The organism is Streptococcus sp. NCTC 11567 (assembly GCF_902141215.1).
GTDB lineage: Bacteria > Bacillota > Bacilli > Lactobacillales > Streptococcaceae > Streptococcus > Streptococcus dysgalactiae.
Genome location: NZ_LR595857.1, coordinates 1,211,102 through 1,268,772 on the forward strand (window position 1 = coordinate 1,211,102; position 57,671 = coordinate 1,268,772).

Genomic DNA, 57,671 nt, shown 5'->3' on the forward strand with positions numbered 1-57,671 from the left:
CCATGATAGGATGTTTTAAGAAGTTTGGCATCATCATTTTCATAGCCCCAAGTGCAATAGCAATTGGTACACCTGACTTATTAACTTTGAGTGTTGCCCAAACAAGAACTGCAGCTGTTGATGCAATTCCCATAGACGCAGCACCGGCAGCCATTCCATTTAATCCAATAGCTAAACCAATAGCCACTGTTGAAATCGGACTAACAATGATAAGCGAGAAAGCAACTGCAATTAAAATAGACATTAAAATAGGTTGTAAGGTTGTAAAGGAATTAATCCCTTGCCCAATTAGCGTTGTCACATAAGACACATAAGGCAATAACTTCCAACCAATGTAACCAACACCTGTTCCGATAATAATTGGTAACAAGATAATGGTTAAAGAGCCAAATTTATTCCCAAAATACTTAACCGCTAAAACCGCAAGGCTAGCTGTAATCATCATATTGATGAGATCCCCAATACCTCTAAGTTGGAAAGTACCTGTTGCTATACCTTTTTGAACAACCTCAGTATAAGCCCACGCTCCAGAACCAATATAGGCTGCTCCACCAACCGCCAACTGTTGCATTGGGTTAAACTTAAACTGTTGACCAATCAAAAACCCTGCCATAATAGGTGTGAAGAATTGGAAGACTTGCACAATGTGTAAAAATTCTGCTGCTGCTGCATTTGGCAGAAGCGGCTTTAAAAAAGTTGCTAAAATAGCATTTGGAATGAGCGCCACAACGATAGCAATCGCTGTACCCGCTAAGACCTTATTCATAAAAGAACTAAATGTCTCTTTATCTGTTGTTGTCATGATAGACCCCTTTTCATTGTAATGTATTATCCTGTGAAAACCATCACACTTTTTTCACAATGTCTATTTTATCACAATACCCTAGACTTGTCACGAACACTTGACAAAAGTGGCTCCACCCCTTAGAACAAGTATCAACCTAATAAGTGAACGTTCCTCTCTAATGACGAGATGGTAACCCTAACTCTTTAGTCAATTAAAGATGTTGAATGCACCACACGGTTATCTCGATCTGGATAAATATAGTTAATGGCTTGATTAACGGCTGTTGGTGCCTCACCAAATCCAGTAGCGATTAAATCAACTTTCCCATCATAAGCTGCCGCATCCCCAATAGCAAAAATACCTTCTTGACTGGTTTGGAAAAGCGGAGTGACATTGATACTGGAGCGTTTGTAGTCGAGGTTCCAATTTTTCAAATTTTTATTAGAGGTCGAAAAACCAAAGCTCACAATGATACTATCCACATCAAGCTCCATTGTCTCTTCTTCTTTAACCTTTTGAATGACTAGCTTTTCAGCTAGATTTCCAATGCCTTTCAATGCTTTTGGCACATAAGGTGTTAAGAGGTTGACCGTTGATGCTTTCAACAATTCCACACTGTGTTCGTGTGCTCTAAATGCATCGCGGCGGTGGACAACTGTAACACTTTCAGCAATGTTTTCTATGGCCAAAGCCCAATCTACAGCCGAATCCCCCCCACCACAAATCACAACTTTTTGGCCTGCAAATTGTTCCAACTGATGGACATTATAAAACAGGTTATGGTCAGCAAAATCTTCTTCCCCTTCTAACCCTAATGTCCGTGGTGCAAAAGCGCCATTTCCACAAGCAATGATAATCGCTTTTGAAAAGTGCTCTGCCTTATTAGTGGTAATCGAAAAACCACCTTCAACCTTCTCAAAAGACAAGACTTCTTCTTTTAAACAAATTGTTGTACGATCTTTAAAGCGACTCAATTGCTTGAGCAAATTCTCTGTTAATTCTGCTCCCGTCAAAGCGGGGTAGGCTGGAATGTCATAAATCATTTTTTCTGGGTAAAGAATGGCGGGTTGACCACCTAGTTCTGATAAACTTTCAATGATTTTCACCCTCATACCTCGGAGCCCTGCATAAAAGGCTGCAAATAAACCTATTGGACCACCACCAATGATGGTTATATCATATTCTCTTTCTTCCATTAGTCTTCTCCTTGAATCAATTCTGCTTTTATCTTAGCTAATAAGTTGCTCTCTTCCTCAGAAAACTCGTACCGCTCTAGCAAATCTGGCCTTCTCAAATAGGTTTTTCTGAGACTTTCTTCTAAACGCCACAATCGAATACGTTCATGGTGCCCACTCATCAAAACATCTGGCACCGTCATCCCTCGGTAGTCATAAGGCCTAGTGTATTGAGGGTATTCTAAAAGTCCTGATGAGAAGGAATCGTCCTGATGACTGCTTTCCTTACCAATCACATTTGGAATTAGCCGAACAGTTGCATCCACCATCGTCATGGCTGCCAATTCCCCACCAGTTAGGACAAAATCTCCCAACGATATTTCATCTGTGACTAAGGTTTTAATACGCTCATCGTAGCCCTCATAATGACCACAAATAAAAATTAACTCTTCCTCAAGAGCTAATTCTTCAGCATAAGCCTGAGTAAAGGGTTTTCCAGCAGGATCCAAGAGGATAATCCGCGGTTTTTGAGCTTGGATGTGTTCAATGGTGTCAAAAATTGGTTGTGCTCTCAAGAGCATGCCTTGCCCACCACCATAGGGTTCGTCATCAACATGTCGAGCTTTTTCAGCGTAATCCCGAAAGTTATGGTAGTGAATGTCAAGTAATCCTTTTTCTTTTGCCTTGCCTACAATGGAATGCTCTAGAGGGGCAAACATTTCAGGAAAAAGAGTCAAAATATCAATCTTCATCGTCTAAGCCTTCCATCAATTCAACATCCACGCGCTTGTTAAGAACATCTACGTTAAGAACTACTGGGGGAATATATGGTAATAACAAGTCTCGTTTTCCTTGACGCTTCACTACCCAAACATCATTAGCACCTGGCTGCAAGATTTCCTTAATATGTCCAATAAGGACATCCTTTTCATAAACAGCCATGCCAATAATCTGATGGTAATAAAATTCTCCTTCTTGTAAATCCCCTTGATTGTCTTTTGAGACCTTTAAAGTGTATCCCTTGTACTTTTCAATAGCATTAATATGATACATGTCTTTAAATTTGATGATATCAAAGTTTTTTTGCTTTCTATGGCTAACAATCGTGACCTCTTGAACAAGCTGATCTTTGTCATCAAACAAAGCCAATTGCGATCCCTTCTTAAAGCGCTCCTCAGCAAAATCGCTGACCGATAATACACGCATTTCTCCTTGTAGTCCTTGGGTATTGACAATCTTCCCAACGTTAAAATATTCCATACTAACTCCTCAATCGTTCGCTCGTTATCTCATCCCACCTGGATGGTTTATCATGGTTTCATAGGATCCCATAAAAGGAACTACGGTTAAAACCAAATCATTTACTATTTTAACACGTTATAACCTATTTTGCACTTCTGGTTCACAACTTTCTCCCTTCTCTTTCAAAGGAAAGAAAGAGCATCAACTAGGTCATAGGTCATTTCTCATTTCTCATTTCTAAACGTGGCTAGTGGTAGAAAATTTTTACATCTCCCAGGTAGCTTGATTCATTTGTCGTATAAAATAGAGGCGTTAACATACATAAAACCCCTTTTGAATACTATCGTTCAAAAGAGGTTTTGATTAAGAAATAGTTTTAGGAGAGATAGAGGGTTATGGTTTCATTTTTGCCTTTGTCAAGGTAAGCATGCCTGCAATTCCTAAGATAACAAGACCAATCAAGCTGACTAAAGTAACTCCTTTATCACCTGCTTTAGGAAAGGTTTTACCTTCTTGTTTTACAGGTGCTGCTGCTTTTTTGGTATCCATACCTTTAGCCTTATCCTTTTGTTTTGAAGCGTCTGTTTTGTCTGACTGCTCAGGCATTGGCTTCTCATCAGCTTTCTTAATTTGACTAGTTTTCAAGTAGGCACTGATGTCATTTCCTGGTGTCACAGTATTCATTTTAATACCATTAACCAGGTAATTGTAGAACATACCATCCATCAACTGATTAACAAAAGTTGCTTTCCCTTTTGCATCAGTTGTCATTTCAGCAACTGTTTGACCAAGATCATTAACTAAAGTCACCGTTTGACCAGCAAGGCCATTTCCACCTGAATCACGAACAGTAATCGTCAATGGTTTTTTCGTATATTCTGGTGCCACACTTCCTTTTCCTTCAGCATAAAAGGCTGCTTCTTTTAGCTGTCCATTTTGGTCTGTTCTAACAGTATATCCTTGTGATTTACCATCAACTGTCACACTAATATTACGTGATAATGGTAATTGTTCAAATAGAATTTGGCCTTTTGCATTTGTCTTTGCAACTTTAAGAGGAAGTGGTTTTCCATCTGTAATATCAGACAAAGCAACTTCTTTTCCTTCAAGAACTTTACCTTCTTTGTCTAAAATAGTTACAAGGAAGTTAAAACCTGTTGCTTTTGGTTGTTCTGTTGCCTGTTCTTTGCTTGTATCAAGAGCCCCATTAACTGGCATACCTGGAACGGTTTCGCTCATTTTTTTGCCATCCACAAAGATAGCATAAAACGTACCATCCATTAGGCCTTTAGTAAAACGAGCTAGCCCATCTTTACCTGTTGTTACTGTTTCAACAAGATTACCTGAGCTATCTTTTAAGGTCACTGCTTTGTCAGCAATTGCTTCAGCGTCTTGATTACGCACGTAAACATCTAAAGGTGTTTTAGTATAGTCAGGAGTGCCTTGTCCTACACCTTGAGCAATAAAACTAGCTGCTAATTGACTATTGGCTTGGCTAGTACGAACAGTATAACCTTTAACCACACCATCAACTGAAACGCTAAGGCTTCTATTAATCGGTAATTGACTAAATAAAGCTTGACCTTTGGCATCTGTAACAACAGTTTGAACAACCTTGTTCGAAGCATCCGTTGTATCAGTCAACACAACAGACTTGCCTGATAAGGTTTGACCTTTACTATCAACAACTGTTGCTAAAAATTGGAATGTTCCTGCGGGAGCTTCCAGTGCAGTAGAATGAACAGGCGTCTCAGCTTGAACAGTTGATGTCATAGCAGCATTCGCCAAAGCCAAGCTTGATAGCGCTGTTACCGTCATTAGGCTTATAACGCGTTTATGAGTTTTAATCATTAGATTTCATTTTATGTCTTGTTCAGTAAATGATTACCTCACAAGTTTTGATTAGTGTCCCCATAGGGCTAAACTAATCATAGCACCATTTACTTAACCAGTCAAGTTTTTTATAAAATCAAATTTTTTAATGTTTGATAAACTACATGTGGCTAAAAACAAGCTAATAACAAAGTCTTTTCATCAAATAATCAATTTGAGAGCAACAAAAAGTCTGCTAACCAGAGTTAACAGACATCTGTTCTATTTTATTCTTAATGAGATACTACTTCTCATCAATAACTAAACGAACTTTTTTCCCTGCAGTTGGAACCGAGTAGACAATCGATCTTATCGCAGTAATAGTTCGACCTTTTTTGCCGATAACACGACCGATGTCTTGAGCATCCAAGTCAAGATGATACTCTAAAAAGTCAGGAGTATCTTCAATTTTAATGGTAAGATTATCTGGTTGTGAAATCAAAGGTTTCACAATAGCGATAATAAGATTTTCAATGGTATCCATAGGCTGTTATTATTTAGAGAATTTTTGGTCGTGGAATTTAGCCATAACACCAGCTTTTGACAAGATGTTACGAACTGTATCAGAAGGTTGTGCACCTTTAGCCAACCACTCAAGAACGCGGTCTTCTTTTACAGTGATTTGGTTTTCAGCTACAAGTGGGTTATATGTTCCAACTGTTTCGATGAAACGACCATCACGTGGTGCACGTGAATCTGCAACGTTAATACGGTAGAAAGGTTTTTTCTTAGAACCCATACGAGTTAAACGAATTTTAACTGCCATTATTATCATATCTCTTTTCTTTTTAATAGTTCTGTCAAGAAATACAGCCTTGCTCATTTCTTACATGGACTAGTATATCGTAGTTTTTTTATGCTGTCAAGTTTTTTTCTTGACAGTTTTTAAAATCTAGTAGAGGCTGCTAATAATTCTGATTAACCGATCAAAATAGGACGTATCTTTCCTCAAATCCTTAGCTAAATATCTGGTTAAACCTGGCTTATCTGTGATAATTCCTTGAATAGGTTTGAGCAAATAATGTTCTATCCGACTAGAATCATTGATGGTCCAAACATAGACTTCTTTGTTCTTCCAAAAAGCTTGTGTCGACAAATAAGAACGGTATGAAAAATCTTCAATCACATAAAAATCAACCGTTTCATCTCCAAAAAGGCCAAATTGAATAGGGATAACATACCCAGCTGTAATAGAAGGATCTTTCTTTTTGATAGCTTCCATAACTTTCAAGTTAAGTGACATGACCTTATTTTCTTTACTAATGCCGAGACGATGGTATTCTTCTAGGAAAAGGTCAACATAATTGTTAGGCTCAGATCCTGTTGGTTTTAATTCAATCAAGAGAGGCATCTTTAAGTTCTTAGCTCTTTTGTAAAACGTTTCAAAAGAAACAAAATGACTCGAAAATTTGCCCTGCTGAATACGTAACTGTTCCACTTCTGCTAAGGTTAGATGACGAATATCTTCATCAAGACCTGCTAATCGTTTCAAGTGATTATCATGCGACACAACAAAGCGATTGTCTTTAGTTAAGATCAAATCTAGCTCAACATAGTCACTTTTTGCTTTTTTAGCACCTTCTAGAGCCTCTAAAGAATTTTCCACACCTGCTGAAACAAGACCACGATGAGCGATAACAGCTTTTGGCGTTGGAGTTTGAAAGAAAGCCAATCTTTCCAATGACTGATAAGCAAATCCTAAGGTCAACAGCACAAATAAGAAGGCGTAGCCTCTGGTTCGTTTGGTTACTTTTTTAGGATGATACCATTCTTTTTGAGGTGCAATATCTTCTTTTAAAATAATAGCAGAGCAAAGCTTCAAGAAAATCGTCGCAAAAAAGATTAATTCCCAGATAATCGTTAAGGAAATGGTTTGTATGATCACCTGATTACCACTAGGATTAAAGAAATACACTAGGGCTAAAACAATCGAAATAACAGTTGATGAAAACAAAAAGGTGACCGCACTGACAGCTAGTAGACGAATCACTAAAGAAAACTGATACCCCTTAGTTCTTTGCCAACTTTCTATCATAGCCTCTTTTACTGTTCGATGCTTAATGGCTAACAAGGGTAAAAAATAAATCAAGCGTAAATTAAGATAAAACAAAAAGGCAAAGGCGACATACAACAAATATTTAGTTGTTGCTGTTTTCGACAATTCTCCTACGATAAATTCTGGAATATAAAGTTTTTCAGTGATGACTGAAGATAACCCTAGGTGCAAGACTGGGATAGTCAGCAAGACATAACCTACAAAAAGAATTAATTGATAACCGGAGAATGTCTTCCAAATGCGCTTCAAATAATAAGAAAATCGCTTTTTAATACCTCTAACGCTAATCTCTTGATCTGCTATAATCCGATAAAGCGCAAAAAATTCAAGATGGATAAAGGCAGCAAATAACAATAGATACAAAAATAACAAAGCCAGTGCAAGAGGATTTTTCAAAAAAGTAAAAAAATTGTCTTTATCTAAATGGTATTGTCCAGTTACTCCCAGTATAATATAGAAAAACTCGGATAATGCAAAGTTAGCCATGGTTACAAATAATAACTGAAAGACACTAGCCTTTAATAACCAAGAGAATCTGATTTTTGACATGGTCAATAGTAAATCAGACAAGAGTTTCATGGATTAATCTCCTTTTGTTTAAACAATAAGCATATCACTCAAAAACTCCTAGTTGAACGAAGTTCAGCTAGGAATTAAGAAGTCATTAAAAGACGCCTTATGACCTCTCCACCATAAATCCAAAAATAACTAAATGTAATAATGGAAATTGGTCTGCAGATAAGGATGATTATCAGGAATTGACGGTAACTCATGCGACTTAATCCCGTGATCATAATTAATGCATCTGCTGGTGCAAGAGGGGAAAGCATATTTAGGACAAAAAAGACTTCAAACGTTTTTGACGATAATTTTTTCTCGTAAAAGTCTAATTGTTCTTCCGTTAGAAAAAGTAAAATAAAGGGTTTTCCATACTTTCTAACCAGTTTAAATAATAGTGATGAACCAATACAAATCCCTGTGACATTGAGTAAAAATCCTAATACAGGTCCAAAAGCGAGAAAACCGACGACTGTGGTAACCCCACCAGGAATGATAGGAATTACCACTTGGATAATTTGTAGGGCGAAAAAACCAATCGAACCAATCACTACATGATCTTTGATGGTATGCGCTAAGGCATTGGGGTTGTTAAGAATATCGAGTTGTCTCACAAGATAGACAACCAAGGCTATAGAAAACAGAATTGATAAGACACCTAACCCCTTTAAATATTTTTTTAAAAGGGCATGCGAGATACCAAATCTATTCATAACGCAGAGCCTCAATTGGGTCCAATTTACTTGCCTTGTTAGCAGGTAACATTCCAAAGACGATACCAATAGATGCTGAGAAGAGGATCGCAATTAAAGCAATATTAAATGATACTGATGCTCCTTTGAGGTTCAACGCACTTCCCAAGGCCCCTACACCAATTTGGGCTAGAAGTAAACCAAGTAGACCTCCGATAACGGTCAGTACGATCGATTCAATCAGAAATTGAGCAAGGATTTTTAAACGGGTTGCTCCCAAAGCTTTTCGTAGGCCAATTTCTCGGGTACGCTCCGTTACAGAAACCAGCATAATATTCATAACGCCAATACCACCAACCAATAAGGAGATTCCTGCAATAGAACCTATAACAGTTGTCATTACCCCAAATTGAGTATTAATTTCATTGACGAGCTTGCTATTATCTGGGACAGCATACTCCCCATCTTTCACATGTGATAGTTGTGTTAACATTTGTGCTGCTTCTTGCCCCAAAGTTAAGCTACGGCGAATATCACGCACATGGACATAAATAGATCCAATTTCTTTGACATTGAATTCAGATGCCACTTGAGTATTAGCCATGACAGCACCACCAACTAAGCCTCCCATAGAAACCGAACTTTGAGGGGTCTTATAAACTCCAATAACTAGGTAATCTTTATTACCAAGACTGACAACTTTGTTTAGGGCATCTTTATAATTACCTTTTCCAAACAACTCATCTGATAAGACCGTATCTAATAAAATGATACGTGAAAAATTTCGATAATCAGCTGCCTTAAGGGTGCGACCAGCGACAATATCATAATCCTTGACCTTAAAGTAATCTTGACTAACACCTGTAATGGCGGCATTTTCCATTTTCTTTTTTTCATAAGAAATGGTTGATGAGGTGTTATTGGTAAAGTAATAAGCGTCAACACCATCAATGTCTCTCACAATTTGCTCCAACCATTCAGCCTTAACTTCTTGATCATTTTCATGAGAATAGAAAGCAGCGTAAGGATCTTCGTCTTCACCCTTTTCTTTATAATAAAGCTGAATTTCTTTTTGATTGTTTGAGAAGGTATCTGTCACACTTTTTTTCATGGCATTCCCAAGCCCCATAATAATGACGACAGCTGATACCCCGATAATAATCCCTAACATAGTTAGGATTGAGCGCATTTTATGCCCCCAGATTGAACTAAGAGCGAATTTCCAATTTTCCATTAATCCTCCTCCTAGTCAATTCTGACACTTTCAGTGGTGTCAGTGGTAATCTCACCATCTCGGATAATGATTTTACGGGTTGCAAAATCAGCAATTTCAGGTTCATGGGTAACCATAATAATGGTTTTTCCTTCTTGATTTAATTCTGTTAACAGTTCCATGATTTGTTGACCTGTTTTGGTATCAAGCGCACCTGTTGGCTCATCTGCCAAAATAATAGATGGATTATTCACTAATGCACGAGCGATAGCTACCCTTTGTTTTTGTCCACCTGATAATTCTGAAGGTAGATGTTTCATACGCATGCCAAGTTCTACTTTTTCTAAAAATTTTTTGGCACGTTCGCGACGTTTTGACACACTAACTCCCGCATAAATCAGAGGAAGTTCAACGTTTTGGAGAGCATTCAGTTTTGCTAAGAGAAAGAATTGTTGGAAAACAAAGCCAATTTCTTCGTTTCGAACTTGAGCTAGTTTTCTATCGCTAAGAACCTCAACTTCTGTTCCATTTAGGACATAGTCTCCCGAGGTTGCCCGGTCCAATAGACCAATAATATTCATCAAGGTAGATTTTCCTGAACCAGATGGTCCCATTATGGCTAGGAACTCTCCTTCATAAACTGTTAAGTTGATGTCTTTTAAAACCTTAAGGTCTTGTTCACCATTTCGATAACTCTTAACAATATTTGTTAATCGCATTAATTCTTTTTTGTCATCTGGCACTACTTATTCACCCCGGATTCTTTGGTTTTTTCTTTAGAATCTTTTGATGTCTTGGTGTCTGCTGAAATAACGTCTTCTAGCTTTTTCCCTTCTTTGATTTGCTTATCTGGGTTAGCAATAACGATATCTCCAACTTTCAAGCCCTGATTAATCTCTTGTTTTTCAGCGTCTGCGTTGCCAAGAGTTACCTCAACTTTTTTGGCTTTGCCTGTGCTATCATCATAAACCCAAACATAATGTTTTTTATCTTTAGTGATAACTGCTGTCAGAGGAACTAGGGAATGTTTTGCTTCGTTAACAACCTCAACAGAGACTGTAAAACCTTGTTTCAACTGATTCAATGGACTTGTAATATCAATTTTGTAGTCGTAAGCGGCACTCGTTGATCCCCCTGTGGAACCTGATCCAGCACCTCCGCTGTTAGCGTTAGCATCTGCAGGGTAATTCGAGATGTAAGAAATTTTTCCAGTCCATTCTTGGTCTGAATAGACTTTAGATTTAATTTTTACTGGTTGACCAACTTTGATATTAGCTAAATCATATTCCGTCAAGGTCCCTTTAACTTGAAGTTGCCCTTCAGTCGCTACGTGGACCAAAGTTTGACTATTTTTAGAAGAAGGATCGATGTCATTGTTAACTTCTACAACAGTACCTGAGACACCACTAACAATCACAGTGTCATTTAAGGCTACTTGAGCTTTATTAACTTCGGATTGGGCGTCTGCATAGGCATCATTTAAATCTTGCAACTGTTGAGTGTAGCTAGCATTTTGTTGAGCTGATGGCTGTACAGTTGTTGTGGTTTCTTCACCTGTTTCTTCATCCTTGCTTGTTTCTGTTGTAGCAGCGGGAACGCCATAAGTTTTCAAATGGTTAATTTGGCGACCGATTTTATTAAGACTTCTAACAGCTGCATCATAAGCTGCTTGTTGAGTTGTGGTGCTGTATTGGACTAGCTGTTGACCCTGAGTTACTTGATCCCCAACTTTCACCGTTACCGTCGCATCCGCACCTTTACTGGCATCAAAATAAATGTATTCTTCTGAAAGAGCTTTAACAGTACCTGATAGCAAGGTCGAGGAAGCAATACTACCTTCAGTCACATTAACCGCTGAATAAGGTTCTTTCATCGCATCAGTAGACACGGCATCCTGCTGCTGTTTCCATAAAATTCCCCCAATGAGCACTACAACCAGCGCTGTTGCACCTGCGATAATCCCCTTAGTTTTCTTTGACATCTTAGTCTTTCCTTTTTTAGACATTTCTGTCCTCCCCTTTTGTACTATTTTTATAAGACAAGTATATGACCTTTTTCAATTATTGTCAAGAAATTCTTTATCTTCCTAACAAAAATCATGCTCAAATCAGTTGCCTTTTCTTCTATTATACTTGCTTTCAAGCATTTCTACCTTACACTTTTGTCACTTAGTTCTTAAAACAATAGAGAAAGCCCCTCTAAGAATACTTAAAAGGGGCTTGAGCCTTAAATGGCTTGTGTTCTAAAGGAACGGCTTTCTAAAACTGTTAACATCGCCTTAGCTGTGTCTAAAGCTGTAAACAGTGGAATTCCTTGTTCAATAGCTGAACGTCTAATGTATTGACCATCTTTATCCGCTGTGCGCTTAGTGCCCACTGTATTAATAATAGCCTGAACCTGTCCACTTCGAACCAAGGATGGAATGTCATTTGCGGTATCGCCAATCTTAGCAACCACCTGTGATTCTAACCCTCGCTCCGCAAAATAAGCTGCTGTACCTTGAGTGGCAACAATGTGATAGCCAATCGCAAGGAAACGTTTCGCCAACTCCAATGCCTCTGCCTTGCTATCATCTGCTATGGTAAACACAATGTGACCATATTCTGGTAAATGAGAATAACTTGCTTCGAATGCTTTATACAAAGCTTTTTCGAGACTTATATCTGATCCCATAACCTCTCCTGTTGATTTCATTTCAGGTCCCAAGAGACTATCTACCTGAGCTAGTTTAGTAAAAGAGAAAACCGGTGCTTTGATATGAACCAGCTGGCTCTCTGGATAAAGACCATCCCCATAGTCTAAATCCCTTAATTTTTGCCCTAAAATTAATTTTGTAGCTACTTGGGCCATTGGAATATTTGTGACTTTGGATAGGAAAGGTACGGTACGACTTGCGCGTGGATTGACTTCAATCACATACACCTGCTCGTCTTTAATAACAAATTGAATATTCATCATGCCAATACAGTTTAGTCCTATAGCTAAACGTCTGGTATAGTCTGTGATAGTTTCTTGTATCTGTTTGGATAATCCTTGCGGTGGGTAAACCGCCATTGAATCTCCCGAATGGACACCAGCTCTCTCAATGTGTTCCATAATTCCAGGAATTAATACCGACTCTCCATCTGAAATGGCATCTACTTCGCACTCTTTACCAACAATATAGGAGTCAATCAGAACTGGGTGTTCTGGACTGGCTTTGACTGCCGTTTTCATATAACGTTGAAGATCTTCTGCATTTTCCACAATCTCCATAGCTCGACCACCAAGAACATATGACGGTCTGACTAAAACAGGGAAACCAATGTGACTAGCGGCAGCTAAGGCCTCTGCTTCATTGGTTGCTGTTTGGCCTGGCGGTTGTGGGATGCCTAATGCTTTCAGCGCTTTTTCAAACTGATCTCGATTTTCTGCCCGATCCAAATCATCCACTTGAGTTCCTAAAATCGTCACACCCGCTTCGGAAAGAGCCTGTGCTAAATTAATAGCTGTTTGTCCACCAAACTGAACGACGACACCTTTGGGTTGCTCTAAATCAATCACATTCATGACATCTTCAAAGGTCAGTGGTTCAAAATACAACTTATCTGACACTGAAAAATCTGTAGAGACTGTTTCAGGATTCGAATTCATAATAATAGCTTCATAGCCTGCTTCTTGGATGGCTTTAACCGAATGCACTGTTGCATAGTCAAACTCAACCCCTTGACCAATACGAATGGGGCCAGAACCTAAGACAAGTACTGATTCTTTATCAGATAGTGTCGATTCATTTTGCCACTCGTAGGTTGAGTAAAAATAAGGTGTTTTAGCGTCAAACTCTGCTGCACAGGTGTCCACCATCTTATAGACAGGAACAATGCCATTGACCAATCTCAACTCCCTAACGTGAGTTTCGTCTACCTGCCACAGCTCTGCAATTTTAAGGTCTGAAAAGCCATAACGCTTAGCTTTTTTTAACTTATCGAGATCATCAGGAACTGCTTTCAATTCATGCTCTAGTTCAATGATATGAAGTAACTTATCCAAGAAAAAGAGATCTATTTTTGTCAAAGAGGCGAGTTCTTCAATGGTGTAACCACGACGCAGAGCTTCTGATAAATAAAACAAACGATCATCTTGAGCTTTCACAATTTTAGCTATTAACTGATCATCACTAACAGCAGTTAATGTTGACATTTCATTATGATGGACCCCAATTTCCAACGAACGACAAGCCTTTAACAATGACTCTTCAATGTTTCGCCCGATGGCCATGACTTCTCCAGTTGCTTTCATTTGTGTTCCCAGACGACGTTCACCCTGTTCAAATTTATCAAAGGGAAAGCGTGGAATTTTAGCCACCACATAATCCAAAGCTGGCTCAAACATGGCATAGGTAGTCCCTGTCACTGGATTAATCATTTCGTCAAGCGTAAGTCCAACAGCAATCTTAGCCGCTAACTTGGCAATAGGGTAACCCGTCGCCTTTGAAGCTAAGGCGGAGCTACGTGACACGCGCGGATTAACCTCTATCACATAATAGTTGAAACTATGTGGATCTAGCGCCAATTGCACATTACATCCCCCTTCAATTTTAAGGGCTCGGATAATGTTTAGACTAGCATCGCGTAGCATTTGATGCTCACTATCAGAAAGGGTTTGAGTTGGTGCAAAAACAATAGAATCTCCTGTATGAATACCAACAGGATCAAAATTTTCCATATTACAAACCACCAAAGCATTGTCAGCACTATCTCGCATCACTTCGTATTCAATTTCTTTGAAACCAGCAATTGACCGCTCGATTAGACATTGGGTGACAGGAGATAATTTTAGTCCGCTTTCAGCAATTTCTCGCAACTCATTCTCATTGGCACACATACCACCACCTGTACCACCTAAAGTAAAAGCCGGACGTACAATAACGGGGTAACCAATCGTTTGAGCAAAAGCAACTGCTTCTTCAACACTGGTGACAATCTCTGATTCCGGGATTGGCTGTCCCAATTCTTCCATCAGTTGTTTGAACTGGTCACGGTCTTCTGCTTGATCAATCGCAGATAATTTGGTTCCTAATAATTCAATCCCCAATTCCTCAAGGATACCAGCCTTAGATAATTGCATTGCCATGTTAAGCCCCGTCTGCCCTCCAAGAGTTGGCAATAGAGCATCGGGTCTTTCTTTTCTAAGAATACGACTCACAAATTCAATGGTTAAAGGTTCAATATAAACCTTATCTGCAATTTCTTTGTCTGTCATAATGGTAGCTGGATTTGAATTCACAAGAACGACCTGATAACCTTCTTCTTTTAGGGCCAAACAGGCTTGTGTTCCCGCATAATCAAATTCAGCAGCCTGACCAATAACAATGGGGCCAGAACCAATCACCATAATTTTATGAATATCTTTTCTTTTTGGCATACTTATTATTATGAAAGAGACTAGCGTAGAAGGACTTACAAAATCTTATTAGCTAAAGCCAATACTTGATTTTTTCACCCTCCCCCACACTAGTGCTCCTTTTTCCTCTCCTCTTTTTCGATTTGTCGCCTCACAGGACGACATTAAATAATCCAAGACAGCTTGGTCAGAAAGATTGAAATTGTCTTCCTTTCAAACAGCTAACTGATTTCTTTCCTTCAAAGAATCTTTTCTTTTGACCTTTGATGCTATTATTTTTTTGCTTGCTGTTTCAATTGCCAAGCATCAATCATATCTAAAAATTCATCGAATAAATAGCTAGCATCATGAGGACCAGGGGCAGCGTCAGGATGAAATTGGACGGAAAAGGCTGGATAGGCGCGATGTCTGACTCCTTCGACCGTTTTATCATTGATTTCCTCATGTGTCACCATAAGTGTTTCTGGTAAACTTTCGCGTTCTACAGCGTAACCATGATTCTGACTAGTGAAATCCACTCTTCCCGTTGCAATTTCTCTAACCGCATGGTTAAAACCTCGATGACCAAAAGTCATTTTAAAAGTCTTTGCGCCATTTGCCAAGCTAAAGAGTTGATGACCCATACAAATACCAAAAATCGGAATCTTCCCTTGAACCCCTCGAATCATGTCTAAAGCTTCTGGTAACTGTTCAGGATTTCCAGGACCGTTAGACAACATTAAGCCATCGGGATTCAATTGAAGCACTTCTTCTGCCGTAATAGTAAATGGAACCACGGTGACGTTGCATTGTCTTTTTGATAACTCTCTTAAAATCGAATGTTTTAAGCCGAAATCAACCAAGACTATACTTTTCCCAACACCTGGTGCTGGATAGGCTGCTTTTGTTGAGACTTGCTCGATAGTGTTAGTTGGTAACACGGTTGCACGCAGTTGATCTTTTAAATGCTGGATAGTATCTCCATCATCTGCCATCGTAGCTTTCATGGTTCCATGTTGTCGAATAATTTTAGTCAATGCCCTCGTATCAATTCCTGAAATACCTGGGATACCTTTTATTTTTAAAAAGTCATCTAGTGTCATTTGCTGGCGCCAATTACTTGCCAGCCGGCTAACTTCAGAAACAATAACCCCTTTACACGTTGGCGTAATCGATTCGTAGTCATCACGGTTAATGCCATAATTTCCAATCAGAGGGTAGGTAAAGGTTAACAGTTGACCATTATAGGACTGGTCAGTAATGGACTCTTGATAACCTGTCATCCCTGTGTTAAAAACAATTTCGCCAGTCACATCTTTATCTGCTCCAAAGGGTTCTCCCTCAAAAATAGTACCATCTTCCAAAATAAGTAATCGTTTTGCCATTCTTTACCTTCTCATACCCCTTCACTTTGACTAATCAGCAATGGCTTCTGCCATTAAGAATAGCCTCAATAATAGCCATACGTACAAAGACACCGTTCGTCATTTGAGAAACAATTCTTGCCTTCGGTGCTTCTACCAAACTATCTGCAATCTCCACATCACGGTTAACAGGAGCTGGATGCATAATAATAGCGGAGTCCTTTAAGGCATTGTAACGTTCTTGTGTCAGTCCAAACTGCTGATGGTAACTATCTTTTGAAAAACTTTGCTGACCATCGTGACGCTCATGTTGCACCCGAAGCAACATCAGGACATCTAACTCTTCAATAATGTGATCAATAGCAGTGTAAGTCCCGTAACTATCAAATTCTTCTGAATACCATTCTTTGGGACCATAGAAATAAAGCTCTGCTCCTAGTCGTTTTAAAATCTGCATGTTTGATTTTGCGACACGCGAATGGGTCAAGTCCCCTGCAATCGCAATTTTTAACCCCTCAAATCGCCCAAACTCTTCGTAAATAGTTAGCAAGTCAAGAAGACACTGGCTTGGATGCTGTCCAGAACCATCTCCGCCATTAACAATTGAAGCTGTGATTGTTGGACTCTCCACTAAGGCCTTGTAATAATCATCTTCAGGATGACGAATCACACAAATATCTGTCCCTAGGGCACTCATGGTTAACACAGTATCATACAAGCTTTCTCCCTTATTAACAGCACTCGTGTCTGCATTAAAATCAAGAACGGTTAACCCAAGTTTTTTCTCGGCCACTTCAAATGACTTATGAGTTCTAGTAGAATTTTCAAAAAAGAGGTTAGCCACAAACTGATCTTGCAGTTTAGGTAGGGCAACCTTTCCTGCTTTGTATTCTGAACCTCGGTTGATAAGTCCTAAAACTTCTTCATTGGTTAATGTTTCCATTGAAACTAAATTGGTAAGTGCAACACGGTTATTAACGACTGACATGTTTCTCCCCTTTATCACTAATGAATGACAACTAAATTAAGTAGTAGACAACTGGTTCTTTTATTTTTCAGGAAGTACCTGATATAGGATGATTCCAAGAAGTGTTGAGAAAGCGACACCTGAAATTTGAAGACCATTTACTTGAAGCATCAATCCTCCGATCCCAGAGACCAAAATAACACTAGCAATCAATAGATTTTTCTTATTATCCATATCAACTTTTGATTCAATCAAGATTTTCAAACCACTTGAAGCAATCACCCCAAACAAAGCAACAGAGATACCTCCGATTACTGGGGTTGGAATAGACTGAATTAAAGCAGATACTTTACCCACAAAGCTAAGGAGAGCTGCAATCACTGCGGCGCCCGCAATGACGTAGACTGAGAATATTTTATTTAAAGCCATAACACCAATATTTTCACCATAGGAAGTCACTGGCGGTGCGCCTAGAAAACCGGCAATCATTTGCGCAAAACCATCACCTGTAAGTGTCTTTTCGAGTCCTGGATCCTTGAAATAATCTCTTTTTGTCAAACTATTTAAGACCATAATGTGTCCAAAATGTTCTGTCATTGTCACAAAGGCAATCGGAGCCATGGTTAAAATGGCACTTGGATAGAATTTAACCCCGTAGGTAAGGAAAGGAATTTCCACTGATGGGATACTAAACCATTTAGCCTGAGCCACATTGGTAAAATCAACAATTTCTTGACCAGTGAGAATACCCACTAAAAGGGCTACAACATAACCAACTAATAGCCCCAATAAAATTGGTACAATAGCAACAATTCCTTTACCATAAATATTGAAAAAAATAACTGCTAATAAGGTGACTAACCCAATAACAAGATAAGTCAGATTATAGTTCCCATTTTTTAGCATGACATCATTAACAGCTGTAGAAGCTAGGCTTAGACCAATGACCATAACAATAGGACCAACCACAATCGGTGGTAAGATGTTATCAATCCAATCATTGCCAATAGCTTTCACAATCAAAGCTACAATCAGGTAAACTAGACCTCCTGTCATAGCCCCTTGAGCCACAGCTCCAATACCATCTGTCTTCATCAACAGTTGCATTGCTGCAATATAGGCAAAACTTGATCCCATATATGCTGGAATTTTAAATTTGGTCACTGATAAGTGGGCAAGGGTTCCTAAACCACTAGATAACAAAGCAACTGATGGGTCAATTCCAACTAGAATGGGAACCAGAACAGTCGCACCAAACATAGCAAATAAGTGCTGGAAAGACAGACCAATTAACATACCTGCCTTTGGAACTTCTTCTACATCATAAATGACATCTTTCACAGTAATACCTCTTTCTTATGTTGGGTCAACAATGCTAACGCGATCACGGCCATCAACTTCGACAACCTCAACAATAATTTCTTCCACGCTGCTAGTCGGAATATTCTTTCCGACATAATCCGCACGAATCGGCAATTCCCGATGACCACGATCGACTAAAACAGCTAAACTAACACGGGCTGGTCTACCTAGACTCACTAAATTATCAATAGCCGCTCGAATGGTACGTCCTGTATAAAGCACATCGTCGACTAAAATCACATCCTTACCTGTAATATCAACAGGCATCAATGTCGTGTCTTCATCAACTTTCACATCATCTCGGAAAGGTTTGATATCTAATTCGCCAATAGGTAGTTCTAGTCCTTCGAGTTGACGTAATCTTTCTTGAATACGACGGGCTAAAAAAACACCTCGCGTTTTGATTCCTGCCAAAACCACATTGTCCAATTGTTTGTTGCGTTCGATAATCTCATAAGTAATACGGGTAATGGCGCGCTTCATGGTCACGTCATCGACAATTTCCTTAGATTTCATGTTGAAACCTCCTCTAAAAATTCAAATAAAAAAATCTCCTTGATAACAAGGAGATTCAACAAAATATGGCACAATTGAGTACAATGGTGCACTTTTTCAGATTGGTCTCCTTGACAGCCTCACGGGACTGTTTTAAAGGAATATTTTATTTTCATTAGTATAGCAAAAACCCAAGCTAAAGACAAGACTTTTTTCAAAAAAATAAGCCTTAAGACCTATTGTATTTGTATGAAAACAATAGTACAATAATGTCAAAGAAACGAAAGAGAGTCTTCCTTATGCCTTCTAAAACTCGGACCCTAACTCATAAGCAAACCATCCAAATCCTTTCTGCCTTTGGAATTGCTTTATCCTTACTCTTTTTGGCTTATTTCCAGCAACATCCTAACTTCTTTGCTGTAGGAGGAACTTTTCAAGCTTACCTCGTTAAACTTGGGATTTTAGCTCCTTGTTTATTTATCCTTATTCAAATCGTTCAGGTTGTCTATCCTGTTATCCCTGGCGGTTTAACCTGTGTCTTAGGGCATGTGGTTTTCGGACCTTTCTTAGGCTTTATTTATAATACGGTTGGTATTTTTATCGGCTCTCTCATTAGCTTCATGCTTGCCAGAAAATATGGTGCACAATTTGCCAAAATCTTTGTTTCCGATGATACTTACAACAAGTACATTCCCTGCCTAGACAAGGGTAAATACTTTGAACGCTTTCTGGCTGCTGCTTTTATTTTACCAGGATTTCCAGACGACTTCCTCTGCATGGTAGCTGGTTTAGGCAAGATGTCTCTTCGCAAATTCACCGCTATCTTCTTACTAGCGAAGCCTGTTACCCTTTATATCTACACTGTCCTCACCTATCAAGGATTCCAACTTGTTGGTCAGGTCTTACAGTCTTAGTTGATATCAGTTTTATTTCCTTAGAAATGTTTTCGACAGTTCTACCTTTTCACCCTGTTTTTATCATGACTAAAAGCAAGGTTTTTGAATGAAAAAATGAGGTTAGAACATGATGTTCTTCCTCATTTACTGTTTTTGTCTTAATTGCTGTAATGTTTTTTGGAAAATAGCAGGAGGCGCAACGGTAAATAACATGTCTTCCCCTGTTAAAGGATGGGTCAGCCCCAATGTTTCGGCATGAAGAAATTGGCCGTGTCCTGACAAGGTTTTACGAGGGCCATATAAAGGGTCACCAGCAACAGGATGCCCAATATAAGCCATATGAACACGAATCTGATGGGTGCGACCAGTTTCAAGTTGTAATTCCACCAGACTATAATCTCCAAAGCGCTCTAGCACTGTAAAACGTGTCACTGCTTCCTTACCTTTTGCTGTAACTGCTTGTTTTTTACGGTCTTTTTCGCTACGACCTATAGGAGCTTCAATCATCCCACGATCATTCGGTAGGTTTCCATGAACAATGGCTAGGTATTTTCTGAGAGATTTTTTGGCTTTTAATTCTGCGGCCAAAGCTTGATGAGCTTCATCTGTTTTAGCTACCATTAACAGTCCCGAGGTATCCTTATCAATCCGATGGACAATTCCTGGACGAACCACGCCATTGATTGAGGACAAATCCTTGATATGATACATCAAGGCATTAACCATTGTTCCTGAAGGGTGCCCCGCCGAGGGATGAACAACCATTCCTTGCGGTTTATTAATAATAGCTAAGGCTTCATCCTCATAGATAATGTTCAAGGGGATATCCTGAGCTTGGTACTCTAAGACTTCTTCTTTTGGCAATTCAAACTGAATCACATCGCCTGCCTGAACTGTATATTTTGCTTTTTTTTGCTGGCCATTCACTAAAACAAGGCCTTGCTTAATTTGGTCATTGGCTTGGCCCCGTGACAAGGGGCTTAAGTCAGCCAAGGCCTTATCCAGACGCTGCCCCGACGTCAACACATTAATTTCCATAATCCTCTTCTTTCCATAAACACACTACTAATAAAATGACTCCCAAAGTGAGGTAAGCATCTGCCACATTAAAAATGGCAAAATCCACAAAGTCTAAATGAACCATATCAATCACGTAAGCTAAACGCAAACGATCAATAAAATTCCCGATTCCACCAGAAATAATAAGCAAGAGAGCTAATTGTTTCCAGATATTTAAATGGGGATGAGTAGCAAGGTAATAAATAGCATAACCGATAACTAAAACCGTTATGACAACAAAGAACCATTGCTGGTCCTGCAATATGGAAAAGGCAGCCCCATTGTTTTGCAAGTAAGTCAAGCTGACGATACCTGGGATAAAGGGTTTCACTTCTCCAAGCGCTATATGAGAAACAATCCAAAATTTACTAAGTTGATCCAAAGCTACAAGGAGGATCAAGCTAAGCACAAACAATCGTTTTTTCATGTTAAGGCTTTCCTTCTTTCATCAAAATAATCTTTTAAAATAGTCACAAATGTGGCACCAGCAACTGAAAGGTTTTTATCTTTTCGTTTGACATAAATCATATGGTTGTCAATATGGTCAATCAAAGGAATCACTTTAATGCCATTCACACTACGATGATCAAGAAAACCTGATCCCGTCGCAAAGGCATCGGTTCTTTCTAAAATACCATTCAACGTTGCTCTGTCTGACACATTATAGATACGAGGACATTCGCTAGTGTCTACAAAATTTTCAGAATAGTACAAGTACTCATCTTTTTCCTGAGTAAACCTTACCGCAGGTAATCCTTGAATATCTTTCAAATAAAGCGCCTCACGATTGGCTAATGGATGAGTCTTCGAAAGATAAATATGGGTTGTAAAAGGAATTAAAGAAACATATTCCAAACCCAACTTATCCATGCGTTGAAAAAGGCCTTTTTGATTGTCAGCGTTTAAATAAATAATACCTAACTCACTGTTTCCTTGTGCCACTTCATCCAAAATTTGAATTGTAGTGGATTCAAAAATTCGAAAAACACGATGCCCATCATACTGCTGAGAAAAAGCTGTAATCAGAGGAGGCAGAAAATCATAGTGTTGACTAGCGATCGAAAATTCATTTTGATCCAAATCAGCCTGCGAAAAGGTTTTTTCAAAAGCATCAAAGCTTTTCACTACTTCCAAAGCTTTTTCATAAAAAACCAACCCTTGACTTGTCAGCACAGTGCCAGAGGTAGTCCGATTAAAAATTTGAAACCCTAGTTCTGCTTCTAAGTCTTTAATAGACACTGATAGGCTAGGCTGACTGACAAATAATTTAGAGGCAGCTTCCCGAAAGGTGCCATTATTAGCAATAGCAACCACATAACGTAACTGTTGGATATTCATGACTTCCCTTTCTAAATCTAATACCCTTAATTATACCATAAAGCTTCTTATTCCAACATCTTCTCCTTAGGTTTTATCTCCTAATAGGGTCTTCCTTAAATTGAACTAACTGGGGCATAAAAAGCTCCCTCTTTCTAGCTAAAGGCAGGGCACCTAAATAATCAGCTACTATTTTTTATTTAGGTAGCAAAATAAAAAAACAGACTCTCCGAAAGCTCGGAAAGCCTGATATGATGCGATTAATCAACTTATTTAGCTACTGGATAAACAGAAACTTGTTTTTTATCGCGTCCTTTACGTTCGAAACGTACAACACCTTCAACTTTAGCGAAAAGTGTGTCATCTCCACCACGGCCTACGTTTACACCTGGGTAGATATGAGTTCCACGTTGACGGTAAAGAATTGATCCACCTGAAACAGTTTGACCATCAGCAGCTTTAGCACCTAGGCGTTTAGCTTGTGAGTCACGTCCGTTTGATGTAGAACCTCCACCTTTTTTGTGGGCGAAAAGTTGCAAGTTAGCAAGATTCATTTTTAACATAATGTTGTTTCCTCTCTTAAATTAAATTTAGATGACCTGAGTGTTGACAAATTTTGAAGAATCATTCGCCAAACTAGTCATTCCTAGAAGAAAAGATTCAAATAATAATTGAACTTCCTCCTTGTTGTCATGTGGTGGTATTGTAATAGCCATATACCCACCTTCAACATCATTAAGATCTACTAATGCTTGGCAATCTGCTAACACCTCAAGAGAATTAACAAAGTTAATGGCTAGAGTACTAACAGAGGCACAAACAATATCAAAGCCATGTTTACCACTACCTGCATGACCTGTCAGTGTAACACTGCTCAGTTGACCATTTTTTTGGCGAGTAAAAATTGCTTTAATCATAAGCTAGTAAATTAAGCGTTGATTGCGTTGATGACAACTTTAGTGTAAGGTTGACGATGACCTTGTTTACGGTGGCTACCTTTTTTAGGTTTGTATTTGAAAGTTACAACTTTCTTTTGTTTTCCTTGTTTTTCAACAGTTCCAACGACAGTAGCTCCTTCAACAACTGGAGTACCAACTACAGTTTTGTCACCACCTACAAGAACAACTTCGTTAAAAGTGACTTCTGCGCCAGCTTCAGCGTCAATTTTCTCAACGTAGATTGCTTGACCTACTTCAACTTTAACTTGTTTTCCACCAGTTTTGATGATTGCGTATGTGCTCATGATGCACCTCCTATAAAATTTTTAGTTGAGGTTTCCCTCTGTGAAGACTCGCCTGGAATCGTGAGACTTGGTCTACTTGACAACGATTTTCGTGCGGTTGCACAGGATGTGCATTTAGTCAACGTTACTATTTTAGCACCATAACTGCTTTTTATCAAGGAAAAAATAACTTTAATCTCTATTTTTTTACATTCGCAAGTTGTCAAGTCAAGTGCAACCAGTTCATAGATAACTAGAGTTCCAGAGGTTAAGCTGTTCGGGCTAGCTCAAACAGGAATGTTGAGGATTGATATTGAAGAAGTCGTCTTGGGCGCTCATTGATGGCTGTAAGATAATTGTCAAGTTCTTCAGAGGTTAGTGGATTAAGTGAGATTCCTTTAGGGACATATTCTCTGAGGAGGCCATTGAAGTTCTCGTTTGTTCCTCTCTCATGTGAAGAATAGGGATGTGCAAAGTAAACGTCAACAGCTTCTAAGGTTGAGAGTAAACTAAACTCAGAACCATTATCTGCTGTGATGGATGCAATAGGATACTGACTGATGAGATGCGTGACAGCGCGGTTAATGGTTTGGGACTGCTTGTCTTCTAGCTTAACTCCTAGTGCATAGCGTGTCTGGCGCTCTACCAAAGTCAACATAACAGCTTCACCTTTGGTTTTCTTGCCGAGAACCAAATCAATCTCCCAATGCCCAAATTCAGAACGATCATTAATATATTCTGGACGTTCTTCGATAGATTTACCTAAAGTCTTCTTATTCGTCTTCATGACTTTCTTAGAACGTTTTCTGATACTAACCATCTTAGGCAAATCGATTGGTTTAATAGCTAACAACCCCTCTTTGATATAACGATAAATCGTTTTGGTAGAGGGGACGACTTCTTCAGGATGGTTTACTTTGTAAGTCTGAACAAAACTATCCACACTATGGAGACGAATGTTAGCCGTCAAGGCAGATTCTAATTGTGCAATGAACCTAGCGGAGCAGCCATTCAATTTGAGGTAAGAACTCTTTTGACGATTGGTTTCATAGACACGTTGTCCACTATCAGCAAAATAGGCGTTGAAGAAGGTTTGTTTTCCATTCTTATCCTTTACCTGTTCTACTGAACCACGTTTTATTTCTCGGCAGATTGTAGAACGGTGACGACCCAGGAGTCGAGCAATCTCAACGGGTTTCTTTCCCATTTTGAGATAAGCAGCAATTTCACCCCGTTCTGTGGCTGAAAGATGAGAATAGGAGGATTTTCTGGTAGAATTAATATTAGACATGTTCATCTGCTTTCCATACTGAATTGGGGAATTCTAGTATATCAGACAAACATGTCTTTTTTGTTGCACTTCATTTTACAACGCGGTTTTTTTATCATTAAATGCTAGACCACCAAGTATTACCATTTCAGGTTGACTAAATCATTAATTTCCTGATAGGCAAGTGCTACTTTTGCTTTGGTTTCCTCATCAATCTTGTCATGGTATTTTCCACCCTTGATAAAGTCTTCTAAAATCATTGTTCGATAATTGTATAGTTCAAAACCTTCTTTGCCCACAATCCCTTTGCCTTTGGCTAAAACCATCGTTGGATGGGCTTTAACTGTTTTGATGGTTGTCTTTTTCCCTTTTTTCTCAAAAGTAAGGTCCATCAATAGGCCGCGTTCTGTCCAAATGTCATCTACTGTTTCTAAGCGCTGGTTGGAAATAAAATTCCCCATAGAATAAATAATAAATTTTTTGTCCTTTCCTTTGAGGATGGTTTCTGACGGTTCAATTACATGGGGATGACCACCAAGGACAACATCTGCTCCCCAATCAATCATGTTATGATAGAGTTCTTTTTGCTCTGCTGTCGGTTCTAAGGCATATTCTGTTCCCATTTGTGGCATGACAATGGTCACGTCAGCCTTTTTTTCAGCTAGCTGAAGTTCTTTTTTTATCTTAGCTTCATCTAAATCAGACAAGTGTTTCTCATACTCTTCCTGACTAAGACCACCTTCCATACCATTGTAACCATAGGAATAGCCTAGTATAGCTATTTTAATCCCATTAACATTTTTAATCAGAAAAGGTTCTTTTGATCGATCTTTGTTGTAGATACCAATACTATCTATCCCTAATTGTGAAAAGACCTTTTTCGTATGGAGAGCCCCTGCCAACTGAGAATCTAAAATATGGTTATGGGCTAAATCAACCACATCATAGCCTGTCTGTTTGAGGGCACTTGCAATTTCTTCTGGAGCATTAAATAAAGGATAACCGGCTAAGGGATAATCTGGACTAATGGTCCCTTCGTAGTCTCCAATAGCCAAATCAGCCTCGCTAATCCACTCTTTAACGTATTCAAAATAGGGATTAAAATCATAGGAATCATCAGCTTTTCTAGCACTCATATAGAGAATATCATGAATCAAGATATCACCGTTAGCAACGACACGCACAGTTTTTACAGCTTGATGGCTACTTTGCTGTGCTGTTTTACTATTTTTTTGAAAGGCAAGCAAGTCGTTCATCAGCCCAACTAGTAACAGTACAGCAATCGCAGAAATCACAACTAATAGTGTTTTTTTATAGGGAATTTCTTTTATCAAAACGCAACCTCCTTTTCCTCTATTATAACATCTTGCTGCAACAATTTCCTGTGTTTTTCCAGCAAAAAAAGCTCTTGACAACCAAGAGCTTTTTCATTCCTATAGAGTTACTACTGCTTGATTAACATCTAAAAATGTCATTAGAGCAAGTCCTCAATAAGACTGTCAACCTCATCATTGACGATTTCAGGTGTGATTTCTGTGACAACAATTCCTGACACAGCACGCTGGACAAGACCATCAATATCAAAGCGTTCTTCATATTTTTCAGCATTACCTAGTTTAGGGTTGGTTTTAGGACGGTCTGGTGCAAAAATAGTACAGCAATCTTCGAACGGTTGAATAGAAATATCAAAGGTATCAATTGCCTGAGCCATCTCAATAATCTCAAGCTTATCCATCGTCACTACTGGTCGAATAATTGGTGTTGATGTTACCGCATTAATGGCCTGCATGCTTTCTAGAGTTTGACTAGCAACTTGACCTAGGCTCTCACCGTTAACAATAACAAGTGCATGGCGTTGTTCACGAATAGCATCTGTAATGCGCATCATAAAGCGACGAGTTAATGTCATAAGGTAAGCTTCTGGTGCCTTATTTTTAATTTCTTCTTGAATTTCTGTAAAGGGAACTTCGATAAATTGAATATTCCCACCGAAACGAGTTAATCGACGAGTAAGGTTTTGCGCTTTAGCCAAGGCACCTGGACTGGTGTAAGGAGGACTAGCAAAGTGAACGGCTTCAATATCAAGGCCTCGTTTAAGGGCTAAATAACCAGCTACCGGTGAATCAATACCACCTGATAACATCAGCATCCCTTTACCCGATGTTCCTACTGGTAATCCGCCTGCTCCTTTAATTTCTTCATAGTAAATATAGGCTGCTTCATCACGAATTTCAACTTTGAGGGTCACATCTGGATGTTTCATCTGAGCTTGGATATTTGGTAAAACCTCAAAAACAGCTCCTCCAAGAAGGTTATTAAGTTCACGACTGTCCAATTCAAATTGGTGATCGCTCCGTTTACTGGCAATTTTAAAGGTTAATCCTTCATGATAAAGAGAGGTCATGATGTTTTGAACAGTCTCTACCAAGACAGGAACACTTTTGTCAACCTTATAAACTGGAGATAAAGCTTGAATCCCAAAAACCAGTTTCAAAGCTTCTATAATTGGCTGGTAATCTGTGCCATTCAAATAGACATGAGTTCTGTCACGGTCTGAACGAACAGTGATAGCTGGAAAAGGAGCTAAAACATCCTGAATGTTCTTTTTAAGTTTATTGATGAATCGCATACGATTCTTTCCTTTAGTTGATAGTTCACCGTGGCGAACCATAATTTCTGAGTAGTTCATCTTACCTAACTTTCTGTGTTTTATCATAAATCTGTTTGAATATTGTGAGGAATTGCTCTACTTGTCCCATGTCATTATCATCATCTAAGCTAATACGAACAGCAGTTTGAGCAGCTTTGACGGGTACTCCCATTGCTACCAAACTTCCTGCCGGCTTTCCAGCTTTAGACGAACAAGCGCTGGTTGTCGAAATATAAATGTCGTGCGTTTCAAAAGCATGGACAATGACTTCACCTCGAACACCCTTAATACCAAAGGTAATAATATTGGGCGCAAATCCTTCTTGGCCTGAGAATAGAGTAACATCCTGATAGCCTGATAGTGCCTGATAAATCACTTCTCGCATTGCCTTCAGTCTAGGTAAAGCTAAGGTTTCCTTTTCCGTTACCATTCTAAGTGCCTTAGCCATACTAGCAATTCCAGCTATATTTTCAGTTGTTGAGCGCATCTCCTGTTCTTGACCTCCTCCAGTCAATAAAGGGTTAAGCCGCTTGCCAGATTTTTTATAGAGGAAGCCTACACCACGCACTGCATGAAACTTGTGGCCAGAAAACGAGGCCAAATCAACGCGTTCGGTCAGATAGGTTGCGGTGGGAATTTTGCCGATTGCCTGAACCGCGTCAACATGGAAAGTAACCGTCGAGTGATCTGCCAACATTTTTGAGATAGCTTGAATGGGCTGGATAGCCCCCATCTCATTATTAACCGCCATAATAGACACTAAGATGGTATCTGGTCGAAGAAGCTCAGCTAGGGCTTTCACATCTACTATTCCTCGTGCTGTTACAGGAGCATATGATACCTCAAATCCTTGTGAGCTAAGCCACTTGGCACTCTCAGTTACCGCAGGATGTTCAATCGCTGAAACAATAATATGTTTTCCAAAAGCAGCCTTTTCAAAAGCAATCCCTTTAATAGCCCAATTATCACTTTCTGTCCCACCAGACGTAAAAAAGATTTCTTCTGTTTTAACACCCAACAAACCAGCAATCTGTTTACGGGAAGCCTCTAAAATACGACTTGCATTTGTCCCTAATTGATGCAGGCTTGAGGGGTTGCCATATATTTTTGTTGCTACCTCTTGGTAGGTTCTAAGAGCCTCGCCATAAGGAATGGTTGTGGCTGCATTATCAAAATAAATCATGTGTCACCTTCATTTTTACTCAATACTTTATTGTATCACAAAATAGCTAAAATGAAATCAGGAAAATATTGCCCTAAATGTTGAACATAAGTCACCTGTGTCCCAGACATAAGGTAAACCGTTGACTTCACTTTTTTTCTAGATTATACTGATAAGTGAAGCGTTATGGAGAAAACTAACCGTTCAAGATATCCTCTCTAGCGCTTAGTGTTACGACGATTAAAAGGAGAAAGACATGTCATCACATTATTCCCGTCAACAGAAACCTCGTAAATCAGGAGGTGTTCCTACACAACATATTAAAACCGGCTTTACTGCCTTTCAAAAATCTATTGCCCTCATCGGTAGTATCTTGAGTATTATTGTGGCGACTATTACCATTACTCGAGCTTTACAACCAGCTCCAGATACAAAAACTGACAATACATCAAAAGAATCTAGCAATACCATTGTCAAGATTATCGAGAAAGACTCCTCCCAAGGAAATCAGACCCATACGGACTCATCAGAAAATAGCGATGAGACTAAAACAAATTTACCACCATCTTCTACCGTTCCTTCTCACAACGATACAACTCCTACAACACCTGATACTCCTTCAACAACTGAAGGAACACAACTTCCCAATGCAGCAGGAACTGAAGATGCCAATACTGGCCTTCCTACCAATCCTTAAAAACTTTAACATTGCTTACTAGCATCAGTAGATGAAAAAGATAGGACATTATGATGTGCACGCACAATAGTATTGCTTGGATTCACACTTTTAAGGCTAATGGACGAAAAACTGATTTAGACCGGATAGCTTGGCTACTTGAAGCCCTAGGCCGACCACAAAATCAATTTCCTGCTATTCACGTTGTTGGAACTAATGGCAAAGGATCTGTGACCGCTTATTTGCAACATATTTTTACAGTTTCTGGTTATCGGGTCGGAACCTTTACGTCACCTTTTATAGTGTCCTTTCATGACCGTATTTGCCTCAATGGACAACCTATTTCTGAGCAGGATCTAGACTGCTGTGTGAAGGCCATCAAACCTATACTGACTAAAATGGCTCAAGATACCCAATGGGATCGACCAACTGAGTTTGAGTTGGTGACGCTCCTTATGTTTTACTACTTTGCTAACCTTAGGCCTATCGACATTGCCATTATTGAGGCTGGAATCGGTGGAAAAACCGATGCAACAAATGTCTTCCACGCTTTAGCAGTTGTTTGCCCTTCTATTAGTTTTGATCACCAAGAACGTCTCGGTCATAGTTTAGCTGATATCGCTCAGCAAAAAGCTGCTGTTATCAAAGCCAAGGAGCCTGTTGTCATTGGCCAACTTGATCCGGAGGCCAGCCAGGTTTTTAAACACCGTGCTCAAATAACCAAGTCAACAGTGTATCAACTTGGAGAAACCTTCCATCTACTGCCTTCAGAAACTAGCTTCAGCTTTCAATGTGAGGATGTCATCCTAACCGACCTACACTTAAAATTACTAGGTCAACATCAAAAAGCAAACGCCTGCCTGGCCATGATGACAGCTCAGTTACTTAGAAAATCCTTTCCTCAACTAACTCCAGAAACAATGCAAAAAGGAATTGAAGCAGCAACTTGGCCCGGACGTTCTGAATTTATACGTCCTAATCTGCTGTTAGACGGTGCCCACAACCCAGATTCTATTGCCAAATTAAAGGCCTTACTACAAGAAGAATTTCCTAAACGTCCTATTCACATTCTCTTTGCAGGTCTCAAACGTAAGCCTTTAGCCGACTTGCTGGCACAACTAGATACTTTTGAGGTATCTGTCACTACTTTTGATTTCCCTGAAGCAAATCTTTTAGAGGACTATCCTGATAAATATCCACGGGTAAAAGATTACAGAGACTGGTTACAAGATTCCTTAACATCTGATGAACTCTTTGTTGTTACAGGATCACTTTATTTTATCTCCGAGGTAAGGCAATATTGTCTGAGCAACGCAAATATCTTTAAAAACACATTCCCCTAATCACCTAACAAAAAACGATGCTAGCAGTTTAGAAGACTTTCCTCAAAAACTGTTAACATCATTTTTTATTGCCTTAAGCTACATTTTTAGCGCATAGTGACAAATTCTTCTGCGCCCGTTGGGTGAATAGCGACAGTATTATCAAAGTCTGCTTTGGTTGCCCCCATCTTAATAGCCACTGCAAATCCTTGAATCATTTCATCAACCCCATAGCCGATTCCGTGAAGACCAACTATTTTTTCGGTATCCCCAACCGTTACCAACTTCATCAAGCAGGGTTGGCGATGATTTGTTACAGCAGTAAACATGGAAGTGAAGCGAGATTGATAGACCTTAACCGCTTCTTGACCATACTCTTTAATAGCTTCATCCTCAGATAAGCCAATGGACCCAATAACAGGATGGCTAAAAATCACGGTTGCCACATTTTGGTAGTCTAATTTCTCATCACTTTTACCATTAAAAAGGCGTTCTGACAAACGACGGCCTGCAGCAACAGCAACCGGGGTCAAAGCAAGTTTACCATTGACATCACCTACTGCATAAATCCCTTTAACCGATGTGTTTTCATAAGCATCTGTCTTAATATAGCCTTTCTCATTTAAAGCCACCCCTGTTTTGTCAAGACCAAAACCTTCTAGATTAGGCTTGCGACCGATAGCCCAAATAAGCTGATCAACCTCAATTTCCTTGCCATCTTTGAGGTAAAGGGTCAAGGACTCATCAGTATTTTTGACAACCTTTGCCACTTCTGTATGAGTGTGTAAGCGCGGCCCATTAACTGCCATTTCATCAACTAAGACATCAACAATGGTTTTGTCAAAACTTCTTAAAGGTCGATCGTGACGAATAAATAAATCCGTCTCTGACCCCAAAGCCTGTAAAACACCAGCAAGCTCCACAGCAATATAGCCTGCTCCAACCACAGCCGTACGTTTAGGTAATTCATCCAAGGCAAAAAATCCATCTGAACTAATCCCAAATTCGGCCCCTTCAATATCTGGGAACACAGGGTGTCCTCCTGTAGCAATCAAAATATGCGGTGCAGTATAAGTTTGTCCTGCTATTTCCACAGTATGAGCATCTTTAAAAACAGCATAGTCGTAGATACGGTCAACACCATTCTGGTCAAAACCACGTTCATAGGATGCGTGAATCCGATCAATATAAGCTTGGCGGTTTGCTTTTAATTGTTTAAAATCAAATGTTTTCTTTGAAAAGTCGAATCCATAATCCTTAGCGTAAGTCCCTAAAATATCTGCTACTTGAGCTCCATACCACATGACTTTTTTGGGAACGCAGCCTAGGTTAACACAGGTTCCCCCAATCTCTTTACCTTCAGCTAACAATACTTTGGCCCCATGCATGGCTGCTCTGTTAGCAGAAGCAATTCCTGCGCTTCCTCCACCAATAACAATGTAATCGTAATGATTGACCATTTCTATCACCTATTGCTTTCTAATACAATATTTTAAATGACGGATGATAAGGCAACTTCTATTTCACCAACACAACAATCAGCCTACTACTCCCATCACTTTATTTGACTATAACACAAATGTCAAGGAGTCTCAACTCTCTGATACATCAAGGATAAATCCACAAAAAAACAGACTGTGACAAATTCGTCAACAATCTGATTTTTCCTTGAAGCTTCCCTTACTTGACTAAATCTTTCAACGGAGCAAAGACGATACGTTCAATGTCGCTCATATAAACGGACAAAGCCTGTTGGGCTTCAAAATATGATTTCAGATGATCATTAGCTTCAATCTTTTGGCTAAGTTCTTGAATGCTTGTTTGTTCTTCAGCCGTTGGCATTTGGCCTGATTGCATCATCCCTTGGATTTTTTCTTGCATAGCGACAAACTCATCAAACAGTTGGCTAGCACTAGCGTCTGCTTGAATGGTTTCTTTCACTTCCAACACTTTTTGGTATTCTGGAAGAGCACGAATCGCCCTTTCAAGTCGATTGGCATCATCATAAATTTCTTGTGACATGACGAGTCTCCTTTATCATTTACTACTTGTAATCATATCATAAAAGCTTCAGTCTTGCTATCTAAAACTGTTTGACATAAGACCGATAGTCTGAAAATGCTTTTTCCAAATCAAGCATCGTATCCGAAGAAAAGGTTGCTAAGATTTCTTGGGCAAGAACGGTTGCCACGACATTTTCCATGATAACCCCCGCAGCTGGTAAAGCCGTTGGATCAGAACGTTCCACCGTTGCTTTATAAGGTTCATGACTATCAATATCTACCGACATGAGTGGTTTATACAAAGTAGGAATGGGCTTCATAACCCCTTTAACAACAAGAGGTTGTCCTGTGGTCATGCCACCTTCAAAGCCCCCTAAATGATTGGTTTGACGCCCATATCCCTCATCAGCATCCCAGATAATCGGGTCCATCACTTGAGAGCCTTTCAGAGAGGCCATGTCAAATCCAAGGCCAAATTCAACCCCCTTAAAAGCATTAATGGAAAGAACTGCTTGAGCCAGTTTGGCATCTAATTTTCTGTCCCACTGGACATAAGAGCCTAGACCTGCTGGCACACCTTGGACAATTGTCTCAATGGTGCCACCAATGGTATTACCTTCTTTTTTAACAGTATCAATATAAGATTTGATTTCTACCTCTTGATCCGGATTGATAATAGACAATTCTGATTGGCGAGCTGCCTCCTTCATAGCTGATAGAGACATCTTTTTAGGGATCTCAATAGGAATCCCTCCAAAAACCAAAACATGGTTGAATATCGTAATTCCCAATTCAGTGAGAATACGTTTGGCGATAGCTCCAACTGCCACCCGCATGGTCGTCTCTCTAGCCGAAGAACGCTCCAAAGCATTTCGTAAATCGTCAAAACGATACTTTATCCCACCCACCAAGTCAGCATGACCAGGCCGAGGGTGTTTAACGCGTCTCTTGCTTTTAAAGCTCGCCTCAATATCTTCAACGGCCATAATATCTGTCCATTTTTGATGGTCTTTATTGATCACCGTTAAGGTAATTGGAGAACCTGTCGTTTTACCATGTCGAACGCCTGATGATATTACCACACGATCAGATTCAATGCTCATTCTAGCTCCACGGCCATAGCCGCCCTGTCGCCGTTTTAATTCCTGATCAATATCCGCTGGGCTAAGACTTAGACCAGCTGGCACACCTTCAACAATTGCTGTCAAGGAAGGACCGTGAGATTCTCCTGCTGTCAAATAACGCATCTTATCTCTTTTCTCCTTTTAAATTTAGTTTTCCCTAGATAAAGGAAAAACATTATTCCTGAGCTTTCAAGGGAATAATGTCTTCTTGATGATTCATTTAATGAGAAGTGTCTGCTTCTAACACTTCAATAATACGTTTCATATCGCTAAGACTAACTTGCCCTGAAGCACTAGCCTGATCGAGAGAAACAAAGGTCCAAGAGGATCCAACCACATCCCCAGCTAAACGCGATAACCTACCGAGTTTTCCCATAGATATAGTCGCAAATTCTTGCTCAGGATTGAGCGTTTTAAAGCCTCTAGTGTAATTCATTAAATCAAGGACATCTTGCTCACTCTCTGGCATCACTGCAATTTTTACCACTCTAGGTGCCAGTTTAGTCATCTCGGAGAAAGCTTCCATCAAGTTTTCAGGAGTTTCTTCAAAATTATGGTAAGACAAGACTAGATTTGGAAAATCAAGCATTTCATGAAAAACAGCTTTATGACTAAAATATTCAAAGTCAATATAGTCAGGATTATAGATTGCGTTAATCTCTTTAATCACCGCAACGTATTCCTGATCCGAAAGGTCAATATTGCCCCCTTCTTTGTCTGTACGAAGAGTAAAGATAATTTCTTTTCCAGCAAATTTTTCAAAAATAGCAGGCGCTACTGAGACAATTTCCTCTTTAGGAAGGTAGTCTGCTCGCCATTCGACTAAATGGACATCCTCATACTTGGAGATATCAATAGCTTGAGCCTCTTCAACATTTCTTGGCATGACTGGTGCTACAATTTTCATTCTCGTACCTTTATAGTAAATACCTTTAAATAATTACTTCTTTCATCTGCTTTATTGATAGTAAAGTCACTTGGAAGTTGCTGGAGACACATGGACTCCGGTCGACGATTTCCAAATCCTTTGATAATTTGCTTTTTAAACTGATTAACAGTCATATTGGCAGCATTTGTTGAAGCGATAATGGTTCCCTCAGGACTCAATATGTCCAATGCCTCAGTGATTAATTTATGGTAATCTTTGCTAACAGAGAAGGTTTGCTTTTTATTTCTTGCAAAACTAGGTGGATCAATCACAATCACATCAAAGGTTAAGTTTTTGCGTTTAGCATATTTAAAATAGTCAAAAACATCCATCACCACAAAATGATGGGTACTCAAGTCCAAGTGATTCTGTTCAAAGTGAGCAACTGATAGCTCTCTAGACCGTTTCGCTAAATCCACCGATGTTGTCTCAATAGCTCCTCCCATTGCTGCAGCTACTGAAAAAGCTGCTGTGTAGGAGAACATATTAAGCAGAGATTTCCCCAATGCCAATCCATCTACCAAGGCTTTTCGGACATCGTGTTGGTCCAGAAAAATTCCTGTCATCAAGCCGTCATTTAAGAAAACCTGATAGGCAACACCATTTTCTAAAATAGAAAAACTATCCTCTGCTTGCTCACCATATAAGTGAGCCGACTCAGGTAGTGAACCCTTAAAACGATTCTTTTCATAGGCTCCTCTAACCTCAGGGAAAATCTCTTGAAATGCCTCAATAATCATCTCTTTTTCTTGGTAAACAAAAGCATTATACCATGAAAAGACAGCGAAATCCTTGTAGAGGTCAATCGTTAGTCCTCCAAAGTTATCACCTTCTTGGTTGAACAGACGGTAGGCGTTGGTCAAGTCCGATTGGGCAAACTGTTGCCTCTTACTCTTAGCAACTGTAAATAAGTCAATAAAGTAAGCCTTAGACAACTGCGTTACGGTTGAGCCAAGATACCAGCCAATCCCTTTATTTTGCTTAGAGATATAAGCCATCCCAAGCGGGCGATTAGCTTTGGTCACCAGTTGTACTAACTGGTCCTCCTGCTCTAGATTTGGAAAGTCCTTTTCATCTAATAATTGTACCCCTGCTGTTAACTTCTTTTCCACAAAAGAATCAATATAGAGTTTATTCATAGTTTTTATTATAACAAAATCTGATAAAAAATCCTACTAAATTTGAACTTATGACAAGCATTAGCCCCATATTTTTGATATAATTTAATCTGAGATTTTATTTGGAGATTATATTTTTAGGAAAAAATGATAAGGAAGTTCCTACTGTGAAGAAATTTAAAACACTTATCACAGGCTTTATCAATACAAGATTAGGATTTATTATCACCCTCCTCTTCTGTTATTGGCTAAAGACGCTGTGGGCATATCATACAGATTTTTCGCTAGATTTGGGAAATGCATACCAAGTCTTTCTAACTATTATTAACCCAATCCCATTAGCATTATTACTATTGGGATTTGCCCTTTATATTAAGAATACACGAGCTTTTTACATCAGCTCTTGGGTTGCTTACATCATTCTCAACCTTCTCTTAATATCCAATTCTATTTATTACCGAGAATTTTCAGACTTTATCACAGTTAGCGCTATGTTAGCTAGTAGTAAAGTTTCAGCTGGTTTAGGAGATTCTGCTCTAAACCTTTTGCGGATTTGGGACATCGTTTATATTCTTGATTTTATCATTTTGATTAGTCTCACTATCACTAAAAAAATCAAAAAAGACCACAGGCCTTTTAATAAGCGCGCTGCCTTTGCCGTTACTGCTCTTTCGAGTTTACTTCTTTCGGTTAACCTCTTTTTAGCCGAAATTGACCGACCAGAATTACTGACACGCGGTTTTTCAAATACTTATATTGTTAGAGCACTAGGGCTGCCAGCCTTTACCTTATACAGCGGTAACCAAACTTATCAAGCTCAAAAAGAGCGAAATGGTGCTACCGCCGAAGAGTTGGTTGATGTTAAATCTTATGTCAAAGATCACTATGCTGCCCCTGATCCTCAATATTTTGGTATTGGAAAAGGTAAAAACGTCATTGTTATCCATTTGGAGAGTTTCCAACAATTCCTCATCGACTACAAATTAAAAGATGGGGATAAGGAGTATGAAGTTACACCTTTCATTAATTCTCTCTACCATTCTAATGGCACCTTGTCCTTCTCAAACTTCTTCCACCAAGTGAAAGCTGGAAAAACATCCGATGCCGAAACCATGATGGAAAATTCCCTATTTGGACTCAACAGTGGGTCGTTCATGGTTAACTATGGTGGAGAAAACACTCAGTTTGCAACGCCTGGTATCCTTGCACAAAATGGGGGCTACACAAGTGCGGTTTTCCACGGAAATGTCGGGACTTTCTGGAATCGTAACAATGCTTACAAGCAATGGGGTTATAATTACTTCTTTGATTCTAGTTACTTCTCAAAACAAACTGACAAAAACTCATTCCAGTATGGATTGAATGACAAGTATATGTTTAAGGACTCCATTAAATACCTTGAACAACTGCAGCAACCCTTTTACACTAAATTTATTACTGTAAGTAACCACTATCCCTATACCAGCCTAAAAGGTGAAAGCAATGAAGAAGGTTTTCCACTGGCTAAAACAGATGATGAAACCATCAATGGTTATTTTGCCACAGCCAATTATTTAGATGCTGCCTTGAAATCATTTTTTGATTATTTAAAAGCAACTGGCTTGTATGAGAATTCTATCTTTGTTTTATATGGTGACCATTATGGTATTTCAAATTCTCGTAATTCTAGCCTTGCTCCTCTCCTAGGCAAAGACTCTGAGACCTGGTCAGAATATGATAACGCCATGCTTCAGCGAGTTCCTTATATGGTTCATATTCCAGGATACACCAATGGTGGTGTTAAAGACACCTTCGGTGGTGAAATTGATGCTCTTCCAACCTTGCTCCATATCTTGGGGATTGATACCAGCAATCTTGTTCAACTTGGTCAAGACCTCCTATCGCCTCAAAATAGCCAAATTGTCGCTCAGCGTACCTCTGGTACCTATATGACACCAGAATACACCAATTACAGTGGTCGACTTTACAATACTCAGACAGGTTTAGAAATTACCAATCCTGATGAGGTGACCATGGCTAAGACTAAAGAAATTCGTGCAGCTGTGGCTCAACAATTAGCAGCCAGTGACGCTGTCCAAACCGGAGATCTCTTACGATTTGACACGAATAATGGCTTAAAAGTGATTGATTCTAGCAAGTTTGTTTATACCAAACAATTAAAACAGATGAAAGATATTTCAGCTAAGCTTGGCTCTCATTCAACTAGCTTATATAGTAAAAATGGTAACAAATCAACTCAGAAGCTTTTTAAAGCCCCATCTTACTTGGAATTAAATCCTAAAGAAGCTGAAAAGACTGAAGCAACAACTGGCCCTGCGCCTAAAGAAGAGACTGATAAACCTAAAGAATAAAACCACAAATCTTAACACTATTAATAAGAGGCAGAAACATGCGTTTCTGCCTCTTATCTTTTCTCTGATTCTATTCAATAACGCTTATTACCAAAACAAACAATGTCGATTATTATGACCTCCATTCTCTTCTTTAGTTCACGTTAATTTATTCAACTCCAGTGGTACCACTCAGTATCTTAAGCTACTTCGATGATCAGTTACTATTAATGAGTTACACGATAACTAATATCAGCAAAAAAAGGAGGTAAGCTCATCGCCTGACTCCTTTTTCTTAATCTTTATTATTTGCCAAGTTTTGCTTTAGCTGCATCAGCAAGAGCTGTGAAAGCTGCTGCATCAGATACTGCCAAGTCAGCAAGCATTTTACGGTTTACTTCGATTTCAGCAAGTTTCAAACCGTGCATCAATTGTGAGTATGATAAACCGTTCATACGTGCAGCCGCGTTGATACGAGTGATCCAAAGTTTACGGAAATCACGTTTTTTCTGACGACGGTCACGGTATGCATAGTAGTAAGAGTTCATCACTTGCTCTTTTGCAGTACGGAACAAGATGTGTTTTGCTCCATAGTAACCTTTAGCTAATTTTAAAATACGTTTACGACGTTTGCGTGATACAACGCCACCTTTAACACGTGCCATTAATAATTCTCCTTCAAATAATTCTTATAATACTAGTAAATGTCTACGAAACCTAATCTTAAAGGCCTGTAACCATTGCTTTGATACGTTTGAAATCTCCTGAGCTTACCAAACCAGCTTTACGAAGATGACGACGTTGTTTTTTAGTTTTTCCGTGGAAACGGTGTGATGTGAAGGCACGGAAGCGTTTCAAACCGCCTGAACCTGTACGTTTAAAACGTTTAGCTGATGCGCGGTGTGTTTTTTGTTTTGGCATTTTAGTATTCTCCTCTTAAGATATAATTAAACTGTGACAATTACTTCTTGTCTGAAATTGGTGCAAGCTGCATAAACATTTGGCGTCCATCCATTTTTGCTCGTTGCTCAATGATAGCAATATCTTGAGTCGCTTCAGCAAAGTCAGCTAGTACCTTGGCACCAATCTCTTTATGAGTAATCATACGTCCTTTGAAACGAATAGAAACCTTAACTTTATTCCCTTTTTCAAGGAATTTACGACCGTTACGAAGTTTTGTTTCAAAGTCACCTTTATCGATAACTGGACTGAGACGAACTTCTTTGACCGTTACAACGCTTTGTTTTTTGCGTTGTTCTTTCTGTTTCTTTTGATACTCAAATTTGAACTTTCCATAGTCCATGAGTTTGGCAACAGGAGGAACAGCTTGTGGCTGGATTAAAACCAAATCAACATTTGAAGCATCTGCTAAAGCTTGTGCTTCAGATAGTGGTTTAATACCTAATTGTTCACCTTCAAGACCAACTAGACGAACTTCGCGAACGCGAATTTCATCATTAATGAATAGATCCTTTTTAGCTATGATCTTCACCTCTTTATTTTTTTAGAGAAAAACGAAAGCGGACTTGATAAATCAAGCCCGCACACATAATATTCCGTAGGAATTTGACATGTTAGGGCCAGACAACCTAAGTCGCAAGGCGAGAAGCTCTCGCTTCTGCTTTTCTCATTATTACTATTCTAACATAGGCTCTAGGCCATGTCAACCATTCTTTCTGCTTTTTCTTGAATAAATTGCACCACACCCTCAATGGAAATACCTGTGGTATCAAACACAAGAGCATCATCGGCAGCTTTTAGGGGAGAGACTTTACGATGACTATCTTTATAATCCCTCGCTGCAATCTCTTCTTTTAGCGTCTCAAAGTCTGATTCAATACCTTTTTCCAGATTTTCTTTATAGCGGCGCTCTGCTCGTTCTTCTACTGAAGCAATCAAAAAAATCTTTAGTTCCGCATCTGGTAAAACAACTGTTCCAATATCACGACCGTCCATGATGATGCCACCAGCTTGTGCAATGCGTCTTTGCTGCTGAACCAACTCTTCTCTAATTTCTGGTAAAGCTGAAACCCAAGAAACATTGTTAGTCACATCATTTTGCCTAATGGCCAAGGTCACGTCCTCATCCCCAAGAAAAACTAATTGGGAACCATCATCCGCTTTTTTAAAGGAAATAGGTTTTTTAGCTAATTCCTCTAAAATAAGGGCTACTTCTTTACCCGTATAGCCATGTGTCAGTGCGATATAAGTTGCTGAGCGATACATAGCACCAGTGTCCAAATAAGTATAGCCAAGATTTTTTGCAATAATCTTGGCTACTGTACTTTTTCCACTTGAAGCTGGTCCATCAATCGCAATTTTAATTGCTTTCATTTCTTCCTCTTCAATTATTTAATAATCACTTGATCCCCTGGATTGGCATACCAATATCCTTGAGTCATGTGTTCTGGATTAAGTGCCTGTAACTGCTCTACAGAAATACCTGCACGTGCTGCAATAGAGGCTGCTCCCTCTCCTGCCAATACAGTAATGGTTTCTCCCGTTACTTCAGTTGAGGCTGGTGTTTCCTCGCTAGAAGCTGGTGTTTGTTCTGTTGTTGCCTGAGTTGTTGTTTTCTTTTTGGTACTAGATGCTTTTTTAACTTTTTTATGTGTTGAAGCCCCATAAAAACCAGTTGTTTCAGCCTGTTTATCACTACCACTATTTGATGTATAGAAGAAAATAAAGAGAATAGCAACAATAATGACAAAGAAAATACTTAACAAAGCCGTTAACCAAGGTGTGCTAATCAGCGCACTTCTTGATTGACGTGTTCTTGTTTCCTTATTGTCGTCAACAATCTTTTCTTCCCATGGTTCTTTAGCCATGATCTTCCCCCTTGTTAATTTAACAAAATCATATTAGAATAATACGTATGAAAGTATCTATTATCCCTGAAAAATGTATCGCCTGTGGTCTATGCCAGACCTACTCCTCTCTCTTTGATTACCATGATGACGGTATCGTCAAGTTAGCTAATTCCCTTGAAACAAGTCAAGTGATTGACCCTTCTGACAAAGACACTATTTTAGCTGTCAAAACATGCCCAACCAAGGCTCTTACCCTCGAGTAAGGGCTTTTTTGTCGTATTGATAAGCCTCAAAATAATCTAACTTAATCAAATTATCCATCAAGATAACTTCTCCTTTAAAGTAAGGATTGACTGCTAGAGCATCAAGAAAGTATTTTTTAGGCCATTTACGCATGTAAAAGAGATAACTTTTTTCTCCAACATACAAAGAAACCGTAGACTTGGTAACCTCTACCTTACTAATAGACGAAATCATCAGCTTGCGAGGTCCAAAGAGCTTAAGGGATACAATCCGAAGAACACCATTATTCTCAATGATAAAATAGCGGTGTAAGCCAATACCTACTAAAACAGCAAAAATGGCAAATAAGATAAAGACTCGACTCGGTATTTCTGTTCTTTCATAAAGTAAGGATAGCCCTATAAATATAGGAACAAAGGCAATGGACCAGTAAATGATGGACCATGATAATTCGGGCTGCCAGTGATACCTTATTTTACCAAATAATTTAATCATTTTTTATCAGTCACCTCCATAACATTTGAACTGTTCTTAGTGACTAAGGCTTGCGCACAATGCCAAGAATCACGTCAACAGCCTGTTCCATTGTTTGAAGACTGACAAACTCAAAACGTCCATGCATGTTTTCACCACCAGCAAAAATATTAGGTGTTGGAATTCCCATGAAGGAAATTTTTGAGCCGTCAGTACCTCCGCGAATAGGTTCAATGATTGGTGTAATATAAAGATCTTCCATCACTTCTTTCGCTAAATTAACAGGCGTCATATCTTTCTCAATGACTGTCTTCATATTATAATATTGATCAGTCAATTTAATAAGGACACGATCAGCACCCAATTGGCTATTCATAGTTTGAGCCAGCTGTTCAATAACTGCTTTTCTCCCTTCAAATGACGCTGTCTCAAAATCACGAATAATATAGGACGCTTGCGCCTCTTCAACTGTTCCAGTCAATCCCATCAAATGATAGAAACCTTGATAACCTTCTGTCTTTTCAGGACGATCAGCCTCAGGTAACTGATTGTGAAAATCTACTGCTAACTGGAGGGCATTAATCATTTGATCCTTAGCCGTTCCAGGATGAACATTTCTCCCCAAGAAAGTAGCTTCCAAACCTGCCGCACTAAAGGTTTCGTATTGCAGTTCACCAAGAGGCCCACCATCAATCGTATAGGCAAAATCCACATCAAAGTCCTTAACGTCAAACTTGTCAGCCCCTACTCCAATTTCTTCGTCAGGACCAAAGGCTACCTTAATCTCACAATGCTCCAATTGAGGATGAGTCGTTAAAAATTCGACTGCGGTCATGATTTCAGCAATACCTGACTTGTCGTCTGCACCCAGTAAAGTAGTCCCATCTGTGGTAATCAGCGTCTGTCCAATATAGTTGTTAAGATTTGGAAATTCGTCAGGAACTAATGTATAGCCTGAATCTCCTAACTTAATATCACCACCCTGATAGTCCTCAATAATCTGCGGATTAACATGTTCGGCATTAAAATCAGCTGTATCCATGTGAGCAATAAAACCAATTTTACGGGTTAAAACTGGGCTATTGGCTGGCAAGGTTCCAATAAGATAACCATTTGCAGGATTATAGTGAACCTCCTGTAATCCAATAGCTTCCATCTCAGGTTTTAAAACCGTTAAAGCAAAGTCGGTTTGACTTGCTGTGCTAGGAGTTGACTCGCTATCTGGGTTACTTCTTGTATTAATCTTGACATATTTGATAAATCGATCTAATAAACTTTCATATTTCATAGGTCACCTCAATAGTTTCTCAATTTAATTATAGCATAAAAGGCTTTAAATAACTTGTTCAAGAGAAGTTTTTTAAAGCCTTTAGGATAGTTATGATGAAAGCCAAATTTCAAGTTGAAGTTAGCCAGTTTTAACATTTCTACTGGCGACTTGTAGTTGAAGAGTCGTTTAGGATAATGATTGATCCAATGTTCAATAGCAGCGACTTCTTTAGGGGTCGTTGTTTTGGTACCTTTAGGGAGCCATCTGCGAATCAGGCGATTATGGTTTTCGTTAGTGCCTCTCTCCCATGACGCATAGGGATGGGCATAGTAGATGTCACTTGCTGGAAAGACATCTGATAAGCGAGAAAATTCTGTCCCGTTGTCTGCTGTGATAGAGTTGACGGTGTAGTCTTTTAGAATCCCCGTAAGAGCTTCATTGACGGCTTGAGCAGACTTATCCGGTATTAATCGAATCAGCTGATGACGTGTTTTCCTGTCCGTTAGGGTGAGTAAGCATTGATTTTTAGCCCTCGTCAGAATGACTGTATCAATCTCATAATGCCCAGCTTCAAGACGCTGGTTAATGCTATCTGGGCGTTGTTCAATACTCTTTCCTGCGGGTTTAAAATAAGGACTGGCATGTTTTCTAGCCTGCTTAGCCTTTCTCGGATAAAGCATAGCCTCCTTACCAAGACTTAATTTCCCATGATGAATCCAGTAATAGATGGTAGATACAGGGACTTGAACTCTCTTAGCTTTGACTATCATCTCAGGGGAATAGTTCTGACGCATGTAGTGTTCAATAGCCGCCCTATCTTGCTTACGCTGTCTAATGGGTCTAACAGAACGCTTGCGATTTTCTTGATAGACCAACTGAGCATGTTGAGCAGAATAAACGGCTTCAAACTTTCCTTTACGAACCTGTTGCCTAACCAATCCTCGCTTGATTTCATTATGAATGGTCTGGGGAGCCTTACCTAGTAAGCGAGCAATTTCACGATTAGAGCGACCTTCCAGCTTCCAGCGTTGAATTTGCCGACGCTCATGGATTGTCAATTGTTTGCCTTTTGGTGTATAATAATCTTGCATCTTTTTGAGTTTCCTTGTGTTTGTGGTGAACTACAAGTATACCTCTTAGAGGTGCTTTTTTCATACCTAAAAAGTGGCTAAGTTCATTTTAGAAGTTTTCTAGTTATGATGAAATATGATGAGAAGAATAAGAGGCCCTGATATCAAATACTTACTTCAATTAGTTGTCTTCAGTACAACTATTATTTTCTCCTAAACATTATCTTTTCTAAATTGTTTCATAATAAGAAAATAGAGAATGATAGATAGGATAAGCCAAACAAACATACTTAACAAGAAGCTCAAGGAAGCACCAAAAATATGTAATGTCTCCACTAAATGAGTCGTCACAAACAGAGAAGTCACAAAACTTCCTATATAAGGAATCACTAAATAATGCTGCTTACGCATTGCAGTTAAAATATTATCAATAGCTGTAGCAAAACTTCCAATAGCACCCCCGACCATAATTGTCATAAATGCTACCCAAAATGATTTTAAAGGGGTGGCATAAAGAAGAGATAGAAAAGGAATTCCTAACAAGGCACTTCCGATGAGAATAATGAACATCGATCCAGCCAAATAAGTAAATAATCGGATTTGGATAACTTTAAACTGTGCCATATGTCCCTTCAGTAAAGCAATAGCCATCTGTGTGATTTGTGGTCTAAAAAATAGCATCATAAGATTCATCACAAAAGCTGGCATAAATAAAATATTAAAAATCGTTTGAGAGCCAAGAGGAAGCTTGTTCAAATGGCTCATAGTTTCAATTGCGTATTTAGGCTGAGTATAGATGTAAATAATCAGAAATCCATTTAAAAATAAAGGAAAACTTTCTTTTAGAAGTTGAAGACTCTTCCTCTGATTGACGCGATCCTTAAAACCAGTAAAGTCAATTCGTTCAAAATGATATCCTTTTCTAACATCATAAAAAAGAATAAAGAGGACAGAAACAAGGCAAGTCACTTGTAAGGCCACAACCAAATGTTTAGTATAAACAATCACTAGAGTGTAGAGGATAAAAATTAAACTATTTCTATAGGTTAAAGACTTACCTGCAATATCTAGGCGTTCATGTTGCTGGAACATTCCTTGGTATAAATCTGAAAAAGCATCTGTCAATCGATACAAACAAACCAATAAAATAACATTGGTTTTGTAAGGATCATTTGGTGTCATTATTAAATAGATCCCTGAAACAAGCAACATCAGAAAGGAAGTAATAAGTCTCGCCATAAAGTATTGAGTAAAAGAATATTTCTCACCAATATCTGTGGCCTGGTAATTCCTAACCTGAAATAGGGCAATTACAATCATCATATTAGCAAAAGAATAAGCAAAAGCATAACTATCTGAGTCAATTGGACTTAAAAACCTTGTCACAACCATGAGCAGGACCACAGAGAGGACCGCAGCAGATAAACTACCTAGCATATTCCAAATAAAAATTTTTTTTGTTGTCATTCTCTCCTCACCATCTCCTTCTCCAATTATTATTTTGGAAGGAAATAAATTAGCAGTTACTCCTATTTAATCCATAAATAAGGTAACCGCTAATCCTAAATACCCTTCGTCAGATAACCTCTAATCCTTAAAACCGTTTGGATGTTTGCTTTGCCAGCGCCAATGATCTTCACACATCCGTTTAATATCATAGTTTGCCTGCCAGTCCAGTTCTTCTTTGGCTTTAGTTCCATCGGAGTAGCAAACAGCAATATCCCCAGCACGTCTTGGAAGAATTTGATAAGGAATATCCTTACCAACAGCCTCAGACATGGTTTTAACCACCTCTAAAACAGAATAGCCTTGTCCGGTTCCCAAATTATAAATAGATAGACCAGACTCTGGCGCCAATTTTTTCAGCGCAGCCACATGCCCTTTGGCAAGATCAACCACATGAATATAATCCCTAATGCCTGTCCCGTCAGGAGTGTTGTAATCATCTCCGAAAACACCAATACGTTCTAAACGACCAACTGCCACTTGAGTAACATACGGAACAAGATTATTAGGAATACCTGTTGGATCTTCACCAAGTTCTCCAGACTGATGTGCCCCGATAGGGTTGAAATAACGTAAAATCACAATATTCCAACTCTTGTCTGACTGATACAAGTCTTTTAAGATTTCTTCAACCATCAATTTGGTACGACCATAAGGATTCGTTACGGATAGAGGAAAATCTTCTGTAATAGGCACTTTATGAGGGTCACCATAGACTGTAGCTGACGAGCTAAAGATAATGTTTTTGCACTGATATTTAGCCATAACACGTAGCAAGGTCAAAGTACCAGAAATATTTGTTGTAAAGTATTTTAAAGGGATTTGTGTTGATTCACCTACCGCTTTTAAACCCGCAAAATGAATAACGGCTGAGATGTCATGCTGACTAAAAATAGCATCTAAACCAGCCTCATCCAAAATATCGGTTTGGTAAAATGTTATTTTTTTTCCTGTCAGTTTTTCAACAACTTGTAAACTTTTAGAGCTAGCATTCTCTAAATTATCAACAACAATTAGTTCGTGCCCTTTTTCCAATAATTCAACACAGGTATGAGAACCGATATAGCCTGCACCACCTGTTACTAAAATTTTACTCATTTTATACCTCCTTGCCAGCCTCTATAGCCAAGCAAACTATTTAATACCCATACTATCACCAGTTAATTTTGTGAAGGATATAATCCTTGTCAATGCTACTATCTCTAAATACTCGGATTAGAAACAGAGCCAGACTAACAACTGAAGTATGTTTCACTTTCTCTATTATAACTTATTTTAGACTATCGTGGGTTTAAAAAGAAGTCTTCATGCCTCGTAATATAGCCCTCTCCTTCAATCAAGTCATATTCTAACAACTTTAAATCATTAGCAATAACTTTTTGATCTTTTGTAAGATTTCTATGGCTGACACTTGCTTTATTCATCACGGCTGTTAAAAGTGCATAATAAGGTGATACTTTTGAATCTGTATGAGCAAGTAGGGCTGGAGTGAAGTCACTCGAATTTAATAGTGGATAATCCAACTTAACTTTGGAATCATTACTCCAAATAAAATAATCTGTTAAATATTTCAACTCAGGATTATCTTCAAAAGTTGTTTCTGGATAAAGACCTGGTAAATGATCGCCATAAAAGACAACTGAAATTGGCTTATCGACCTTTGATAGTTGCTCTAAAAAGACCTTTGTATCCTTATCCGTTAATTCCAAAAGTTTAGAATAGTTGACCAGGTTGTAATTTTCGTTAATTGAAAATCCCTCTTTGGACACCTCTAAGTCACCTGGATCAGCATACCATGGACTGTGATTTTGCATCGTCATCACTGAGAAAAATTGGCTTTCGTTAGGATTTAAATAATCTAACACATTATCATAAGTTGATTGATCACTGTAACTAGAACTGGTAGGTTTCAAAAACTTTGGCTTATCCGGTGTTCCCTCTAAAGCAATAAACTTATTAAAGTTCAATTTAGAGTAGACTGTTTTACGTGAATAATTATTAGCACTTGCTAAGTGTACTGCATAACGATTTTTTTCCTTATAGTAATTACTAATAGAAGGAATATAATTAAGCTTTGGAAAAACATCTGAATAAAGGACTGAAACCGTTGTGTTCAGGTTATACATCGGTAAGCCTATCAAGGTTTGAAATTCCATATTAGCTGTACCGCCACCGTAGCCGTCTGATTTCATCAGCCCACTTGTGTGTCGCTGTTTGAGCTGATTTATTGTAGGTAGCACATCTCTGGACATTTTCACCCCAGGGATACGGCTAGGATCAGATAAACTTTCACTTAGCACATAAATGACTGTGCGATCAGCAATATTTTTCTTTCGACTCTTATTAAGATTAGTCGCCAGCTGACTGTACTTGTGATAAATCGTCTCAATAGCAGCCTTATTATAACCAGTTGGCTCATTGATACTCTTACTAGTCAACTGTTTGAACCAAACAAAACTCAAAGACTGCAAACGAGCATTTTCAGTAAGCCCTCGCCAATCCAAGTCGTAAACATTATAAAGATTAGTTAGTAATGGTGTTCCCTCAGCAATACGACCATTCTCATTGGAACTAAACGTTGTGTATATTTTGTGAATAGGAAGGAAAAGCAACATTATCAGTAATAGACGTCCTCCTATAGATGGAACAATTTGTCCTACAAAAAAACGTTTTCTGAGGTACCACAAGGTAGCAATTAACAACAGTAAAAAGATAATGGTTGCCACTAATGTCGACAAGGGAATATAGTCTAAGAAAAATTGAATTTCCCGAAACCATGCTAAATCAGATAGTAAGAATGGTTCACTTCTCACTTTAAACTTTTCAATATTAATGACGGATATGGCAACTCCTAGAAAAAGATTCACTACTGTTGCAATAAGGTAACGGTTCAAAAGTAAATAAATAAATGTAAAAAGACAGAAGAGTACAGCTACTTGGAAAAGAGTGGCTCCAGGGACTAGATAGATATCCCTTAAAGGTCCTCTAACAGGTATACCGGCTTGAATAGCTACATTGAAGACAAAAGCAAACAATAAACTATTTCCAATAGCAAGACTAAGACTGGCTGTACGATGGATTAAATTCACAAATCCTTTGGTAACTATAAAACTCACCATAGAAATCAACAAGTAAGCCAGTAAACAATAAATCCATAAATGGATCAAATGAGGTTGACCAGATGACTCTTTGACCGGAAAAAAAGGATTTCCTAACAACAAACGTTTAAAAGCTGAACTTGTCAATAGGCTAATGACGACAAGTTGACTAGCTATAAAAATATCCTTTTTCTCAGAAAAGATATTGAGTATGGACAACCGTTGACTCGAACTCAATATCCTTCTTAATACTAATGAAAGGATTAGTAAGAGTCCTAACTGTTGATAAAATCCAGTATTCATTTCAATGGTTTTAGAAATATCAAATAAATCAAAGGTTTCGACATTTCTAAGCTGACTGGCCCTTACTAAATAAGTAGTCGTTATAGCGTATAATAAAGATAAACTTCCGTATAACCAAAACCGTTTTGTCATGGTATTTGCCAGTATCCACCCTAAACTGATGAATAAAAACACATCATATAAGACATGAATAGAGGTACTCATCACCTGCGGGAAATCTTCTAAAATCAGATAAGTAATCGTCGCATGGAAGAAAATAGCACTAATGACAAGAAATTCTATTATGGAATAATAGTTCTTGTCTAGCCAGCTCTTTATTTTCTGCCAAGTCGGTACTTTGAATGTCATCATTAGTCTGCTAAAACGCTCCTTACTAAACCATCTAGACTTTTTATGACCTTGTCTATCATGGATTACGATTTGGTAACTTTTTTGTCTTCTTGTTCCTTTTCAACAAGCGCAATGTATTGGATCATTTTCTTTAATTTAATTTCAACCAAGGATAGCTTTTTGGTTAAATGGTACTGATTGACAATCAGTAAAAAAATAATGAATAAAATAACGAAGTTGGACGGCGATGTAAAGCCCAAGACATCGGAAATGTAAATAAACAAGTAGGGGAAAATAGACATAAATAGCAATACAATCGCAAAAACCAACCAAAAGAAACTATCTTCAATTTGAATACGAGATTTTCTGATGTTCAAAATAATCATCACAGCTGTTAAAATGGCAATTGTTGCTAGTAAAATTTGTAAACCGATTGTCATTTAAATTGTCTTCTTTCTAAAGTTTTGAATGAGCAAAATGGAAACAATCATGTGAAACATGTACTTAACAGATCGAGATAAGGTCAAATAGGACTGACCTGCCTGACGATCCATCATTTCAACCTGCACTTCTTCAACACGGTAACCTTGTCGAATTAAATGAGAAATAGTATCTGGCTCTGGGGTATAATTAATGTTTTGAGCAAATAATTTGATCAATTCTTCATTAAAAACCCGCATTCCTGATGTTGGGTCAGTGATGCGTTTACCCGTTGTCAATTTAATCACAAAACTGATTAGACTATTCCCTAGCATACGCAACGATTTTTGTTTTGGCATATTAACAAATCGTGACCCAATGACACAATCGTTCCCTTGATTGATTTTGGATTCTAAAGCATGGATATATTCTGGCAAATGTTGCCCATCTGCATCAAACTGAATAACCATCTTATACCCTTTTTTAAAAGCATACCTAAAGCCTGTTTGGATAGCACCTGATAATCCTAAATTTTCTGGCAAATCAATCACTTGAAATTGATTTTGATGACAAATCAAGGATGTTTTATCTTTAGAACCATCATTAATCACGACATAATCGTACTGAGGATAATGGTCAATAAGGTGATTCACAACCTTTTCAATAGATTCCTCTTCATTATAAGCAGGAATCATAATTAATAGATCGCTTGTCATTTCTTCTCCTTTTCAACAGTATTTGAATGTTGACTTTTAACGTAAAAATATCCTAAAACGGGCACAAACCAATTTGGCCAAAAAAGTTTAAACATGGCTAAATCTTCTTTTGTACGCACATTATCCCTGATAGTATTGGAGGTTTCAGAATCTTCGTGAATACGATGATACATTAGTGGTTTTTCAATATAATTGAAATCTCCTTGATACTGGCTACTAATAACATACCAAGCATACCAATCTAAATTGGTACGCCATTCCTCAGAAAAACGGAAACCTGATAATTTTGTTAAGTTGTAACTAACTGCAGGACATGAAATAGGATTTCCAAGCGACAGGATGCGCTGACGCCAAAACCTCGACTTTGGAAACAGATTCATTGCTTTTAATAAAGTGTTCTTTATTTTGAGATTAAGATTTGTTTCAACCACAGAACCATTTCGGTATTCTGCATAATTTGAGAATACAATTGTGGCATCAGGGTATTTGGCAAATCGCGCCATAATCTCCTTAGAATAAGTTGGCAGATAAATATCATCTTGATGAGCAATCGTTGCATAAGGCGTTGTCACAAAACTAAGAGCATTGTTCCAATCTTTGCCAATACCTCCACCTGCTTTGGTTACTACTGGGATATGGTATTTAGCCGCTAAGTTATCAATTAAGACATTGGGCGTTGACGTATAAAGTAACAATTGTGATGCATACTCCTGATTTTTGAGTGAGACGAGACAATCTTCTAAATAGGGACTTTCACCATAAGCACATATCACAAAAGTATGTAGTGTTGTTATTTTATTTTCCATTGTGTTCCTTCTACAATTACTGCATCTCTGCAGGTAATATGTTGTTAAATTTGAGTGTACAAGCCAACTGCAATTGTAAAGATGTTCAGATACACCACAATATATTGCAGAACTGTTTGAAACTGTCCTTCTTCTCTTTCTGTAAAGGGAAGAATATCAAACTTACTAGTGATCCAATAACCTAAAAAGACAGGTACCATTGTAATCATAAAATAATAATATCTTCCTTGAACACCGCCTATCAAAATATCCCCTTCATGATAAACTCTAGGATCACCAGTAATGGCAAAAATCATGAGTGATGCAATGCCTAAGAACAAAGCTCCTGTATATATTTGGAACCAAAGAGGGAGCTTATAACGCCATTGGGTTGAACAAATAAATAAAACAACGATAAAAATAATCATGTTTAAAGCAATGAGTAATGATGACTGGTGAGAAACATATTGGAGTGGATGACCAATAAAATTATCTATAATCACATGGGGAATGTTAATCAAAGTTCTAATAATTGGTAGTGGATGCTTTATAAAGTAAAGGAGCCCTGGAGACGTTCCTGTTAAACTGCCGGCCATTGGCATCACCTTAATAATACCAGTATAGATGAGTGAAATGACCATCATAATGACAAACATAACTGACGCTCCCCATCTCGTCTTAGTAGTCTCATAATAGCGTTTTGGTAAAACGAGTATTAAACTACCAATTAAAATAAAGGGGAATTTTGCAAATGCAAACAATAAACAGAGTCCTTGAAAAGCTAAGGCATTGAATTGAGTTATCTTTTTCTTCTCTGCTAAGATATTCGTCAATAGTGCTATTAGTATAAGGCTAGCACCATAGTAAAGGTAGTCATAATGGAATCCCGAAATGATGTAGACAGCAGAAGGTAGTGTTCCCATAAAATAAAGAGTTGACTTATATACCAAACTCAACTTAATGGCAATAAACACAAGAAGAGCATAAGCAAGGACATTTACTATACGGCCCAAGTAATAAGAAACAAAGACTTTTTTAGAAACAAGACGTCCCAAATTCCAACCAATAGCTCCTGGTAAGAACGCAGGATTGTCAAATCCGATAGTCTTTCCTTTAACCTTTGTTGGCTTATGTTTAACAGTTAACCAGTAGTCAGTTCCCTTAAAATGCGCCTGATTACGAATACCATCATGACGATAAACGAGTTTATAATCAGCTAAATCTTCTTTAGAGTACTTAAATACTAAGCTATCTGACAATCCTATGGTATGAATTAAGTGTGAATCTTCGTCCAAACTATATTGAACGGGCTTTATCAACGAAATAGCTGTCCCCAAAATCGCTATCATTAGGAAAGCATTTCGTGCCAAAGCATTTTTTTGCTTGACATTCATAACGAGTAGGCAGAGACAGACCGCTATCAGTACACAAAGAAATCGACCACCAAACTGAAATTCAAATAATTTAGGAAGTGTTAATTGGCTAAACACGACAATAAAGATGCCCATTAAACAAAGCATTATTTTTGATAAACTGGTTTTCATCATTATTCCTTACTAACCTTTACTTTTACTATTTTCAAGTGAATGCTTACTATTGTCTTTAGTCATGTCAACGCTATTTGCCAAACGCATGCCTCGCCATTTTTCAAAATGAAAGAGTGGATTTACAGCTAACCAATAGAGCTTACGCTTCCAAGAATAATCCTGATCAGAAACAATCTTCATAGCATCTTTTACAGATGATTTCAAAAACTGGATAAGGACTGTTGACACAGAAATAGGTGTCGTAACACCACTATTTCGACGAACGTTATAGGTTTCATCAAAAATCCGTTGCTTGTACTCTGACAATAAAACATCATTAGAATGCTCCACAATAGCATCGCTATTGTAAGCTTTCATATATCCAGCATCCAAGATATCTTTACCATATTCATAGTCCTCTGAATAGGGAACTGAGCGGTAACCAATCTCATTGACCAAAAAGTCTCTTGGAGCGGCTGAACAAACATCACTATAAAAAGATTCTTTGGTATATTTTCCCTTTAAAGATTCTTCTTGTCGTGTCCAAAGGGTAATAGCTCCTGCTACTCCCTGTTCATTAAAAACAGCATTAATATCATACTTCATGGCTGGAAAACACCCTATACGAGGTTTCTGCTTTCCTAGAACTGCAACAATATCGTGATGAATGGTAAAGGGTTTTAGCATTTCTGCTAACCAATGCTCATTAGCAGGTACAGCATCTTGACTAAGGTACACCATATACTCTGCAGATGATAATTCGGCCGCCATTTGTCTGGTCGCTCCATGTGAGTAATCACTTTTTTTTAGTTTGATAAGCTGCAAGTTACCGTATCGCTCTGCAAATGTTTCAATAATTGCTACCGAACGATCTTTAGACTCTGAGTCTGTTATCATCACGTTCCACGAGAAATCTGTTTTTTGTGTATATAAAGCGGTCAAGGTTTCTTCCAAATGGTCGTTTTCTCCATTATATACTGGAATAAAAACCGTTGCTTTTATCTTATCAGTCATTGATTACCTCACGACGAATGATTTCTTCTACTTTACGATAACTGTTCTCCCATGAGACACCATCGTATTTTTGACTCATCTCATTAGCATAGGCATCAATATCAGAGCGTTCAACAGCTTTACACAATTCTTCAGCCAAAGCAACAGGATAGGCTTCTGCATAGGCAATGTCATCATTTTCACCTAAAACCATCGTGTTATTATCCCCAGAATTCATTACTGGAATACAACCTGCTACCAACAGTTCTAGAGGTAATAAGGACACATTGGTCAAAGAAAGAACCAAACAAGCAACACTCTCATGATAAATGGCTGCAAGTTCTTCTTTATTTAAAATGCCTCTGTCAATAAAATCAAATGGAATATCGTAGTGAGACATATCTTGCCCGAAAAATTCGATATCGTATTCAGGATGCTTATCTTTAAAGATTTTTAGCGCCATTACTCCCAACTCAAACCCACGACGTTCTGTATGGGCACGCGCGTAGAAAGCAATTTTCTTTTTCTTTTGTAGGGGTGCCTTAGGTTTGTAAATATCAGTGTCTGCTCCAAAATTAAAGTAGTCAGCATCCATATGATAGTCTTTGAGTTTATGCGTTAGCCATTTGCCTGCTGTAATTCCATAAAAACCAAACTTATAGGTCGCTTCTGCTAATTTATATCGAGAGCCAACCCCATAAAAGATAGGTTCAAAGTCTTGAACAAAGTAAAATTTATGAAGGTTTTCACTCTTCAAGTTAAAGACGGCATAGGCTGTCTCCCAACTGGTAGCAAAAACCAAATCCTGATTGCTAAAGTTTTTTAAATCGTCAACCGCAACCTCAATACCATATGCCTTAGAAAAAATTTCTTGAGCTTCTTTAGCAGATTGTTCAATGGTATTGTTATGGTAGATATAAAATGTAATGTGATGTCCTTGAGATTGGAGGTATTTCACGAAACGCGAAATAGTGGTGTGACCCCCTCCACCTTTTCCTACTGGGGGGGATACCCAAGCAATATTTAACTGTTTTTTATCTAGTTTAGCTGGTCTTTGATAAGGATGGTTAATGTAATCAGCTTGGGCAATATCTTCCAATTGTGGCATGATAGGAATACGATTCAAATCAATTTTACCTGCTGATTGAGGATGCCCTCCCCCCTGTAAGCGCTGACGAATTTTACGCAAGGTGGCACGTCCACCTTCGTCTTGATAACTTCTAATAATTTTACCTATCATTTTTTCCTCCTAGGTTACTTGGCTCTTTTAAGGTGCTCTTTTCGGAAAAAGAAACCTTTTATTCTCCATAGCAACTGATAAAGTTTAAACATTCGAGATGTTTTAATCAAATTTAATTCGGTTGTTTTAGCTGTTAATAGCTGTTCTAGAGCTTCTCTTTTAGCAGTCGCTTTTTGATCTAATTGCTCATATCGATGAACTGCCTCCCATAAATTAGCAACATCATTCTCTAACCGGACAAGTCTCGTTCTGATAAACAATGTAATAGCTTTGATATACTCTACATCTACTTGTTCCAAGGGAGCAATCGCTTTAGGGATAATGTTAATACTTTTATAAATGTGGTCAACAATTGTTGAAATGGTGTAGCGACTTCTATAGTCGTATAAGTGGTTATGCTGAAAAGCCTGAGCTGATTGGTAATGCTCTAGTAAATCATCTACCAACTCTTCGGCTGTCTTCTCCTGTTCCTCGAATCCCCGTCCAGAAAAATTATTAAGTGCCGCCGCTTCAAAGTTTGTCTCTGTGAGATAACCTGGGCCTTTAAAATGGTCATAAATATAGATGGGTTTTCCCATAACCAGACAGTATTGAGCATTTTTGCCAATACCAACGACACAATCATAGCTAGCTAGTAACTCTGGAGTAACTAACTCATAATGATCCGACCATACCCCAAAATAGTCGACATGAATTCCTTTTTTAGCTAAAAGAGGTTCCATATCAATCACTTCTTGAGGAGGATGGTTTGAAATCACTAAAATTCTTTCAGGAGATTGTTTCTTGAGATGCTCCATGGCTGCATAGCTCTCTGGAGCTGGGTTGGGATAATAGTGCAAGTTAGGGATATCTTTGAAGAAACGCTTAAGATTCTTATTGACAATCTCTTCTGATATAGCCAAAGTAGCTGAAGAGATTTTTTTTTCTAACTGGTAAATATAAGGCTGTTCCAAAACATGTTCTGGCAAAGCAGCCATGTGAAAAAAAATAAATTTAGGAAGTTTCTCTTGCGATTTCCCTAAAGCCTCTATCATAGCTGGCGGAATGATATTTTGTGCTGAACAAACAACGTCATACTGACTTACATCAAAAGGATAGTCACTATCATCTATAACTGGAATACCGTTCTTTTGAAATTCGTCTAACATGGGAGATTTTGCTAGGAAAGTGAAGACCTCCACTTGAGCTCCTGCCTCTTTTAAATAAGTTGCAAGTTCTAAAATATTAATTTCAGCACCGCTAAAACCTCGTAGCCAAATATGAGTTAATAAAAATCGTTTCCCTTGATACATCCTCATATCTCCCTTGCTCTAACTCAGCTTAACTGTTGTTTCAGGTTTCCAATAAATATTGTTTCCTGATTTGCCTCTATTGATTAATTCGAAATTACAGATACCACTAAACATCGCATATTCTTTTGAGCGATCACGTGATTTAACCCCGAACTCTGTTGTAAATTTACCATTTGGGAAAATATTTTGGATAGCAAAATCAATAGAAACCTTATGATTTTTAATCATGATAGACCCTTCAACTTCTTCATCAGATACCCAACGGTAAAGCAATTCACCCGTGTCTTTATGGATGGTAAAGGTCAAAACAGGATCTTCAATCGTTTGTTCAAAGTGAACATCAAATGTGAAAGTTAATGTATCATCTTTATGATTGATAAACTGAGATGACAAGGAAATGCCGTTATTTTCAGTTTCTTTAGCGGATTCCTTGGCAACATTCAAACCATTTAGTTGTTTATAGATTTGAGAAATCTCAAGTGGTGTTCCGACTTCCATATGGTGGCCTTTGTCGATTAACATAGCCTTGTTACAAAACCGTTGAACTTGCTCCATTGAGTGAGTCACTAAAATAACAGTTTTATGTTCACGTTTGAGCTGTGCAAAATAATCAAAACATTTTCGTTGGAAAGCTTCATCACCGACTGCCAATACCTCGTCTAGAATCAAAATATCTCCCTTAGCTTTGATTGCAATTGAAAAAGCTAACCGCACCTGCATGCCTGAGGAATAGTTTTTTAATTTTTGATCCATAAAATCATGCAATTCTGCAAAAGATACAATATCATCATACATGGCTGCTACTTCATCTCTAGAAAAACCAAGTAAGGCACCATTCATAAAGACATTTTCACGTCCAGTTAATTCTGGATTGAATCCAACCCCAAGTTCAATAAAAGGAACCAATTTCCCATCAACAGTAACTGTCCCCTTTTCAGGTTCGTAAATTTTAGAAATAATTTTCAAGAGGGTTGATTTCCCTGAGCCATTTCGCCCAACAATTCCAAAGAAATCACCTTCTTCAACTTGAAACGAGATATCATCTAAAACATGCTGCTCTGTGTAGCCTTTAATTCCTTTAAAATAATTAACTAAACTAGTTCGTAAACTATTACTAGCTTCGGTTGGTAATTTAAATGACTTACTAACCGAATCAACTGATAAGACAACTTTTTTTTCTGACATTAAAGAATCTCCGCGAATTTCTTAGCATTCCGTTTAAAAATAACATAACCAATGACAAATGCACTTAAAGAGAGGATTATTGGGATGAGTGTGAAAAATTTATTTTCAAAAATATCCCAGTTAATGGTTGCGCCAGAGTAAACAATAAAGTGACGTAACTCTTGGATAATTTGTGCTAATGGATTCATC

General features: G+C 38.4%; 57 protein-coding genes and 2 other annotated features (2 of these 59 running past the window's edge). Of the genes, 5 read left to right on the forward strand and 52 right to left on the reverse strand.

Annotation, left to right across the window (positions count from 1 at the left end):
• From FQT67_RS06130 to pyrR, 17 genes are all read right to left on the reverse strand, one after another.
• On the reverse strand, nucleotides 1-802 hold the 5' portion of the coding sequence (locus FQT67_RS06130) for a PTS transporter subunit IIC (RefSeq protein WP_046177113.1). 257 nt of this gene lie to the left of the window's left edge; 802 of the gene's 1,059 nt are visible here — the first part of the coding sequence; the start codon lies at nucleotides 800-802; the stop codon falls past the left edge of the window.
• Between the two features lie 188 nt (nucleotides 803-990).
• Nucleotides 991-1,983 (reverse strand): NAD(P)/FAD-dependent oxidoreductase, encoded by a 993-nt coding sequence (locus FQT67_RS06135; RefSeq protein ID WP_022554500.1) that lies wholly within the window; start codon nucleotides 1,981-1,983, stop codon nucleotides 991-993.
• Nucleotides 1,983-2,714, reverse strand: a complete 732-nt coding sequence (gene trmD, locus FQT67_RS06140; RefSeq protein ID WP_003056334.1) for a tRNA (guanosine(37)-N1)-methyltransferase TrmD — start codon at nucleotides 2,712-2,714, stop codon at nucleotides 1,983-1,985. Before trmD ends, FQT67_RS06135 begins: the two co-directional genes overlap by 1 nt.
• The gene (gene rimM, locus FQT67_RS06145; RefSeq protein WP_022554499.1) at nucleotides 2,704-3,222 is read right to left on the reverse strand and encodes a ribosome maturation factor RimM; all 519 of its coding nucleotides are present in this window, start codon (nucleotides 3,220-3,222) and stop codon (nucleotides 2,704-2,706) included. The genes trmD and rimM overlap by 11 nt, the downstream gene beginning before the upstream one ends.
• A 375-nt stretch (nucleotides 3,223-3,597) precedes the next feature.
• Nucleotides 3,598-5,055, reverse strand: coding sequence for a cell surface protein (locus FQT67_RS06150; RefSeq protein WP_143936386.1), 1,458 nt, complete (start codon nucleotides 5,053-5,055; stop codon nucleotides 3,598-3,600).
• A 265-nt stretch (nucleotides 5,056-5,320) separates the two neighbouring features.
• Nucleotides 5,321-5,560 carry a KH domain-containing protein gene (locus tag FQT67_RS06155; protein ID WP_003050244.1) on the reverse strand — a complete coding sequence of 80 codons (240 nt, stop codon included), beginning with the start codon at nucleotides 5,558-5,560 and terminating at the stop codon, nucleotides 5,321-5,323.
• A 9-nt stretch (nucleotides 5,561-5,569) separates the two neighbouring features.
• On the reverse strand, nucleotides 5,570-5,842 hold the full coding sequence (gene rpsP, locus FQT67_RS06160; RefSeq protein ID WP_003056242.1) for a 30S ribosomal protein S16: 273 nt from the start codon (nucleotides 5,840-5,842) through the stop codon (nucleotides 5,570-5,572).
• 126 nt (nucleotides 5,843-5,968) lie between these two features.
• The gene (locus tag FQT67_RS06165; RefSeq protein ID WP_046177112.1) at nucleotides 5,969-7,711 is read right to left on the reverse strand and encodes a glycerophosphodiester phosphodiesterase; all 1,743 of its coding nucleotides are present in this window, start codon (nucleotides 7,709-7,711) and stop codon (nucleotides 5,969-5,971) included.
• 74 nt (nucleotides 7,712-7,785) lie between these two features.
• Complete coding sequence (locus tag FQT67_RS06170) at nucleotides 7,786-8,403, reverse strand: VTT domain-containing protein (RefSeq protein ID WP_003062097.1); 618 nt, start codon at nucleotides 8,401-8,403, stop codon at nucleotides 7,786-7,788.
• A complete protein-coding gene (locus FQT67_RS06175) occupies nucleotides 8,396-9,616 on the reverse strand; it encodes an ABC transporter permease (protein WP_003056250.1) in 1,221 nt (406 codons plus the stop codon). Before FQT67_RS06175 ends, FQT67_RS06170 begins: the two co-directional genes overlap by 8 nt.
• An 11-nt stretch (nucleotides 9,617-9,627) precedes the next feature.
• Complete coding sequence (locus FQT67_RS06180) at nucleotides 9,628-10,338, reverse strand: ABC transporter ATP-binding protein (RefSeq protein ID WP_003056319.1); 711 nt, start codon at nucleotides 10,336-10,338, stop codon at nucleotides 9,628-9,630.
• Nucleotides 10,338-11,600 (reverse strand): efflux RND transporter periplasmic adaptor subunit, encoded by a 1,263-nt coding sequence (locus FQT67_RS06185; RefSeq protein WP_046177111.1) that lies wholly within the window; start codon nucleotides 11,598-11,600, stop codon nucleotides 10,338-10,340. Before FQT67_RS06185 ends, FQT67_RS06180 begins: the two co-directional genes overlap by 1 nt.
• A 221-nt stretch (nucleotides 11,601-11,821) precedes the next feature.
• Nucleotides 11,822-14,998 (reverse strand): carbamoyl-phosphate synthase large subunit, encoded by a 3,177-nt coding sequence (gene carB / locus FQT67_RS06190; RefSeq protein WP_046177110.1) that lies wholly within the window; start codon nucleotides 14,996-14,998, stop codon nucleotides 11,822-11,824.
• 251 nt (nucleotides 14,999-15,249) lie between these two features.
• Nucleotides 15,250-16,341 (reverse strand): carbamoyl phosphate synthase small subunit, encoded by a 1,092-nt coding sequence (locus FQT67_RS06195; protein WP_003056272.1) that lies wholly within the window; start codon nucleotides 16,339-16,341, stop codon nucleotides 15,250-15,252.
• Nucleotides 16,342-16,375: 34 nt separating this feature from the next.
• Nucleotides 16,376-17,308: an aspartate carbamoyltransferase catalytic subunit gene (locus tag FQT67_RS06200; protein WP_003056299.1), complete on the reverse strand. Its 933-nt coding sequence runs from the start codon at nucleotides 17,306-17,308 to the stop codon at nucleotides 16,376-16,378.
• A gap of 60 nt (nucleotides 17,309-17,368) precedes the next feature.
• Entirely contained in the window at nucleotides 17,369-18,628 is a 1,260-nt protein-coding gene (locus tag FQT67_RS06205; RefSeq protein ID WP_003056248.1) for a solute carrier family 23 protein, read from the reverse strand.
• Nucleotides 18,629-18,643: 15 nt separating this feature from the next.
• Complete coding sequence (pyrR, locus tag FQT67_RS06210; RefSeq protein WP_003050221.1) at nucleotides 18,644-19,165, reverse strand: bifunctional pyr operon transcriptional regulator/uracil phosphoribosyltransferase PyrR; 522 nt, start codon at nucleotides 19,163-19,165, stop codon at nucleotides 18,644-18,646.
• Nucleotides 19,166-19,443: 278 nt separating this feature from the next.
• Here pyrR and FQT67_RS06215 point away from each other — a divergent pair, with 278 nt between their 5' ends.
• A complete protein-coding gene (locus FQT67_RS06215) occupies nucleotides 19,444-20,058 on the forward strand; it encodes a VTT domain-containing protein (RefSeq protein ID WP_003062209.1) in 615 nt (204 codons plus the stop codon).
• Nucleotides 20,059-20,184: 126 nt separating this feature from the next.
• On the opposite strand, the gene FQT67_RS06220 is transcribed toward FQT67_RS06215, so the two are convergent.
• From FQT67_RS06220 to FQT67_RS06265, 10 genes are all read right to left on the reverse strand, one after another.
• Nucleotides 20,185-21,078, reverse strand: coding sequence for an RluA family pseudouridine synthase (locus FQT67_RS06220; RefSeq protein WP_003056336.1), 894 nt, complete (start codon nucleotides 21,076-21,078; stop codon nucleotides 20,185-20,187).
• On the reverse strand, nucleotides 21,068-21,526 hold the full coding sequence (gene lspA, locus FQT67_RS06225; protein ID WP_003062532.1) for a signal peptidase II: 459 nt from the start codon (nucleotides 21,524-21,526) through the stop codon (nucleotides 21,068-21,070). Before lspA ends, FQT67_RS06220 begins: the two co-directional genes overlap by 11 nt.
• A complete protein-coding gene (locus FQT67_RS06230; protein ID WP_003060904.1) occupies nucleotides 21,523-22,437 on the reverse strand; it encodes a LysR family transcriptional regulator in 915 nt (304 codons plus the stop codon). The genes lspA and FQT67_RS06230 overlap by 4 nt, the downstream gene beginning before the upstream one ends.
• A gap of 248 nt (nucleotides 22,438-22,685) precedes the next feature.
• The gene (rpmA, locus tag FQT67_RS06235) at nucleotides 22,686-22,979 is read right to left on the reverse strand and encodes a 50S ribosomal protein L27 (RefSeq protein ID WP_002985110.1); all 294 of its coding nucleotides are present in this window, start codon (nucleotides 22,977-22,979) and stop codon (nucleotides 22,686-22,688) included.
• A 27-nt stretch (nucleotides 22,980-23,006) separates the two neighbouring features.
• On the reverse strand, nucleotides 23,007-23,333 hold the full coding sequence (locus FQT67_RS06240) for a ribosomal-processing cysteine protease Prp (RefSeq protein WP_003053756.1): 327 nt from the start codon (nucleotides 23,331-23,333) through the stop codon (nucleotides 23,007-23,009).
• Between the two features lie 11 nt (nucleotides 23,334-23,344).
• Entirely contained in the window at nucleotides 23,345-23,659 is a 315-nt protein-coding gene (rplU, locus tag FQT67_RS06245; RefSeq protein ID WP_002985116.1) for a 50S ribosomal protein L21, read from the reverse strand.
• A gap of 34 nt (nucleotides 23,660-23,693) precedes the next feature.
• Nucleotides 23,694-23,768: a sequence feature (ribosomal protein L21 leader region), on the reverse strand.
• 138 nt (nucleotides 23,769-23,906) lie between these two features.
• Complete coding sequence (locus FQT67_RS06250; protein WP_170078128.1) at nucleotides 23,907-24,929, reverse strand: IS30 family transposase; 1,023 nt, start codon at nucleotides 24,927-24,929, stop codon at nucleotides 23,907-23,909.
• A gap of 119 nt (nucleotides 24,930-25,048) precedes the next feature.
• Nucleotides 25,049-26,242, reverse strand: a complete 1,194-nt coding sequence (locus tag FQT67_RS06255) for a CapA family protein (RefSeq protein WP_143936387.1) — start codon at nucleotides 26,240-26,242, stop codon at nucleotides 25,049-25,051.
• 140 nt (nucleotides 26,243-26,382) lie between these two features.
• Nucleotides 26,383-27,597: a tRNA uracil 4-sulfurtransferase ThiI gene (gene thiI / locus FQT67_RS06260; RefSeq protein ID WP_014612191.1), complete on the reverse strand. Its 1,215-nt coding sequence runs from the start codon at nucleotides 27,595-27,597 to the stop codon at nucleotides 26,383-26,385.
• A gap of 1 nt (nucleotide 27,598) precedes the next feature.
• Nucleotides 27,599-28,741: a cysteine desulfurase family protein gene (locus FQT67_RS06265; protein ID WP_143936388.1), complete on the reverse strand. Its 1,143-nt coding sequence runs from the start codon at nucleotides 28,739-28,741 to the stop codon at nucleotides 27,599-27,601.
• A 235-nt stretch (nucleotides 28,742-28,976) separates the two neighbouring features.
• On the opposite strand from FQT67_RS06265, the gene FQT67_RS06270 reads away from it, so the two are divergent.
• Both FQT67_RS06270 and FQT67_RS06275 read left to right on the forward strand, forming a co-directional pair.
• Entirely contained in the window at nucleotides 28,977-29,417 is a 441-nt protein-coding gene (locus FQT67_RS06270) for a DUF6556 family protein (protein WP_046177501.1), read from the forward strand.
• Nucleotides 29,418-29,470: 53 nt separating this feature from the next.
• Nucleotides 29,471-30,739 (forward strand): folylpolyglutamate synthase/dihydrofolate synthase family protein, encoded by a 1,269-nt coding sequence (locus tag FQT67_RS06275; RefSeq protein WP_046177502.1) that lies wholly within the window; start codon nucleotides 29,471-29,473, stop codon nucleotides 30,737-30,739.
• Nucleotides 30,740-30,825: 86 nt separating this feature from the next.
• On the opposite strand, the gene gorA is transcribed toward FQT67_RS06275, so the two are convergent.
• The 5 genes from gorA to FQT67_RS06300 all read right to left on the reverse strand — a co-directional run bounded on the left by gorA (nucleotide 30,826) and on the right by FQT67_RS06300 (nucleotide 35,912).
• Nucleotides 30,826-32,178: a glutathione-disulfide reductase gene (gene gorA, locus FQT67_RS06280; protein ID WP_046177503.1), complete on the reverse strand. Its 1,353-nt coding sequence runs from the start codon at nucleotides 32,176-32,178 to the stop codon at nucleotides 30,826-30,828.
• Nucleotides 32,179-32,398: 220 nt separating this feature from the next.
• Nucleotides 32,399-32,740, reverse strand: a complete 342-nt coding sequence (locus FQT67_RS06285) for a YlbF/YmcA family competence regulator (protein ID WP_046177504.1) — start codon at nucleotides 32,738-32,740, stop codon at nucleotides 32,399-32,401.
• A gap of 61 nt (nucleotides 32,741-32,801) precedes the next feature.
• A complete protein-coding gene (aroC, locus tag FQT67_RS06290) occupies nucleotides 32,802-33,968 on the reverse strand; it encodes a chorismate synthase (RefSeq protein WP_115283325.1) in 1,167 nt (388 codons plus the stop codon).
• Nucleotides 33,969-34,065: 97 nt separating this feature from the next.
• Nucleotides 34,066-34,752, reverse strand: coding sequence for a type I 3-dehydroquinate dehydratase (gene aroD, locus FQT67_RS06295; protein ID WP_003057710.1), 687 nt, complete (start codon nucleotides 34,750-34,752; stop codon nucleotides 34,066-34,068).
• Nucleotides 34,749-35,912: a class I SAM-dependent rRNA methyltransferase gene (locus FQT67_RS06300; RefSeq protein ID WP_003061491.1), complete on the reverse strand. Its 1,164-nt coding sequence runs from the start codon at nucleotides 35,910-35,912 to the stop codon at nucleotides 34,749-34,751. Before FQT67_RS06300 ends, aroD begins: the two co-directional genes overlap by 4 nt.
• A 146-nt stretch (nucleotides 35,913-36,058) precedes the next feature.
• Here FQT67_RS06300 and FQT67_RS06305 point away from each other — a divergent pair, with 146 nt between their 5' ends.
• Complete coding sequence (locus FQT67_RS06305; protein ID WP_041788932.1) at nucleotides 36,059-38,242, forward strand: LTA synthase family protein; 2,184 nt, start codon at nucleotides 36,059-36,061, stop codon at nucleotides 38,240-38,242.
• Nucleotides 38,243-38,526: 284 nt separating this feature from the next.
• On the opposite strand, the gene rplT is transcribed toward FQT67_RS06305, so the two are convergent.
• From rplT to FQT67_RS06330, 5 genes are all read right to left on the reverse strand, one after another.
• Nucleotides 38,527-38,886, reverse strand: coding sequence for a 50S ribosomal protein L20 (rplT, locus tag FQT67_RS06310; protein WP_003050180.1), 360 nt, complete (start codon nucleotides 38,884-38,886; stop codon nucleotides 38,527-38,529).
• Nucleotides 38,887-38,944: 58 nt separating this feature from the next.
• Nucleotides 38,945-39,142, reverse strand: coding sequence for a 50S ribosomal protein L35 (rpmI, locus tag FQT67_RS06315; RefSeq protein WP_002985151.1), 198 nt, complete (start codon nucleotides 39,140-39,142; stop codon nucleotides 38,945-38,947).
• 40 nt (nucleotides 39,143-39,182) lie between these two features.
• Nucleotides 39,183-39,713 carry a translation initiation factor IF-3 gene (gene infC / locus FQT67_RS06320; protein WP_003050178.1) on the reverse strand — a complete coding sequence of 177 codons (531 nt, stop codon included), beginning with the start codon at nucleotides 39,711-39,713 and terminating at the stop codon, nucleotides 39,183-39,185.
• 14 nt (nucleotides 39,714-39,727) lie between these two features.
• Nucleotides 39,728-39,851 (reverse strand) — a sequence feature (ribosomal protein L20 leader region).
• Nucleotides 39,852-39,874: 23 nt separating this feature from the next.
• Nucleotides 39,875-40,555: a (d)CMP kinase gene (gene cmk, locus FQT67_RS06325; protein WP_046177505.1), complete on the reverse strand. Its 681-nt coding sequence runs from the start codon at nucleotides 40,553-40,555 to the stop codon at nucleotides 39,875-39,877.
• Between the two features lie 14 nt (nucleotides 40,556-40,569).
• On the reverse strand, nucleotides 40,570-41,049 hold the full coding sequence (locus FQT67_RS06330) for an SAG1386/EF1546 family surface-associated protein (protein ID WP_003054808.1): 480 nt from the start codon (nucleotides 41,047-41,049) through the stop codon (nucleotides 40,570-40,572).
• A gap of 47 nt (nucleotides 41,050-41,096) precedes the next feature.
• Here FQT67_RS06330 and FQT67_RS06335 point away from each other — a divergent pair, with 47 nt between their 5' ends.
• Nucleotides 41,097-41,294, forward strand: a complete 198-nt coding sequence (locus FQT67_RS06335) for a ferredoxin (RefSeq protein WP_003050175.1) — start codon at nucleotides 41,097-41,099, stop codon at nucleotides 41,292-41,294.
• Here the strand turns inward: FQT67_RS06335 and FQT67_RS06340 are convergent.
• From FQT67_RS06340 to FQT67_RS06410, 15 genes are all read right to left on the reverse strand, one after another.
• On the reverse strand, nucleotides 41,281-41,769 hold the full coding sequence (locus FQT67_RS06340) for an EbsA family protein (RefSeq protein WP_012766806.1): 489 nt from the start codon (nucleotides 41,767-41,769) through the stop codon (nucleotides 41,281-41,283). The genes FQT67_RS06335 and FQT67_RS06340 overlap by 14 nt on opposite strands.
• Before the next feature lie 43 nt (nucleotides 41,770-41,812).
• Nucleotides 41,813-43,036, reverse strand: coding sequence for a peptidase T (gene pepT, locus FQT67_RS06345; protein ID WP_046177983.1), 1,224 nt, complete (start codon nucleotides 43,034-43,036; stop codon nucleotides 41,813-41,815).
• 8 nt (nucleotides 43,037-43,044) lie between these two features.
• Nucleotides 43,045-44,109 carry an IS30-like element IS1239 family transposase gene (locus FQT67_RS06350; protein WP_261308899.1) on the reverse strand — a complete coding sequence of 355 codons (1,065 nt, stop codon included), beginning with the start codon at nucleotides 44,107-44,109 and terminating at the stop codon, nucleotides 43,045-43,047.
• 192 nt (nucleotides 44,110-44,301) lie between these two features.
• Complete coding sequence (locus tag FQT67_RS06355; protein WP_014612188.1) at nucleotides 44,302-45,555, reverse strand: lipopolysaccharide biosynthesis protein; 1,254 nt, start codon at nucleotides 45,553-45,555, stop codon at nucleotides 44,302-44,304.
• A gap of 120 nt (nucleotides 45,556-45,675) precedes the next feature.
• Complete coding sequence (gene galE / locus FQT67_RS06360) at nucleotides 45,676-46,692, reverse strand: UDP-glucose 4-epimerase GalE (RefSeq protein WP_003053508.1); 1,017 nt, start codon at nucleotides 46,690-46,692, stop codon at nucleotides 45,676-45,678.
• A 182-nt stretch (nucleotides 46,693-46,874) separates the two neighbouring features.
• Nucleotides 46,875-49,346: an LTA synthase family protein gene (locus tag FQT67_RS06365; protein WP_014612187.1), complete on the reverse strand. Its 2,472-nt coding sequence runs from the start codon at nucleotides 49,344-49,346 to the stop codon at nucleotides 46,875-46,877.
• 62 nt (nucleotides 49,347-49,408) lie between these two features.
• Nucleotides 49,409-49,765: a DUF2304 domain-containing protein gene (locus FQT67_RS06370; protein ID WP_012766803.1), complete on the reverse strand. Its 357-nt coding sequence runs from the start codon at nucleotides 49,763-49,765 to the stop codon at nucleotides 49,409-49,411.
• Nucleotides 49,766-50,461: a glycosyltransferase family 2 protein gene (locus FQT67_RS06375; RefSeq protein ID WP_012766802.1), complete on the reverse strand. Its 696-nt coding sequence runs from the start codon at nucleotides 50,459-50,461 to the stop codon at nucleotides 49,766-49,768.
• The gene (locus tag FQT67_RS06380; RefSeq protein WP_046177163.1) at nucleotides 50,458-51,267 is read right to left on the reverse strand and encodes a glycosyltransferase family 2 protein; all 810 of its coding nucleotides are present in this window, start codon (nucleotides 51,265-51,267) and stop codon (nucleotides 50,458-50,460) included. Before FQT67_RS06380 ends, FQT67_RS06375 begins: the two co-directional genes overlap by 4 nt.
• Before the next feature lie 44 nt (nucleotides 51,268-51,311).
• Nucleotides 51,312-52,793 (reverse strand): DUF2142 domain-containing protein, encoded by a 1,482-nt coding sequence (locus tag FQT67_RS06385; protein WP_012766800.1) that lies wholly within the window; start codon nucleotides 52,791-52,793, stop codon nucleotides 51,312-51,314.
• 9 nt (nucleotides 52,794-52,802) lie between these two features.
• On the reverse strand, nucleotides 52,803-53,786 hold the full coding sequence (locus FQT67_RS06390; protein WP_012766799.1) for a glycosyltransferase family 2 protein: 984 nt from the start codon (nucleotides 53,784-53,786) through the stop codon (nucleotides 52,803-52,805).
• A complete protein-coding gene (locus tag FQT67_RS06395; protein WP_046177164.1) occupies nucleotides 53,779-55,005 on the reverse strand; it encodes a glycosyltransferase family 1 protein in 1,227 nt (408 codons plus the stop codon). The genes FQT67_RS06390 and FQT67_RS06395 overlap by 8 nt, the downstream gene beginning before the upstream one ends.
• Nucleotides 55,006-55,019: 14 nt before the next feature.
• Nucleotides 55,020-56,303, reverse strand: coding sequence for a glycosyltransferase (locus FQT67_RS06400; protein WP_080937732.1), 1,284 nt, complete (start codon nucleotides 56,301-56,303; stop codon nucleotides 55,020-55,022).
• Between the two features lie 12 nt (nucleotides 56,304-56,315).
• The gene (locus FQT67_RS06405; protein ID WP_012766796.1) at nucleotides 56,316-57,482 is read right to left on the reverse strand and encodes a polysaccharide ABC transporter ATP-binding protein; all 1,167 of its coding nucleotides are present in this window, start codon (nucleotides 57,480-57,482) and stop codon (nucleotides 56,316-56,318) included.
• Nucleotides 57,482-57,671, reverse strand: partial view of an ABC transporter permease gene (locus FQT67_RS06410; RefSeq protein ID WP_012766795.1) — the 3' portion only. It continues 617 nt past the right edge of the window; only the last 190 of its 807 coding nucleotides appear in the window; the start codon falls outside the window, past its right edge — the gene reads right to left on this strand; its stop codon occupies nucleotides 57,482-57,484. Before FQT67_RS06410 ends, FQT67_RS06405 begins: the two co-directional genes overlap by 1 nt.

What these genes read in the sequence shown, in the direction of transcription:
- FQT67_RS06135 (WP_022554500.1), bottom strand. Translation starts at nt 1,983, where the DNA reads ATGGAAGAAAGAGAATATGATATAACCATCATTGGTGGTGGTCCAATA.
- trmD (WP_003056334.1), bottom strand. Translation starts at nt 2,714, where the DNA reads ATGAAGATTGATATTTTGACTCTTTTTCCTGAAATGTTTGCCCCTCTA.
- rimM (WP_022554499.1), bottom strand. Translation starts at nt 3,222, where the DNA reads ATGGAATATTTTAACGTTGGGAAGATTGTCAATACCCAAGGACTACAA.
- FQT67_RS06150 (WP_143936386.1), bottom strand. Translation starts at nt 5,055, where the DNA reads ATGATTAAAACTCATAAACGCGTTATAAGCCTAATGACGGTAACAGCG.
- FQT67_RS06155 (WP_003050244.1), bottom strand. Translation starts at nt 5,560, where the DNA reads ATGGATACCATTGAAAATCTTATTATCGCTATTGTGAAACCTTTGATT.
- rpsP (WP_003056242.1), bottom strand. Translation starts at nt 5,842, where the DNA reads ATGGCAGTTAAAATTCGTTTAACTCGTATGGGTTCTAAGAAAAAACCT.
- FQT67_RS06165 (WP_046177112.1), bottom strand. Translation starts at nt 7,711, where the DNA reads ATGAAACTCTTGTCTGATTTACTATTGACCATGTCAAAAATCAGATTC.
- FQT67_RS06170 (WP_003062097.1), bottom strand. Translation starts at nt 8,403, where the DNA reads ATGAATAGATTTGGTATCTCGCATGCCCTTTTAAAAAAATATTTAAAG.
- FQT67_RS06175 (WP_003056250.1), bottom strand. Translation starts at nt 9,616, where the DNA reads ATGGAAAATTGGAAATTCGCTCTTAGTTCAATCTGGGGGCATAAAATG.
- FQT67_RS06185 (WP_046177111.1), bottom strand. Translation starts at nt 11,600, where the DNA reads ATGTCTAAAAAAGGAAAGACTAAGATGTCAAAGAAAACTAAGGGGATT.
- carB (WP_046177110.1), bottom strand. Translation starts at nt 14,998, where the DNA reads ATGCCAAAAAGAAAAGATATTCATAAAATTATGGTGATTGGTTCTGGC.
- FQT67_RS06195 (WP_003056272.1), bottom strand. Translation starts at nt 16,341, where the DNA reads ATGGCAAAACGATTACTTATTTTGGAAGATGGTACTATTTTTGAGGGA.
- FQT67_RS06200 (WP_003056299.1), bottom strand. Translation starts at nt 17,308, where the DNA reads ATGTCAGTCGTTAATAACCGTGTTGCACTTACCAATTTAGTTTCAATG.
- pyrR (WP_003050221.1), bottom strand. Translation starts at nt 19,165, where the DNA reads ATGAAATCTAAGGAAATTGTCGATGACGTGACCATGAAGCGCGCCATT.
- FQT67_RS06215 (WP_003062209.1), top strand. Translation starts at nt 19,444, where the DNA reads ATGCCTTCTAAAACTCGGACCCTAACTCATAAGCAAACCATCCAAATC.
- FQT67_RS06220 (WP_003056336.1), bottom strand. Translation starts at nt 21,078, where the DNA reads ATGGAAATTAATGTGTTGACGTCGGGGCAGCGTCTGGATAAGGCCTTG.
- lspA (WP_003062532.1), bottom strand. Translation starts at nt 21,526, where the DNA reads ATGAAAAAACGATTGTTTGTGCTTAGCTTGATCCTCCTTGTAGCTTTG.
- FQT67_RS06230 (WP_003060904.1), bottom strand. Translation starts at nt 22,437, where the DNA reads ATGAATATCCAACAGTTACGTTATGTGGTTGCTATTGCTAATAATGGC.
- rpmA (WP_002985110.1), bottom strand. Translation starts at nt 22,979, where the DNA reads ATGTTAAAAATGAATCTTGCTAACTTGCAACTTTTCGCCCACAAAAAA.
- FQT67_RS06240 (WP_003053756.1), bottom strand. Translation starts at nt 23,333, where the DNA reads ATGATTAAAGCAATTTTTACTCGCCAAAAAAATGGTCAACTGAGCAGT.
- rplU (WP_002985116.1), bottom strand. Translation starts at nt 23,659, where the DNA reads ATGAGCACATACGCAATCATCAAAACTGGTGGAAAACAAGTTAAAGTT.
- FQT67_RS06250 (WP_170078128.1), bottom strand. Translation starts at nt 24,929, where the DNA reads ATGTCTAATATTAATTCTACCAGAAAATCCTCCTATTCTCATCTTTCA.
- thiI (WP_014612191.1), bottom strand. Translation starts at nt 27,597, where the DNA reads ATGAACTACTCAGAAATTATGGTTCGCCACGGTGAACTATCAACTAAA.
- FQT67_RS06265 (WP_143936388.1), bottom strand. Translation starts at nt 28,741, where the DNA reads ATGATTTATTTTGATAATGCAGCCACAACCATTCCTTATGGCGAGGCT.
- FQT67_RS06270 (WP_046177501.1), top strand. Translation starts at nt 28,977, where the DNA reads ATGTCATCACATTATTCCCGTCAACAGAAACCTCGTAAATCAGGAGGT.
- FQT67_RS06275 (WP_046177502.1), top strand. Translation starts at nt 29,471, where the DNA reads ATGTGCACGCACAATAGTATTGCTTGGATTCACACTTTTAAGGCTAAT.
- gorA (WP_046177503.1), bottom strand. Translation starts at nt 32,178, where the DNA reads ATGGTCAATCATTACGATTACATTGTTATTGGTGGAGGAAGCGCAGGA.
- FQT67_RS06285 (WP_046177504.1), bottom strand. Translation starts at nt 32,740, where the DNA reads ATGTCACAAGAAATTTATGATGATGCCAATCGACTTGAAAGGGCGATT.
- aroC (WP_115283325.1), bottom strand. Translation starts at nt 33,968, where the DNA reads ATGCGTTATTTGACAGCAGGAGAATCTCACGGTCCTTCCTTGACAGCA.
- aroD (WP_003057710.1), bottom strand. Translation starts at nt 34,752, where the DNA reads ATGAAAATTGTAGCACCAGTCATGCCAAGAAATGTTGAAGAGGCTCAA.
- FQT67_RS06300 (WP_003061491.1), bottom strand. Translation starts at nt 35,912, where the DNA reads ATGAATAAACTCTATATTGATTCTTTTGTGGAAAAGAAGTTAACAGCA.
- rplT (WP_003050180.1), bottom strand. Translation starts at nt 38,886, where the DNA reads ATGGCACGTGTTAAAGGTGGCGTTGTATCACGCAAACGTCGTAAACGT.
- rpmI (WP_002985151.1), bottom strand. Translation starts at nt 39,142, where the DNA reads ATGCCAAAACAAAAAACACACCGCGCATCAGCTAAACGTTTTAAACGT.
- cmk (WP_046177505.1), bottom strand. Translation starts at nt 40,555, where the DNA reads ATGAAAGCAATTAAAATTGCGATTGATGGACCAGCTTCAAGTGGAAAA.
- FQT67_RS06330 (WP_003054808.1), bottom strand. Translation starts at nt 41,049, where the DNA reads ATGGCTAAAGAACCATGGGAAGAAAAGATTGTTGACGACAATAAGGAA.
- FQT67_RS06335 (WP_003050175.1), top strand. Translation starts at nt 41,097, where the DNA reads ATGAAAGTATCTATTATCCCTGAAAAATGTATCGCCTGTGGTCTATGC.
- FQT67_RS06340 (WP_012766806.1), bottom strand. Translation starts at nt 41,769, where the DNA reads ATGATTAAATTATTTGGTAAAATAAGGTATCACTGGCAGCCCGAATTA.
- pepT (WP_046177983.1), bottom strand. Translation starts at nt 43,036, where the DNA reads ATGAAATATGAAAGTTTATTAGATCGATTTATCAAATATGTCAAGATT.
- FQT67_RS06350 (WP_261308899.1), bottom strand. Translation starts at nt 44,109, where the DNA reads ATGCAAGATTATTATACACCAAAAGGCAAACAATTGACAATCCATGAG.
- FQT67_RS06355 (WP_014612188.1), bottom strand. Translation starts at nt 45,555, where the DNA reads ATGACAACAAAAAAAATTTTTATTTGGAATATGCTAGGTAGTTTATCT.
- galE (WP_003053508.1), bottom strand. Translation starts at nt 46,692, where the DNA reads ATGAGTAAAATTTTAGTAACAGGTGGTGCAGGCTATATCGGTTCTCAT.
- FQT67_RS06365 (WP_014612187.1), bottom strand. Translation starts at nt 49,346, where the DNA reads ATGATGACATTCAAAGTACCGACTTGGCAGAAAATAAAGAGCTGGCTA.
- FQT67_RS06370 (WP_012766803.1), bottom strand. Translation starts at nt 49,765, where the DNA reads ATGACAATCGGTTTACAAATTTTACTAGCAACAATTGCCATTTTAACA.
- FQT67_RS06375 (WP_012766802.1), bottom strand. Translation starts at nt 50,461, where the DNA reads ATGACAAGCGATCTATTAATTATGATTCCTGCTTATAATGAAGAGGAA.
- FQT67_RS06380 (WP_046177163.1), bottom strand. Translation starts at nt 51,267, where the DNA reads ATGGAAAATAAAATAACAACACTACATACTTTTGTGATATGTGCTTAT.
- FQT67_RS06385 (WP_012766800.1), bottom strand. Translation starts at nt 52,793, where the DNA reads ATGATGAAAACCAGTTTATCAAAAATAATGCTTTGTTTAATGGGCATC.
- FQT67_RS06390 (WP_012766799.1), bottom strand. Translation starts at nt 53,786, where the DNA reads ATGACTGATAAGATAAAAGCAACGGTTTTTATTCCAGTATATAATGGA.
- FQT67_RS06395 (WP_046177164.1), bottom strand. Translation starts at nt 55,005, where the DNA reads ATGATAGGTAAAATTATTAGAAGTTATCAAGACGAAGGTGGACGTGCC.
- FQT67_RS06400 (WP_080937732.1), bottom strand. Translation starts at nt 56,303, where the DNA reads ATGAGGATGTATCAAGGGAAACGATTTTTATTAACTCATATTTGGCTA.
- FQT67_RS06405 (WP_012766796.1), bottom strand. Translation starts at nt 57,482, where the DNA reads ATGTCAGAAAAAAAAGTTGTCTTATCAGTTGATTCGGTTAGTAAGTCA.